Raw genomic sequence first — 53,869 nt, 5'->3', positions numbered from 1 at the left:
GGATGCAACTCGGTCTCCAGGCCGTTGACGTCGAGGCTTAAGTACTTACGTATGAATTGCGGCTACGAACCGCACTCCGGGCGCACCATGACAAGAAAGGCTCTCCCAAGCGGGAGGGCCTTTTTTATGGCTCACGACTCAATTCGAACTCCCGACCCATAAACAAGTGTTCGACGACCGCGCATAGCGCGGTCGAACGCCGGCGCGCAGCGACGGCGGCCCCGCAGGGGTGAGCGGCGCAGCCGCGAGTCATCTCGCCGGGTGCTGTGTTTGAAAAGACCAGGGGCCCGTCGTGCGGCTCGCCTCGGGCGGTGGCGCGGGCGTTGTTTCTATCCGTGTTCGTCGTCGTGCCGCGCCGCGCTCGGCCATCCATCGACGCCGACCAGCGCGTCCAGCGGCAGGCGTTGTGCCCAGCCTTGTTCGGCCAGCATCGGGCGCGGGTAGAATTCGTCGACGTGTCCGAGACACAGAATGGCGATCGGTCGCGCGCCGTCGGGCATGCCGAGTCGAGCGGCGAGGGTCGCGGGTTCGAATAGCGATACCCAGCCCATGCCGAGGCCCTCGGCCCGTGCCGCGAGCCAGAGGTTCTGAATCGCGCAGGCCGCCGAGGCGAGGTCCATTTCGGGCATCGTCCGGCGGCCGAAAACATGGCGCTCGCGCCCGTCGGTCAGCGCCACGACGAGTAACTCGCCGCATTGGTCGATGCCCTCGACCTTCAGGCGCATGAATTCGTCCCGCCGCTCGCCCAGTGCATCGGCCGTGCGTTCGCGCTCGATCTCGACATCGGCGCGGATCGCGGCACGCAGGTCGCGGTCGATCACCCGGATGAACCGCCAGGGCTGCATGTAGCCGACGCTGGGCGCGCAGTGGGCCGCGGCCAGGATACGCTGCAATACGTCCGGGTGGACCGCGTCGCGCCGGAAATGCCGCATGTCCCGGCGTTCGGCGATGACGCGGTAAACCGTGTCGAGTTCGGCGGCGTCGTAACGATGTGCTCGCATGCACGCATTCCCGATGCGGGGCAAAGGCGTATCCTAAAGCCTGTCGCGGTTGGGTACGAGTCGCGCCCGGGGTGGGTTCTGCCGTGTATGCACGGGCGCGGCCGGGGCGCTGTCGGCTTGAATTACCGGGCCGGCTTTGCAAGCCTTCGCCGCATTCCGTTTTCGACGCGAGACGATCCGCTGAGTATTCATCGACACGCTGCCACCGACGGCCCGTACCCGTGGATTCGCGGCTGGTGCCCGACCGACAGGCGCCCGATGGCCACCGCCGATGGTCATCTCCTGCGTCTGCGCCCGCCGGATTCGGCGCTTGATGCCCGCATGCTCCGGGCCCTGGCCCGGATCGCCGACTGCGTTGCCGATGGCGGCGTGCGGGTGACCCGTCGCGCCAAGATCGAGCTGCGTGGGGTGACGGCGATCCGGGATGCGATGGCGAGGCTGGATTCGGCTGATTTGCGCGAGGCCCGGCGCGACGCAGGGGTGCCCGATACGATCATCTCGGCGGCAAGCGATATCGACGACAATGCCGAGGGCGATGCGATCACACTGGCCCGCGGTTTGCGTGCCGCGATGCGCCAAAGTGACGTCACGGCGGCCTTGGCCGACAAATTCGCCCTTGTCGTCGACGGCGGCGGACGTGCCCACCTGGGGTCGATTGATGCGGACATCCGGCTGGACGCGCTTGCCGGCCGGCCCGGCGTCTGGCGGCTTGCGGTGGCGGGCGACAGCGTGAGCGCGACGCCGCTGGCCTGCCTGGCGGCATGCGATGTGCCGGCGGCGGTGACGGGACTCATGACACAGGTCGTGGCCGGCAACCCGCCGCCGGACCGCGGGCTGCGATTACGCGGGCTGGACCCGGCCCGTATCGCCCGGGCCGCCGCGCAGCTGTCGGTTTCGCTGACCGCCGCGGCTTCGGGCGCGATCACGCCGCGCATCGAATATCCGCTGGAAAGACGGCGCGGTGCGAACTGGCAGTCGTTCGCTTTCCCGTTCGGGCGGATCGAATCCCGGACGCTGGGTGAATTGGCGCGCCTTGCCCGTACGCACGGCCCGATCCGGCTGTTCCCGGATCGCAGCCTTGTTGTGGCTGCCGGTGGTGAGGCGCTGCGCGAACGGCTTCGCCGCCTGGGCGCTATCGTCTCCAGCGCCGATCCCCATGCATCGATTGAAGCCTGTGTCGGCCAGCGCGGCTGTGCGCACGGTTCGACCGACACGCGGGCGCACGCCTTGCTATGCTCGCACGCCATGCCGAACCTGCGGGCCGCGGCGAGCGGCACGGCCGTGCATGTGTCCGGCTGTTCTAAGGGGTGTGCGCGCCGCCGGCCGGCGGCGGTCACGCTGGTCGGCCGCGGTGGCCGGTACGACGTGGTATTCGCCGGCGGGCCGGCGGCGATACCAAGCTGGACCGGGCTGGCGCCGGCCGAGGTGGTGCAGCGCCTGGCAGCGCTGGACCGGGCCTTTGTCGAACAGGGCCGTTCCGGCGAGAGCGCCGAGGCATTCGTCGCCCGCCATGGGCCGGCCGCCGTCTGATCCGGCGCGCGTCGTGTCATCACAGCAACGAGGTGTATGAATCCGGTGAGCGATTCCAGTCAGGATTACGACTATATCCGCGACGGTCGGGCGATTTACGAAAAATCGTTTGCCATCATCCGCGCCGAGGCGGATCTGTCGGGCGTGCCGTCGGATCTGGTCGATGTGGCGATTCGCATGATGCACGCCTGCGGCCAGACCGATCTGGTGGCCGATCTGCGTTATTCGCGGCATGTCGCGCGGGCAGCGCGGGCCGCGCTGATTGCCGGCGCGCCGATTCTCTGCGACAGCGAAATGGTCGCCCATGGGGTGACACGACGCCGGCTGCCGGCGGAAAACGACGTCGTCTGCACGCTGCGCGATCCGGCAACGCCCGGGATCGCCGCAGGTATCGGCAATACCCGAAGCGCCGCCGCACTCGAGCTCTGGCGCGCGCGGCTGGACGGCGCCGTGGTCGTGATCGGCAATGCACCCACGGCGTTGTTCCACCTGCTGGAGATGGTCGCCAGCGGCGCGCCACGGCCGGCCGCGGTGCTCGGCCTGCCGGTCGGCTTCGTCGGCGCGATCGAGAGCAAGCAGGCGCTCGCGGCCCAGACGTTCGGCCTGGACTTTCTCACGCTGCGCGGCCGGCGCGGCGGCAGCGCCATGGCCGCGGCCGCGGTTAACGCTTTCGCCAGCGAAGCGCTATGAGCGCAGGCGTTCTTTACGGGGTCGGCACCGGCCCGGGCGACCCGGAGTTGATGACGGTCAAGGCCACGCGGGCGATCGCGGATGCGTCGGTGGTGGCGTACTTCTGCAAGCGGGCGGGTCGCGGCAATGCGCTTGCGACCGCCGAACCGTATCTGGACCCGGCGCAGACGCGGCTGCCCATGGCCTATCCGGTGACCACCGAGCTGCCGCATGGCTCGGCCGAATACCGCGAGCGTATCGAGCGTTTTTTCGACGACTCGGCCGCCGCGGTGGCGAGTCATCTGGATGCGGGGCGCTCGGTGGCCGTGCTGTCCGAGGGCGATCCGTTCTTCTACGGCTCGTTCATGCATCTGTTCATCCGCCTGCGCGAGCGCTACGCCCCGGTGGTCATTCCCGGGGTGCCGGCCATGCTGGCCGGGGCCTCGCAGTTGCCGCGCCCGATCGCCATGCGCGACGATGTGCTGGCGGTCGTGCCCGGTACGCTGCCGGACGATCAGCTGACCGCGGCGCTGGGCATGGCCCAGGCCGTGGTGGTGATGAAGGTCGGCCGCAATCTGCCGCGTATTCGGGCGGCCCTGGCGGCGGCCGGACGTGGCGAGGCCGCCTGGTATGTCGAACGCGCCAGCATGGGCGGGCGCCAGCGCGTCATGCCGCTGGCTGAGGCCCCTGAGGGGCCGGCGCCGTATTTCTCGATGGTGTTGTTGCCCGGCCCGGGCGTGCGGGTATGAGCGCGGGCGGCTGGCTGGCGGTGGTCGGCGTCGGGCCGGGCGATCCGGACTGGATCACGCCGGAAACGTCGGCAATTCTCGAAGCCGCGACCGATCTGGTGGGTTATGCCGGCTATGTCGAGCGCGTGGCCGGGTGCGGCCAGGCCCGGCATGTCTCGGACAATCGCGAAGAACTGGCGCGGGCCCGACATGCGCTGGACCTGGCGGCCAACGGTGCCCGCGTTGCGGTGATCTCCGGCGGCGATCCCGGGATCTTCGCCATGGCCGCCGCGGTATGGGAAGCACTCGAAGGCGCCGATCACCCCCGTTGGCAGGCCGTCGATGTCCGCATCGCACCGGCGGTCTCCGCCATCCAGGCGGTCGCCGCCCGGGCCGGGGCGCCGCTCGGTAACGATTTCTGCGTGATCTCGCTATCGGACAACCTCAAGCCGTGGGACCGGATCGAAAAACGCATCGACCGCGCCGCTGATGCCGACTTCGCGCTGGCGTTCTACAACCCGATTTCCAGGGCGCGGCCCTGGCAGCTGGGGGCGGCGATGGCGATCATCCGCCGCTATCGCGACCCGGCCACGCCGGTGGTCCTCGGTCGGGCGGTGGGCCGGGTCGACGAATCGTTGCATATCACCGATCTAGCGTGTTTTTCGCCAGCCCGGGCGGACATGAGCACGCTCGTCATCGTCGGTGCCTCGACCACGCGGGTGTTCGCGCAGGGTGGCGCCACGCGCGTCTACACCCCGCGTTACTATCCGCGCGCCTGATGCAGTTCGGGCAAGGCAGCGATCAGGGCCTCGGCCGAGCCGAAATGCCGCTGTGGCGCCGACAGCGCCGGGCGCGCGATCATCACGACCGGAAGGCCGAGCCGGCGCGCCGCATCGAGCTTGGCCGCGGTGGCCCGCGCGCCGCTGTTCTTGGTCACCAGGACATCGACATCGTGCATGCGAAACAGGGCGATTTCGTCGGCCACCGCAAAAGGCGGTCGGGCACGAATCAGTGTCCAGCTGCCGAACGCCGGGGCCGGCTCGGGCGCTTCGATGCTGCGCACGATCCAGTGCTTGCCGGCGACGTCCGCGAAGGGCGCCAGGCTGCGCGCGCCCACGCTCAGAAACACACGGGGCCCGAACTCGGCCAAGCGCCGGGCGGCGGCAGGCGCGTCGGCGGCGTCATGCCAATCGTCGCCCGGCCCGGCCTGCCAGGCCGGACGCTCGATACGCCAGAGCGGGATGCCCAGGGCAGCGCTGGCGGCCACCGCATTCGCCGACATGGTCGCGGCGAAGGGATGGGTGGCGTCGATGACGCCGTCGATGGCTTCGGCGGCCAGATAACGCGACAGCCCGTGGACCCCGCCGAAGCCGCCGCGGCGTACCGGCAGGGCGAAACGCGCAGGCGCCGTGGTCGCGCCGGCCAGCGACAGGGTGGCCTCGACGTCCGGGAACGCGGCCAGGGACGCCGCGAGTTCGCGGGCTTCGGCGGTGCCGCCGAGCAGCAGCAGTTTCATGGATCGGTCGTGGTCCGACGCAAACGGACGGGCAATGTGCCGAGATACTGACGCATCTGTCCAGGCCTGGCTATCGATCGTGGGCCTCGGCGAAGACGGCTGGCCAGGGCTCGAGCCGGCGGCTCGCGCGGCGGTCGCGCGTGCGGCGCATGTGATCGGCGGCCGGCGTCATCTGGCGATGCTGCCGCCGATTGCGGGCCAGACCCGCGAAACCTGGCCGTCGCCGCTGCTGGATGCGATCGACGGCATTCGTGCCCGGCGCGGCACGCCGGTGGCCGTACTGGCCACGGGGGATCCATTCTGGTTCGGCGTGGGGGCCACGCTGGCCCGCTCGGTGGCGCCGAGCGAGATGCGCGCCTTTCCCAGACCCTCGGCGTTTTCCCTGGCGGCGGCCCGGCTGGGGTGGGCGCTCCAGGATGTGTATTGCCTGTCGGTCCATGGCCGGGATCTGGCCGCGATACGGCCGTACCTGGACAATGGCACGCGCCTCATCCTTTTGAGCTGGGACGGTCGCACCCCCGCGGCGGTCGCGCGGCTGTTGCGGGAGACCGGATTCGAGCCGTCACGGTTGACAGTGCTCGAACATCTCGGCGGTGCCGGGGCGCGCTGCCTGAGCGATAGGGCGGCCGACTGGGCGCATGCGGATATCGCGGCCCTGAACGTAGTGGCCGTGGATTGTGTCGCCGGTGCCCGGGCGCAGCCGATCCCGCGGGTTGCCGGGCGGCCGGAGGCGCTGTTCGAGCACGACGGCCAGATCAGCAAGGCCGAGGTCCGGGCCGTGGTGCTGGCGCTGCTCGCCCCGGGCCGGGGCGAAACACTCTGGGATATCGGCGCCGGTTCCGGCGCGGTCGGCATCGAGTGGATGCTGGCCGACCCGGCCAATCGGACGATCGCGCTCGAGGCGCGGGCCGAACGGGCCGAACGGGTACGGCGCAATGCCGAGCGGCTCGGCGTGCCGGCGCTGGAATGCATACACGGCAGTGCACCGCAGGCGCTGGCGGGCCTGCCCACGCCCGATGCGATTTTCATCGGCGGCGGGCTGACCCACGCAGGCCTGGTCGAACGCTGTCTGGCATCGCTGGCCGCGGGACAACAGGCCCGACTGGTGGCCACGAGCGTGACCGTCGAAGGCGATGCGGTGCTTGCCGCGGCCATGCAACGCCATGGCGGGACGTTGCGCCGGATCGGCATCGAGCGTGCCGAGCCGCTGGGTCGCTTCCATGGCTGGGCGCCGGCGCGGCCGGTGACGATCGGCTGCTGGACCCGGGCCCGTTGAGGTCTCGTGCGAACGCCGCGTTGGCGAGCGCAGATTTCGTCCCGCCGGGCGCGCGTGGCGTCGCGGCGTGCCACGCCCAGGAGCCGCAGGAAAACCCGGCAGGCCCGAAGGAGACCAAACCATGACCGTGCATTTCATCGGCGCCGGCCCCGGCGCGCCCGACCTGCTCACGCTACGCGCCGTCGACCGGCTGGGGCGCTGCGATCTGTGTCTGTATGCCGGATCCCTGATCCCGGCCGCGGTACTGGATCATCTCAAGCCCGGTGCCGATGCGATCAATACCGTCGGCATGAGCCTGGACGACATGATCACCCGCATGATCGATGCCACCGATGCCGGCTACGATATCGCGCGCCTGCATTCCGGCGATCTGGCCATTTACAGCGCCCTGGCCGAACAGCTGCGTCGGCTGAGCGAGGCCGGCATCGACTACACGCTCACTCCCGGTGTGCCGGCTTTCGCGGCCGCGGCCGCCGCGCTCGGCCAGGAGCTGACCGTGCCCGAAGTCGGCCAGTCCCTGATCATCACCCGCACCCAGGGGCGGGCCTCGAACATGCCCGCCCGCGAGACGCTGGAAACATTCGCGGTCAGCGGCACGACCCTGGCGATTCATCTGTCGCTGCAGGTCATCGCCGAGGTGGTCGAACGCCTGCTGCCGTCGTATGGCGCGGACTGCCCGGCCGCGATCGTGCAACGGGCGTCCTGGGCCGAACAACGGATCGTCCGCGCGCCGCTGGCCGACCTGGTCGCCGCCGCCGATACGCTGGCAGCCAAGCGCAACGCCATCATCTTCGTCGGGCCGGTTCTGGGGGCGACCGACTTCAACGAAAGCAAGCTCTACGACCCGACCCATGCCAGCCGTTATCGCTGGGCGAGTGAGGACTGACCCCGGACCGGGGCGTCGTGTTCCGCAGGGCGATAGGGTCCGCCGCACCGACGCCGATGGTTTGATGCCTGTCCGCCGGCGGGCGGGACCATGCGTTCATCGAAGTTGCTAGCGGTCGTCGAGACGGCCGTAACGGGCGAGAACCCGGCCGGGCTTGTCGATCACCCAGAGTTCCAGTCGCGTTTGCGGCGGCAGGTAATGGCCGGCTTTCTGCCAGGCGCGCCGGGCGATGCGGGCGGCGAGATCGATGCCCGCATCGCGGGCGAGCCCGTGCGCCGCAAGACTGGTGTTCGCGGTGCGGATCGCCTGCTGCGTGGCGGCATCAGCCTCCGCGGCCAGACCGGCCAGAAATTCGAAATCCACGCCGCCGCGCCGGCTGTGCAGATCGAGCCGGCCGGCGGCGAGCTTGCTGAACTTGCCGAAGCCGCCGACCAGCGTAAGCCGGGCCACCGGGTAGCGTTTCAGGTATTTCACGACCGCGCCCACGAAATCGCCCATTTCGATGATCGCCATATCGGGCAGGTCATAGGCTGCGCGGACCACGGCTTCGCTGGTCGAGCCGGTGGCCGCGGCCAGATGGGTCAGGCCGTTGGCGCGGGCCACGTCGATCCCCTGATGGATGGAGGCGATATAGGCGGCACAGGAAAACGGCCGCACGATGCCGGTCGTGCCCAGGATCGACAGCCCGCCGATGATACCGAGCCGGCCATTCATGGTTTTTTCCGCGATGCGCTCGCCGTCGTCGACGCCGACAATCACGCGAAAGCCGCCCGCGTAGCCCGCATCGGCGGCGACGCGGGCGAGGTGGTCGGCGATCATGCGGCGCGGCACCGGGTTGATGGCCGGTTCGCCCACCGCCAGGGCCAGACCGCTGCGTGTGACCGTGCCCACGCCGGCGCCGGCTTCGAACCGTATGCCCGGCGCGGCGGTCAATTCGAGCTGTACCCAGACGCGGGCGCCGTGGGTGGCATCCGGATCGTCGCCAGCGTCCTTGATCAGCCCCGCCTCGGCCAGGCGGGCCGGCGCGATCACGCGGCTGTCGGCGACCGGCAATACGGCTTCGCGCCCCCGCGGCAGCCGCAGATGCACGCGCTCCAGTACCGTGTCGAACAACAGTCGATGGGCGGCGGCGACCGCGGCCGCGGTCGCGGTGGCGCCCGTGGTCCAGCCGGTGCGTAACGTGCCGCCGTGTTCGCTGCTTTCCTCGCGCATAAACGCTTGTTACGACGCGTCGGCTAGCGGGATGGCACGGCAGCGGTTTCGCGAACCGCAATCGCGACCGTGGCCGCAGCGCTTTGGCGACGCGTCACCGCGAGCCGGGGGGTGGCCCCGGTGTGGCCTGCGGCGGCCGAGGCCAGGGCCGCGGCTTCCGCAATCCCGCCGACCCCGTACCGCGCCTGGATCCGTGGCGAATGCTGCGACAGCCGGTCGTTGAAGGCCGCCAGGCGCCGGGCCGGCAAGGCGTGCAGCACGAGCCCGAGTGTTTCGGCCAGGTCCTGCAGGCCCGGTTCCGATACGCGCAGATCGAGGCAGGCAAGGGCGTGCAGCGCCCGCATCTCGATACCGGCTTCGCCGCAGCTCGCCGCGAGCAATGCCGCCAGCTCACCGGCGCGGCAATCGCGCCGGAGGCCCAGCCCCGCAAACCACAGCCGGTTGCCATGCATGCTGGTCACTCCGTTTCATCGGCCATTCAGCCGCCGAGCATAACCGAGAGTCTTCCCGGTCGAGCCATTTGACCGCCTCGACCCCCCAACCTAGACTCCAGGTTACAGGGTGCCTGCCTCGCCGCAGGATAATCGGGAAAGCGGTGCGCGCTTCGTGCGCAAGGCCGCTGCTGCCCCCGCAACGGTAGGCGATACAGTCCATATCGAGCCACTGCGCGTTTCGCGCGGGAAGGCATGGACGGGTCGGGATACGACCTTCGCGAGTCCGGAGACCGGCCCTGGGTGCGAGGTTCGTCGCTTGCCACGCGCCGAACCCGGTGATTTCAACGTACGGGTGTGTACATGCAAACCAGCCAGACTTCCGCCGCCGGCCACAACCCGGCCTTGCCGGCGTCCCGTGTCAGCCAGGCCGTCCAGCTTGCCGGGGCGACACTGATCGGCCTGTTCGTCGTCTACGGCGTGGGTTTTTCCCACATCATGCCGGTGCATAACGCGGCCCACGACGCCCGTCACTCGGCGTCCTTTCCCTGCCACTGATCGTCACGTGACACTGCCTCGCCGCCTCGCCGCGGCGATAACGACCGTGTTCGAGCATTCTGGCGATCCGCCGGGACGCGGATCGCATACCGGGAGAGCGCATGCTGTTTCGACGATTGATTTTTCTGTCCGTGGCCATCGGCCTGGCGGTCGGGGCGCTGCTGGGTATCGGCGAGCAATTCACCACCGCGCCGCTGATCGCCCAGGCCGAGCACTACGAGCAGCCCGCACATCACCACGCGGCGGGCGCGCATTCCGCCGATGAAGTGCACGCCTGGGCGCCGGCCGACGGGGCGCCGCGGATGCTGTTCACCATCGCGGCCGATATCGGCGTCGCCATGGGCTTCGCGCTGCTGTTGATGGTGGCGATGAGCGTCGCGACGCTTGCGCGCGGCACGCCGCTGGGGCCTGCGCCCGGCGCGCTCTGGGGCCTGTCCGGGTTCGCGGCGGTGTTCGTGGCCCCGGCGCTCGGGCTGTCGCCCGAAGTGCCGGGCACGCTCGCCGCGGCACTCACCGATCGCCAACTCTGGTGGGCCGCTACGGTGGCCGTGGTGATCGTCGCGTTGGCGATGGCCGTATTCGCGCCGGGCTGGAAGAAGCTGCCGGCCCTGGTCTTGATGCCGCTGCCGTATCTGTTCGGCGCGCCCGAGCCGGCCGGCTCGGCCTATGCCGGCCATGGCCCGGCGGCGACGGCCGCGCTCGAACAGATCCACCAGCAATTCATCTGGGCCAGCGGCGCGACCAATCTCGTGCTCTGGCTGGTGCTGGGCACGGCCTGTGGTTGGGCGATGCGGCGCCGGATCGGGGCCGCCGGGTCACCGCAGGGTATGGCGCATGTCGCACGTTGATTTCCCGTTCGCGGCCGTCGTCGGCCAGGATCGGCTCAAGACTGCGCTGATCCTGGTCGCGATCGAGCCGGCGCTGGCGGGCGTGCTCGTCTCTGGTCCGCGTGGTGCGGCCAAGTCCACGCTGGCGCGCGGCCTGGCGGCGATCGATGTGCGCGCGGCCGGGCGCTTCGTCACGCTGCCGCTGGGGGCGACCGAGGAACAGGTGATCGGCAGCCTTGATCTGCAGCGCGCGCTCGGCGCCGGCGAGGTGGCCTATCGTCCCGGCGTGATCGGCCGCGCCCACGGCGGCTATCTGTATATCGACGAGGTCAACCTGCTCGCCGATCCGCTGGTCGATGTGCTGCTCGATGTGGCCGCCTCCAAGATCAACCGCATCGAGCGCGACGGCATCAGCCGCGAACATGCGGCCGAGTTCGTCCTGATCGGCACCATGAATCCGGACGAAGGCGAGCTGCGTCCGCAGTTCGCTGACCGCTTCGGTCTGTGTGTGGAACTCGAACCGCGCTATCGCGCGGACGAACGCCGGGCAATCGTCGACCAGCGGCTGGCCTACGAGCAGGACCCGGCCGACTTTGCCGCGAGTTGGGCCGATGCCCAGGCCCGACTCGCCGCGCAGGTCGAGGCGGCCCGGACGCGGTTATCGAATGTGATCTGCCCGGAGGCCAGCAAGACGGCGATCGCCGAGCGCTGTGTGGCGGCCGATGTCGAGGGGGTGCGCGCGGATCTGCACTGGCGCCAGGCGGCCCGCGCGCACGCCGCCTGGCAGGGCCGGAATGCCGTCAGCGAAGCGGATATCGAGGCCGTCGCCGAGTTCGTGCTCTGTCATCGGCGCCATTCGGAGTCGGCGGGCGGCGAGCCGGATTCGGGGCCGCCCCGGACGGGCGGCAGCGATTCCGGCAATGCAGCCGATGGCGAACAGGGCGGCGACAGCGCCTGGGGCGGCCTGCCGCCGCGCCATGTCGGCCGAGCGTCCGCCCGGCGCCTCGAGGACGCGCCGGCGACCGCCGGATTCGCCGATCCGGCCCGCTCGCGTTCGCCCCGACCGGTGCGCGGCGCGCCAGCCCCGGCCCGGCCGGCGTCATCGCGGGCGTTGGCCGGCGCCCCCGGCCGGGCCATCAACTGGCCGCGCACGCTGGCCCGGCGGGCGCTGGGCGAGGGCGACACGGCGCCGGCGCGCCGCCCGGGCCGCCCGGCGCGCGCGTGCCTCAATTGCGTACTGCTGGATACCTCGGCTTCGACGCTCGGGGCCGACGAACAATCGACGGCCCGTGCTGCGGTCGCCGGGCTGGCCGAACGCGCGCGCCGCCAGCGCGAGCGTCTGGCGGTTCTGGTTTTCGGCGGCGATCGGATCGATTGGCTGGTGCCGCCCGGGCGCGCGCCGCGGGCGATCGAAACCCGGCTGGCGGCGATCCCGGCGGGTGGCGGCACGCCCCTGGCGCGGGCCGTTGCCAAGGCCGGGCGGCGCCTGCGGACGCTGGCCCGGCGCGAGCCGGGGCTCGAGTTTCGCAGCTATATCTTCACCGACGGGCGTACTCGCGAGGCGATCGAAGCCCGGGCCTGGCCCGGCGAACTGACCGTGATCGATACCGAGCGCGCCCGGGTGCCGCTGGGCCGTGCCGGTACGCTGGCCGCCCGGCTCGGCGGCCGGCACGTGAAACTGGCCGATTTTCTGGCGGGCCCGGCATGAGCGCCGCCGGCGCGACACGCAGCTGTCCGGCGTTGTGCATCGCGGCGCCGGCCTCGGGCCAGGGCAAGACCACGATCACGGCCGGCCTGGCGCGGGCAGCCCGCCGGCGCGGGCAGCGTGTGGCGGTGTTCAAGACCGGGCCGGATTATCTCGACCCGGCCATTCTGGCCGCCGCGGCCGGGGCGCCGGTCGAGCCGCTCGACCTCTGGATGGCCGGGCCGGATTACTGTGCCCAGCGATTGTATGAAGCCGCCGGCGAAGCCGATCTGATTCTGGTCGAAGGCGCGATGGGGCTCTACGACGGCACCCCCTCGAGTGCCGATTTCGCCGCCGCCTTCGGCCTGCCGGTGGCCCTCGTACTCGATTGCAAGGGCATGGCCCAGACCGCGGGCGCGCTGGTGGCGGGGCTGCAGCAGGCGCGCGCCGATCTGGCCTTCGCCGGGCTGGTGGCCAACGGCGTGGGCAGTACACGGCATGCGGCGCTCGTGGCCGAGGCGCTGCCCGCCACGACCGCGCTGCTGGCCCGCCTGCCGCGCGATACGGCCATGGCCTTGCCGCATCGCCATCTCGGTCTGGTCTCGCCGGCCGAGCAGGGCGAGACGATCGATACGGCGCTCGAGGCGGTCGCCGATCATATCGACGGCAGCGATCTGCTCGCAGCCGCGCAGCCGGTGGCGTTCGAGGCGCGGCCGGCGGCCGTGCCCGGGCCGTGGCTGGCGGATAAGACAATCGGCATCGCCCGCGATGCCGCCTTCAGCTTTGCCTATGCCTCGAACGAACGATTGCTGACGGCGATGGGGGCGCGGCTGACTTATTTCTCGCCGCTGACCGACCGGGCACTGCCGGCGGTCGATGCGCTCTGGCTGCCGGGCGGCTATCCGGAGCTGCATGCCGCCGAACTGGCCGCGAATACGGCCATGCACGCGGCCCTGAGGGCGTTTCACGCCCGCGGCAAGCCAATGCTCGCCGAATGCGGCGGCATGCTCTATGTCCAGGAATCGCTGACCGAACTGGATGGCCGCCGCCATCGCATGGTCGGGCTGATCGCCGGCGCCGGGCGCATGCGGAACAAGGGGGGCTGCCAGGGCATGCAGACCGCGCCGCTGCCCGAAGGCGAGATTCGTGCCCATGCCCATCATCGCTCGATCACCGAGGGTGGCGCCCAACCCCTGGCCCATGGCCGGCGGCAGCGCCATCCCGCGCCCGGCGAGGCGATCGTGCGTGATCGCGGGCTGACCGCGACCTATCTGCATCTGTTCTTCGGCTCGAACCCGGCGGCGATTGCCCGCCTGTTCGGGGCCGAACCGGACGCCACGACTTCGGCGTCCTGATTCACGATTCATCGGAGCTCGCTCATGCAACTCGACAAGATCCATGCCACCGTCGTCACCGGTTTCCTCGGCAGCGGCAAGACCACGCTGCTGTCGAACCTGATCAGGAACGCGACCGACAAGCGCATCGCGGTGATCGTCAACGAATTCGGTGAAATGGATATCGATGCCGAGCTGCTGCGCGGCTGTCCGCTGGCCTGCGACGGCGAGGACGAAGCCGAGGACGGCATCTTCGAGCTGGCCAACGGCTGTATCTGTTGCACGGTCGAGGAAGAGTTCGTGCCGGTGATGAAAAAGCTCATCGAAAAGCGCGACTCGATCGACCATATCGTGATCGAGACCTCCGGCCTGGCCCTGCCCAAGCCATTGGTCCAGGCCTTCAACTGGCCGGAGATCAAGCAGCATTGCACCGTCGATTCGGTGATCGCCGTGCTCGACGGCCCAGCGATCGCGGCCGGCACCTGGGCGGCCGACCCGCAGGCGGTCGCGACCGCGCGTCTGGCCGATACATCGCTGGATCATGATCCGACGCTGGAAGAACTGCTCGACGATCAGCTCGCCGCCGCCGATCTGGTGATCGTGAGCAAGGCCGACCAACTGGACGACCACAGGCGGGGTGCGGTGCGCGCGTGGTTGACCGCGCGCCTGCCGCGACAGGTCAAGGCCCTGTTCATCGAAAACGGCGAAGCCGATCCGGAGCTGCTGACCGGGCTGGATTCGGCCACCGAGGATCGGATCGAGGCGATCGCCACCCATCACGATGCCCACCATGCAGCCGGCGAAGACCACGCCCATGCCCACGACCATTTCGACGCCATGGTCGTGGCCCTCGGCGCGGTCGATAGCCAGCGATTGATCGCCGGCATGCAGCAGCTGATCGGCGAACAGACCATCTATCGCGCCAAGGGCTTCGCGGCGGTCGGCGACAAGCCGATGCGCCAGGTCGTCCAGGCGGTCGGCGAGCGCATCGCGCATTATTTCGATCGCCTCTGGGAGGCCGGCGAGACGCGGGCCACGCGGCTGGTATTCATCGGCCACGATCTGGACCGGGCGCGGATCCGCGAGGTCCTGAGCGCGGCCGAAATCGATGCGGCGGCGACGCCGGCATAGCGGCCCGCTGAGCGCTTCGGCCTGTGCATCTGCTCGCAGCCCAGCCGGGCGGCTTCAGCGACGACGAAGGGATCGTCGATCTCGATCAGTCGCCGGGCGATGTCGTGATCATGGCGGCCGCCGACGGCGTACTGGGCCTGCTGGCCGAAGCCGCCGAGCGTGCCCCGGCCGATAGCCCGAGCCTGCGGCTGGCCAATTGGCGCCACCTGGCCAAGCCGGCGGCGCTGGACCTGTACCGGCACAAGACGCTCGACCGGGCCCGGGTCGTAATCGTGGCCCTGACCGGCGGGCGGTCCTACTGGCCCTACGGCGTCGAGCAGCTCGTCGAATGGGCCGCCGAGGCGCCCGATCGCGAGCTGGTCCTGGTACCCGGTGAGGATGTGCACGACGACGATCTGTTCTCGGCCTCGACCGTCGCCCATGCCCGGGCGCATCGCATCTGGCGCTATCTGCGCGAGGGCGGGGCGGCCAATGCCGATGCGCTGCTGCGCTATGTCGCCGCGGCATTCTTCGACCGGGCATACGACTGGCAGGAGCCGGTGGCTCTGGCCCGGACCGCGGTCTATCACCCCGAGCGCAGCCCGGCGGGATTGGCGGACTGGCAGGGCACCTGGCCTACAGGCTCCGACCGGCCGGTCGCCGTGGTGCTGCTGTATCGCAGCCATCTGCAGAACGGCAACATGGCGGTGTTCGACGGGCTGCTGGATGTGTTGGTGGAGTACGGGCTCAACCCGCTGCCGATCGCCGTGGCCTCGCTCAAGGAAGACGCCTGTCTGGCCGAAGTCGACGCCCTGATTGCGGCGGCGAATGCCCGCGTGGTGCTCAATACCACCGGTTTTGCCCTGCGCGCCGCCACCAATGCTGCGGCCGCTTCCGAGCCGGGCACGGGCCGGGCGATGTTCGCCCGCGATATTCCCGTCTTGCAGCTGGTGCTGGCGAGCACGACCGAAGCCGTCTGGCAGGAAACCAATGCAGGGCTGCGCGGGCGCGATCTGGCGATGTATGTGGTGCTGCCGGAACTCGACGGGCGGATCGTCACCCGGGCGATCGGCTTCAAGAGCCGGGCCTTTCGCAGCGATATCTGCCAGATCGATGTCGTGCGTCATGAGCTGATGCCCGAACGGGCGGCCTTCGTGGCCGAATTCGCCCGCCGATGGGCGCTGCTGCAGAGCCGGCCGAATGCGGATAAACGGGTTGCGCTGGTGCTGGCCAACAACCCGGGCAGCGACGGGCGGATCGGCAACGGGGTCGGCCTGGACACACCGGCGGCCACGCTCAACCTGCTGCGCGCCCTGCGGCGCGCGGGTTATGTCACCGGCGAACTGCCGGCCGATACCGACGCCCTCATGCAGGCGCTGCGTGCCGCGTTGTCGAACGACGTCAGCGCCAATGGCTTCAAGCCGACCTGGCAGAGCCTGGATATCGCGGTCTATGAACGCTGGTTTGCCAGGCTGCCGGATACGGCCCAGGCTGCGGTGCGTGCCCGCTGGGGCGAGCCGAGCGCCGATCCGCGTTATCGCGACGGGCGGATCGAGGTCGCCGGCCTGCGTTTCGGCCATGTTTTCGTCGGGCCGCAGCCGCCGCGGGGCTTCGATATCGACCTCGCGGCCAGTTATCACGATCCGGATCTGGCGCCGCCGCACGGTTATCTGGCGTTCTATGCCTGGCTGCGCGAGGTCTATGCCATCGATGCCCTCGTGCATGTCGGCAAGCACGGCAACCTGGAATGGCTGCCCGGCAAGGCGGTTGCGCTGTCGGACCGTTGCTGGCCGGATATCGTGCTCGGTCCGCTGCCGCAGCTCTACCCGTTCATCGTCAACGATCCGGGCGAGGGAGCCCAGGCCAAGCGGCGCAGCCAGGCGGTGATCATCGATCACATGACGCCGCCGATCGTGCGCGCCGAAAGCCACGGCGCGCTGGCCGAACTGGAAGGCCTGGTGGATGAATACTTCGAGGCGATGGGGCTGGATTCGCGTCGCGAGGATTGGTTGCGCCGCGAGATCCTGGCCCTGGCCCGGCGCAGCCATGTGGCCGAGGAGATCGCCGGCACCGACGGCGACGACGACGCGATCCTCAACCAGCTCGATACCTATATCTGCGACCTGAAGGAGGCCCAGATCCGCGGTGGGCTGCATCGCTTCGGCGAAATGCCCGAGACGCGCCAGCTCGCGGAAACGCTGGTGTCGCTGGTGCGCTTGCCGCGCGGCGAGTCAGCCGCCGATCGCGGCATTCTGCATGCGCTGGCCGAGGATCTGGGGCTCGCCGGTTTCGATCCGCTGGCCGCCCGCGGCGAGCCCTGGACCGGCCCGCGACCGGCCGTGCTCGCGGCACTCGATACGACCACCGGCTGGCGTACCGACTGGCACACCCGGACCCGCCTGGAACAGCTTGCCGTGCAACGGGTCGAGCAGTCGGTGCTGGGCGATGCGCCCTGCGCGATCGGCCCGGCAACGACGGCGCTGCTGAGCTACATGCGCGAGGTCTTGCTGCCGGCCCTGAAACAGGGCGTGGCCGATGAAATCGAACACACGCTGGCCGGCCTTGCCGGCCGGTTCGTCCCGCCCGGGCCGAGCGGGGCGCCGACCCGCGGCCGGCTGGATACGCTGCCGACCGGGCGCAATTTCTATGCCGTGGACAGTCGCGCGATCCCGACCCGCACCGCCTGGGCGCTCGGCCAAGCCTCGGCCGATGCGCTGGTGCGGCGTCATCTTCAGGATCACGGCGACTACCCGCGCGAGATCGGCCTGTCGGTCTGGGGGACCGCCACCATGCGCACCGGCGGCGACGACATCGCCCAGGCATTCGCGTTGATGGGCGTGCGTCCGATCTGGGCCGCCGGCTCCAACCGGGTGGTGGATTTCGAGATTCTGCCGGCGTTCCAGTTGGGCCGGCCGCGGGTGGATGTGACGCTGCGGGTGTCGGGCTTCTTCCGGGACGCCTTCGCCAATCTCATCCGGTTGTTCGATGCCGCGGTGCAAAAGCTCGCCGTGCTCGATGAGCCGGGCGAGACCAATACCCTTCGGCAACGCATCGAAGCGCGCAGCGCTGAACTGATCGCGCAGGGTAGCGAGCGCGACGAGGCCGCGCGCCAGGCGGCCTTTCGCGTGTTCGGTTCCAAACCGGGGGCCTACGGCGCGGGCGTGTCTGAAGTCATCAACGCCGGACAGTGGCAGGGTTCGCAGGATCTGGCCAATGCCTATATCCAGCGCGGCGGTTACGCCTACGGCCAGCACGTGCATGGCGAACAGGCCCACGAGGCCTTCGTCGACCGGCTGGGCCGGATCGAGGCGGTGGTGCATAACCAGGACAATCGCGAGCACGATATTCTGGACTCGGCCGACTACTACAGCTTTCAGGGTGGGATGGCGAACGCGGCGGGTGCGGCCCGCGGCGGCGCGAGGCCGGCGATCTATCATGCCGACCACAGCAATCCCGCGGCGCCCCGGGTGCGGACCCTGGCCGAGGAGGTCGGCCGGGTGGTGCGCAGCCGGGTGACCAATCCGAAATGGATCGCCGCCATGCAGCGCCATGGTTACAAGGGTGCTTTCGAGATGGCGGCGAGCGTGGATTACCTGTTCGCCTACGGCGCCACCGCGGACGTGGTCAGCGATTACCAGTACGCCGCCGTCGCGGAGGCCCTGATTCTCGACCAGGCCAACCGCGCCTTCGTCGAGCAGCACAATCCGCAGGCCCTGCGCGACATGGCCGAGCGCATGCTCGAGGCCATGCAGCGCGATCTCTGGCAGCAGCCGGGAGATTACCGCCCGGCGCTGGAGGCGGTGCTGCTGGACGCCGAGGCCGGTTTCGAGCGCCCCTTGCAGTAGCAACGCATCCCGAACGGCCGCGGCCGGAACAATGCCCGTCGTGGGCCGGCAGCGGATCATGGCGCGGCGTCTCCTATCAATCCCGGTTGGTAATTCCCCGGATTGGCTCGCCGCTTGAATGCGTTAGCGTGAGAGCAGGCGATGCGGCGGCTTCCCGGCGCAGTCCGGCAACGGTATCGAGGTATGTCACGACAGACCCGAGCCGGGCCGGTTCAGGCGTCATCGATGCCGTTCCTGCCGCTGTAACCCGCGGGACGCGTGCGTTCGTTTCGCCGCGGCGACGTCAGCAACACGGAGTGTTCCATGTCGGATGATCAACCGGACAAGAAACCCAGCCGCGTACGCTCGCTCAGGATGATCGATATGCAGGCCGGCGGCGATGTCAGCCGTATCGTGCTCAGTGGCGTCGAGGCTTTGCCGGGCAATACCGTGCACGAGCAGCAGCAATATCTGGAAGCCAACGGCGATGGCCTGCGCCGCCTGTTGCTGTCCGAGCCCTACGGCGACCCGGCGATGTCGGTGAACCTGATCGTACGGCCGTGCCATCCCGACGCCGAGGCCGGCTACATCATCATGGAAGCCATGGGTTACCCCATGTATTCCGGCTCCAACACGATCTGTACCGCGACCGCATTGCTGCAAAGCGGTCGCATCCCGATCGAAGACAGCCAGCAGACGGTTTTGCTGGAGTCGCCGGCCGGCATCGCCCGCGTGCAGGCGCGATGTGCCGACGGCTTCGTTCAGTCGGTCACGACCCAGGGCGAGGCGGCCTATCTGGCAGTCCCGGATATGGAAGCCGAGGTGCCACGCTACGGCAGGGTTTGCTACAACGTCGTCTGGAGCGGCGGGTTTTACGCGATGATCGATGCACAAGCGCTGGGTTTTCAGTTGGTTCGCGACGAGGAACCGGCACTGGCGGCCTTTGCCGACGCTTTCGTCAAGACCGTACGTCCGGAATTCATCGAGAATCATCCCGAGTTGGATGCTGTGACGCCGCTGCCGTTCGTGCATTTCATGCGTACGGCGCATGCGGTCGATGGCGGTTTTCGCGCCCGCGGCGCCACCTATGTTCACCCGGGGGTGATCTGTCGCAGCCCCACCGGCACCGGCACCTCCGCGCGCATCGCGCTGATGGCGGAACGCGGCCAGATCCGGGACGGGCAATGGCTGGAAACGCTCTCGCCGCGCGACAGCAGTTTTATCGGCACCCTGCTTGGTCAGACCACGGTGAACGGACAGCGCGGCTGGGACACCCACATCACCGGCCGGGCCTGGACCCTGACCCGGTCCCGGGTCGAAGTCGAGCTCGACGACCCTCTGGTCGATACCGCCGACCTGGAAAATATTCTGGTCGAACCGGGTTAGCGCGGGGTTTCGCGGTCACGGTTTCGCGCATTTTTACGAGTGCTGCGACAGCCCGGCTGTCGCGCAGAATTCGATGACACGAGTTGCACCATGAGTACCCGGGTTGCGGACACAGGCCAAGACAACGAATCCGACGGCGTTGCACTGACCACATCGGGGATTCGCCGATCAGTGGCCGCGGCGGCCATGGGTAATGCCATGGAGTGGTTCGATTTCGGCGTGTACGGCTATCTCGCCACTATCTCGCCACGACGGTCGGCGATCTTTTCTTTCACGGCCAGGGCGGTTCGTTACTCAAGTCCTTCGGCGTATTCGCGATATCTTTTCTGGCACGGCCGTTGGGCGGTCTTTTCTTCGGCCCGTTGGGTGATCGCATCGGGCGCAGCAAGGTGCTGGTGATAACCATTCTCATGATGGCCGCCGGGACCACGGCTGTCGGTGTGCTGCCGACCTACCAGACCATCGGCGTCTGGGCCCCGGTTCTGTTGATCGTCACCCGCCTGGTTCAGGGGTTCTCGACCGGCGGCGAGTACGGTGGCGCGGCGACTTTCATCGTGGAATCGTCCCCCGACGACAGCCGTGGTTTTCTGTCCAGTTTTCTCGAATTCGGCACGTTGGGAGGCTACACCCTCGGCGCCGGGCTGGTGACCGTGATGACCGTCTCGCTACCGGATTCGGCGATGCACAGCTGGGGCTGGCGCGTTCCGTTTCTATGTGCAGCGCCCCTGGGCCTGTTCGGGCTCTATCTGCGACTCAAGCTGGAAGACAGCGCGGCATTTTCATCGGCGGCCGAAAAAGGCGAAACGTCCCGCTCGCCGCTACGCGAGATCTTCACCGAACACTGGCGGCGGATGCTGCAGTGCATCGGTTTGGTGGTGCTGCTGAACGTGGCGTATTACACCGTACTGACCTATCTGCCGAGCTATTTCGAGAAACATCTGAATTTCTCCAGCACGCAATCGCTGGAACTGCTGATCGCGGTGTATATCGGCATGATGCTCGTCATCGCGCTCGTCGGCTGGCTGTCGGACCGCGTGGGCCGCAAGCCGGTGATCATGGCATCGTGCATTGGCTTCCTGTTGCTCGCCTATCCGGCCTTCTGGATGTTTCAGTTGCATGGCATGGTCGATACGGCCGTGGGGCTGGCGATTCTGGCGATTCTGGTGGTGTTGCTATCCGGCACCATGCCCGCCACTTTGCCCGCTATTTTCCCGACCCGTATCCGTTATGGCGGGTTTGCGATCTCGTACAACCTGTCGACATCCGCGATTGGCGGCACGGCGCCTTTCGTGATCACGGCGCTCATCGGCGCAACCGGCAATCTTTATATGCCCGCGTTCTATCTGATGGTCGCCGCTGCGGTTGCGCTGCTGACGTTGTTCACGGTCAAGGAAACGGCTGGCCAGCCACTGGCCGGTTCCGCAAGCCTGCGTAGTGCGCGCGGACATCGGAGGCGGGGCAAACGCTGAGCGCGTGCTGATCCAGCCGCGCAGCCGGCCGCCCAAGCGCCGTTACCAGTCCGCCTGCGACGGGGACGTCGATTCCTTTCCCCGCAGCCCGGGCGTGGCGCCGCGTGAAACCGGAGGTTGGCACATGATGCACGGCCACCGGGCGTGTGGCCGGTCTTTGGCGCCTATTGGCGTGGGCGCTTAGGGCCCGGCGGTCACGCGCGCAATCTGATCGAGCAGCTGATCGGGGTCGACCGGTTTGTGCAGGAATGCAGCGGCCCCGCCGGCCCGGGCCTGACGCGCGTCATCTTCGCGGCCACTGCCCGTCAGGAAGACAATCGGCGGATCCGAGGTCTGCGTGCGCATCATGCGTTGGAGTTCGAGGCCGCTCATGCCCGGCAGCTCGATGTCGAGCAGAATACAGCCGGGCCGACCGGCGGCTGCTCGCTTGAGGTAGGCCTCGGCCGATCCGTAGCTGGCACATACGTAGCCCGCGGCCGCCAGAAGCATTTCCAGGGAGGCACAGAGGCCGGCATCGTCATCGACGACGATGACCGTTGTTTTCGTGTCGTCGAACATCGCCCGCGCTGAATCGGAATATTTATTGCCAATACGTCTATGTCGGCCTCTGAATGCGGCCGCTTGAACCGCCCTGGAAACAGGGGCGCCCCGGCCCGCCCGGCCACGCCGGGCCGGACGGAAAGAAACCGTGCGGCGCGCGAAAAGCCTCAACCCAGTTTACCTTCGACGGCGCAGGTTGGAAGGCGGACGAAGAAGGTGGCGCCGTGGTCGAGCGTCGATTCCGCCCAGATCCGGCCGCCGTGCCCCTCCACGATCGAGCGTGCCAGCGACAGTCCCAGCCCGGTGCCTTCGAGCTTGGAGGTGTAGAACGAATCGAAGATACGTCCGAGCTTCTGGCGGGGAATGCCTTCGCCGGAGTCCGTCAGGCCGAACTCCACCTCATCATCGACCAGACGTGTTCGGATCGTCAGGTTCCGGCGTCCCCGATCCACCGACTCCATGGCATCGACTGCGTTGACGATCAGATTGATGATCACCTGTTCGATCTGGATCGGGGTGCACTGGATCGCCGGCAGCGGCGAATACAAATCGAGATGGGTATCGATGTGGTTCTTGCGGACCAGGCTTTCGACCAGGGCCAGCGCCTGGTGTATCAACGTGTTCAAGTCGCTGTTGCTGGTCTCGCGGTCGCCGACGAAATCGCGCGTGACCGTGACGATCTCGCTTGCATGCTGGACTTGTTCCGCAATCTTGCCCAACGTGGGTGTGACCTGATCGATGGGCCGCCCGGCATGCAGCATGCGCTTGATGGCGCCTGCGTAGTTGTTGATCGAATTCAGCGGCTGCTTGATGTCGTGCACCAGGGTGGTGGTCAATTCGCCGAGCGTCGCCAGTCGCTGCATGTAGACCAGGCTGGCTTGCCGGTCGATATGGTCGAATGCCCGGCGGCCGTCGGCTTCATTTTCGCGTAGAAGAAGACACAGCTCGGGCGCGGTATCGTCGCTGACCCGGTCGTGGCTGAACTGGGGAATGAGGCTGACCGTAAAGCCGTGAACCCGGCCGGCGGTGTCCGTATGGGTCACGTGCGATGTCGCCTCTCGCCCGGCCATGGCGGCCGCCAGGCAGGGGCGAAGCTCGGCGTAGGTGGCCGGGCCAAAGATCTGTTCCAGTTTATGGCCGGTAATGTCCTGCGGCGTGTGCCCGAACAGGGCACTGAATGCCTGATTGGCGAAATGGAATGTTTCGCTCGCATCGGCGTAGGCCACCATCTGCGGTATGGAATCGGCCAGCGATTCCAGCCGCGCCTGGGCCTGTACGACGTACAGGTGGGCCAGTTTTTGTTCGGTAATGTCGCGTTCGATCCCGATCCAGCGTACGGGCCGGTTTTCGTCGTCGCGTATCACGGTGCCGTTGCTGGCGAACCAGCGAATATTGCCGTCGCGATGACGGATACGATAGTGCAGCCCCCCGTCACCGCGGGCCACGCGCCGATCGATCGCGCTGAATCGTTCGCGGTCCGGCGCGATGACGCGTTCCTCCCAGGCCTGCAATGAATTGGGGAATTGTTCGGGCTCGAAACCCAGCAAATGCTTCAACCGGTCCGATATGTAGATGTGGTCGGGCTGGGCATCCTGGGTCATCGGGTCGAGCGCCATATCCCACATGCCGCCGTTGATCGCGCCCATGGCCAGATCCAGGCGCTGTTCGCTCTCGGCCGAGGCCAGAGAAGCCTGCTTGATCTCGGTGATGTCGGCGAAGGTGATCACGACGCCGTTGATGGCGTTGTCCTGCGTGCGGTACGGCACGATACGGCGCAGAAACCACTCGCCATGCCGGGTCTGGACTTCGCGCTCGCGCTGGCTCAGCTCGCGCATGACGTTCTCGGCATCGGCTGCCAGTGCCGGATCGTCGAATTTCAGCGAGATATCGCTCAGTGGGCGGCCGATATCCGATGTGATCAGACTCAGCAACCCCTTGATCGCGGGCGTGAAACGCTTGATGCAGAGCGCTTTGTCGAGAAACAGCGTCGCGACGTTCGTGCCGGCGAACAGGTTTTCCAGGTCATTGTGGGCGGTTTCCAGCTCGGCGACCTTGTTTTCGAGCTCGGTGTTGACTGTGGTCAGCTCCTCGTTGACCGACTGCAATTCCTCCTTCGAGGTTTCGAGTTCCTCGTTGGTCGATTGCAATTCCTCGTTCATGGAGAGGATCTCTTCGTTCGAACCCTTGAGATCCTCGTTCGAGGCCTCCAGCGCCTGAATGGTGGTGTTCAGTTCATTCCGGGTCGCTTCCAGTTCATCGGCCAGTTGCTGCTGCTCGTGGTCGCTGGTGGCGCCCGGTTTGGTGCGCGCCGCTGTCTTGAGGCGTTCGAAGGTGACAAACAGAAGCCCCCGTGCCGAGGCCGGGCGATGCAGCGGGCGGGCGGTGATACGAACCGCGTAGTCGTCGTCGTCATGGGGCACCGCGGTGACGTCGCATTGGCTGTCGTCGCGAAAGGCGCGGTGGATAATGGCGCGCAGATGGCTGCGGTACTCCTCGCGCACCATGTCCATGAGCGATAGCGAAGACGGGCCGAACGGCAGGGTGAGAAAATCGCGCGTCGGCCCGTAGCTGCAAAGGATATCGAGTTTGCGGTTGATCAGTACGCAAGCCGGGACGAATTCACGCAGCAGGATCGAGCGCGCGAGTTCCTGGGCGTCGTCGTGCGGGGCGGTGCTCTGGCGTGGGGTGCGCGGTTCATCGCCCGATCGCCCGGGACCGGCGCCCGGAGCGAACGGGAGGTCGGCGCGCGACGCGTATTGCGTGGTGGCGCGCTTGAACAGGCGGCTGGCGGCGTCGAGCGGCTCGAAAAGATCGACCTGGCCGGCGACCGTTTCCGAGGAGCCGAGAAACAGCAACCCGTTGGGTTTGAGAGCGAAATGAAAGGTCGCGATGACCCGTTGCTGCGTCTCCGGGGCCAGATACATGAGCAGATTCCTGCAGCTGATCAGGTCCAGCCGGGAATAGGGGGGATCCTCGATCATGTTCTGGGCGGCGAAGACGACCATCTCGCGCAGGCCGCGCTTGACCCGGTAGTGATCGTCGATCTTGTCGAAGTAGGTGCGCAGCTGACGCTGGGTGAGATCGGCACTGATCGACTCCGGGTACACGCCGGCGCGCGCCTGCGCCAGGGCCCGCGTATCGATATCGCTCGCGAACACGATGAAGTTGTACTCGCGGCCGGTCTCGCGTATCGCCTCGTCCAGCGCGAACGCAATGGAATAAGCTTCCTCACCGGTCGCGCAACCGGGGACCCAGGCGCGGATCGTATCCGCCGCGTCGCGATCCTTTAACAAGGCCGACAGCCCGTCGCAGCGCAGTGCGTCATAGGCGGCTGTATCGCGAAAGAAATCGGTCACGCTGATCAGGAAGTCCTGGGTTAGATTGGCGCGTTCGCTGGCATCCTTCTCCAGTCGGGCGAGATACGCCTGTGGGTCGCGCGCGCCCAGCAGCCCCATGCGCCGCCGGATACGACGCTTGAGCATGTTGGGCTTGTACGGGAAAAAATCGCGCCTGTTTTCGTTCCTGCGCAGCAGATCCAGCGCTTGATGCAGGATCCTGTCCCCGATTTCGATATCCGGCGGCCCGGTATCGCCGGGGCGCGGTCGATGGTTGTCGGTGCCGGTCGCGCCGGGCGGTAATGGCGGCATCTTGATGTTGTGCCGCAGGTGGTTGCACAGCGGCTCGATGAGCGCGCGCGTTTCCAGCACGTAATCCGGCGATGCCAGTTCCATGGCCGCTCGCGGCATGTGGCCGAATTCCGCGGTTTCCGGGTCCTGCGCCAGGGCCAGGCCGCCGTGCAGCTTGATGGCCTTGAGCCCCAGGGCGCCGTCCTGTCCGCTGCCCGACAGGATGACCCCGACCGCTCGCGAACCCTGTTCCTGCGCCAGTGCGCGCAGAAAACCATCGATTACCGTCGGCGCAGGCTCCTGGTTTTTCGGCAGCAGCCGAAGCTGCGCGCCCTCGATCCCCAGCGCACATCCCTCGGGCATGACATACACATGATCGGGTGTGACCGTCATGCGGTCCTCGATCGTCACCACGGGCAACGCGGTGGCGCGGCCGAGCAGGCTCGGCAGCTGCGAGGTATGCCGGCTCGACAGATGCTGAAGCACCACGAAAGCGGCGCCGGTGCCGGCGGGTATGCCGCCCAGCAACGTGGAGATCTGACGCAGGCCACCGGCGGAAGCGCCGATCGCTACGATGGGTGTCGTGGTGGCGGCCCCGGAGGGCACATTGTCCATATTAGTTCCTTTCGAACGGATACCCGGTCGGGTGTCGCGCCGGGATCGTTCTTGCAGCCGCTCGACCCCGCAGGGCCGACAAGAAGATCATCCCACTCGATTATGCTGCTGAAGCCGACCGCAGTGCGTCGGGCGTCGCCTTGAGGGATCGGCCTCGGCCGGGTCACCGGCTGGCCATCGTCCGGCCCCGACGAAATGCGCGGGCGGCGCGCCTGGGCTGTTGTGACCGTTTTCAACGTGATGAAGCTCGAGTGCGTGCGGCACGGTCCTGTCGATGCGGGCAAGAACCGGGTTCGCGGGGCATGAGAAAGACGGCCTCGCCGGACGCGACCCATGCATGACGCGTTGGTGGCAAAAAATGCCTGCAGCGTTCCAATGCAGCTTCCACTGTGCCGCGTGCGCCCCCAGGTTACAATTGTCGTGAAAATGCAATGGACTAATGGACTAGGCAGTATTCCGCATGGCGGCTCATTGCGGTGTATGTCTGTCGAACGAAGCACGGGGCTGCGCTCATCGATACGGCGTCCCCCGGTGCCGCGCCGGGCACGAAAAATTGCCGCCAATCCATGGCGCGAGCCCGGCCGGCACGGGGCCATATCCTTGCGCGCCATACGGCGCGGCGCGCTGCTGTTGTTATCACTCGCATTGGCGACTACCGTGTGCACGGCCCCGCCCTCAACGAGCGAGACAGGCAATCATGACCGATAGCTGCTGCGGCTGTAACGCTGGCGACCTGAGCCAGGCGTCCGGCGCCCAACGACGCGCCCTGATTGTGGCGTTGGTCATCAATGCGTTCATGTTCGTCGCCGAGATGAGTGTCGGGCTCTGGGGGCACTCGAGCGCGCTACAGGCCGATTCGGTCGATATGCTGATCGACGCCGTGGGCCTGGGGATCGGATTGTTCGCGCTCAACCGCACGCTTCGTGCCCGTGCCCGCGCCGGATTCACGAACGCCTTCATCGAACTGGTACTTGCGGCCGGCATCGGTGCCCAATTGATTCACCAGATCGTGATCGGCGCCTTGCCGGTCGCGGCTGTCATGATCGGCATGGGCGCCGTGGCGCTGGTGGCAAACCTGGCCGCCGCCGGTCTGTTGCTGCGCTATCGCCATGAAGATATCAATATGCGGGCGATGTGGCTGTGCACGCGCAACGATGCCATCGGCAATGCCGCGACCATCGGCGCGGGCGTTCTGGTGCTCGCGGTGGGTGTGCCGTGGCCTGATTGGATCGTGGGCGCGTTGGTCGTGCTGTTGTTTGCCTATACGGCCATCGGGATGCTGCGCGAGGCCTGGGTCGAGCTGCAATCGCAATCAGCGACGAACGCATAGTCCGCCACATGCCGGGGTTGTCGGCGGTTCGCGCGGGGCCGCGCCGCGCCCAGGCGAGTGTCCGCCGAAGGGCAGGGCGACACCGCGTTCGTCGCGCCCCGGGCTCGCAAGCGTGGGGCGTCTGTCGGGCGATGCCGGCCCATCAACGCGACGAACGCCCGGCAAGCAGTTTATAGAGCACGGGCAGGAATAGCAGCACCAGCGGAATCTGCACCAGCAGACCGGAGATGATGGCGATGGCCAACGGGCGCTGCATGCCCGACCCCTGGCCCAGCCCGAATGCCAGCGGCATCAGCGCCAGTGCGAAGGCCAGTGCGCTCATCACGATCGGCCGCATCCGGTTGCGCCCGGCGCGGATCAGGTTCCAGGCCAGGGGCAGATCATTCCTGATCAGGCGTAGCTCCGAGAAGTAGAAGATCGCGATTTCGGTGACGATGCCGATGACCATGGTCATGCCCATCATGGCGGTGATATTGAGTTCGACGCCGGTGACCCAGAGGCCGATGAATACCGCGCTGGCAGCCAGTAGCGGCTGGATCAGAATCGCCAGCGCCACGCGGAAACGCTCATAGAGAAACAGCAGCAGCAGGAATATCAATGCCACCGCGGCCACAAAGACCGTGATCAGGCCCTTGAAGGCCTGTTGCTGCTGCTTGTACAGCCCGCCAAGTTGATAGTAAACGCTGTCGGGAATAAGGTCCGGTTTCTGCAGCACCTGCTTGACATCGGCCACGGTCGAGCCCAGGGAGCGTCCGCTGATGCGGGCGGTCACCGCCACGTCGCTCTTGAGGTTGTAGCGGGTCAGTTGCGGCTGGCCGGAAACGATCCGCACGTTGGCCACCCGTGCCAAGGGGACGAGGTGGCCGTCCGGTGCCCGCAGCAGCATCTTGCCAATTGTGTTCACCTGGTCGCGCTGGTTTTTCGGTATCCAGACCCGCACGCCGACGAACTTGACGCCCTTGCGCACCTGCGTCGTGACGACGCCGCTCAGATAGGCTTGCAACTGCTGGGTGACGGCCCGGGGTGACAATCCCTCGACGGCGGCCTTGATCCGGTCGACGTGAATCGTCAACGCCGCACCGGCGATCACGACCCCGTCCTTGACACCCACAACGCCGTTGACCTTGCCGATGGCCTGCGCCACTCGGCCGGCGACCCGGCGCAGCTGGCTCTCATCGTTGCCGAACAGCCGGATATCGATGGGTTCGGGCACCGAGGTGAGATCGCCGATTTCGTCCTCGATGAGCTGATACAAATCGATGTCCAGGCCCGGCACCTGTTGCTGGATCGCCTGGCGAACCTGGGCCATCACCGCTTCCGTCGAGGGGCGTGGTAACGGCGTGAGCCGTGCGAACAGGTCGCCGGAATTGGTCGTGGTCATGGCGCCGCCCAACTGCGCCCCCTGGCGCCGCGACCAGGTTTGCACATACGGGTTTTTCTTCAATATCTCGGCCACCTGCATCATCAGACGGTTGGTTTCGGCCAGCGATGTACCGGGCGCCGAGCGGTAATCGAGCGTGAACCCGCCTTCGTCCATGGTGGGCATGAAGCCCGAGCCGACGTTGGAAAACGCGACATAGGCGAGTACCAGCAGCGGTACCAGGCCGGCCAGTACCCATGCGGGGCGCCGTAACAGCCGCACCATGAGCTTGGTATAGCCGCGGTTGACCCGGCGCGTGATCCAGCCGAGCTTCTCGCGCTCGGTATCCCTGGGGCCCAGCATGAAGTCGGCGAGCAGGGGCACCACCAGCCACGCCACCAGAAACGAGATGAACAGGGCGACCGCCATCGTCAGCGACAGCGCCTTGAAGAATGCGCCGGTCACACCGCTTAGAAACGCCAGCGGCAGGAAGATGATGATGGTGGAGGCCGAGGAGCCGATCTGCGGATGGGTGAACTCGCGGGCGGCGGCGAGCACGCGCTCGATGCCGTGTTCGCCTGTTTCCTGCACCCGACGCACCACCTGCTCGATCATCACGATCACGTCGTCAATGATCAGGCCGACCGCAGCCGCCATGCCGCCCAGCGTCATGATATTGAGCGTCATGCCGAGCGTGTACAGCGCCAGCATGGTCGCCGCCAGCACGGCCGGCACCGCAATGATCGCGACCAGCGTGATCTTCCAGCTGCGCAGGAACACCAGCAGCACGACGGCGGCCAGGATGATGCCGATGACAATCGCCTCGACGACGCTGCTTCGGGAAACGCTGACCAGCTGGCTCTGGTCGTACCACTGATGCAGTTTTACCCCCGCCGGGATCTGCGGTTGAAACTGTTTCAATCGCGCCGCGAGGTCGCGCGAGAGTTTGATCACGCTCGCGCCGGGCTGCTGGTAGACATTCACCAGCACGGCCTGTTTGCCGTCGGCGGTAAAACGGGTGTATTTGGGTGCGGTTGCCCGACGCACCCGGGCGACGTCTTCGAGCTGTACCTGGCCGTCACTGCCGCTCCTGAGCACCGTGTGGCGGATTTGTTCCAGGCTCTGGAACCGGGTGTCGGAAACCTCGAGATACAGTTTGTAGTGATCCTGTACACGCCCGACCGCCGTGAGCACGTTCGATGCCGACAGCGCCCGGGCCACATCGCCGATGGAAAGGCCGAGCGCATTGAGCCGCGCCGGCTCCACGTTCACCCGGTATTCCGCCACATCGCCGCCCTGTACGGTGACCTTGGCCACCCCGGACACGCTGGATAGAAAAGGCGCCATCTGATACTTCGCCAGATCGCGCAGTTTGATCTGGCTGACATCGGCCGAGGTCAGGCTATACGCGATAACGCCGGTATAGTTGGACGGGTACATGCGTTTCGCGGTGAAGTGCGTGCCCGCCGGCAGGCCGGACTTGATCTGGTTGATCGCCGATTCCACCTGCAACAGCGCGTTGACCATGTCGTGGCCCCAATCGAAATCGATCGAGATATCGGTGCTGCCGCGGCTGGTCGTCGAGCGCACGGCGCGTACCCCGGGTACGGCGCGAACCGCGCGTTCGACCGGGCGCGTGACGCGCAGCATCATCTCCTGCGCCGGACGCGCGCCGGCATCCAGCGATACCCGGACCCGCGGGAAGGCCACCTGTGGAAACAGCGCCGCCGGCAACTGGAAAAGACTGGCGGCCCCGCTCAGCGCCAACAACGCCAGCAGAAAAAGAACCGAGCGGCGGTGGCTCTGGACCCAAGTAGCGAAATTCATGAAGAGCTCCCCATCTCCCTACCATCCGAGCGCTCGTGATTGCCCTGGATAACCACCGCTCCCCCCCGTCAGATGGCGTTCGACGCGCGCCAGGCGCTTGTTCCCGATCCCGGTCCGAGCATGAATGCGCCGGACCCACCCCGCTGGGCCGGACACGAACATATGATCGCCGCGGGCATCGGCCGCGAAGCCGTCAAAAAACAACTGATTTTCAGCTGTTTTGTGCTGGGTTACTATCGCGGCGGACGACCGGGCACGGCATGAGCGGTGTCCGGCGGCGCACCGCGAACCGGGTATGGTAGCCGCATCGCCGTGTGGCGCGTGTACGTGCCGGCCTCAAGTGCGGCCCACGGCCGCAATGCCGCACGGCGCGAAAACGCCGGTATCCTGCGGGGGTGCGGGTAACGGCCTATCCGGACGGCCATCCTGCCCAGTGACCCGCCTCGCTCCGCGTTGCGGGTGGTATGGATGATCGATGGCAGTCAATGACGCATGCGCATACTCATCGCTGAAGACGATGCCAAGACGGGGCACCTGCTGCGGACGGGGCTGTCCGAAGCCGGGCATGTGGTGGACCTTGCCGCGGACGGTGAGCAGGCCCTGGAATGGCTGTTCAGTGAGGAATACGACGCGGCCATTCTGGATTTGATGCTGCCGCGTCGCGATGGCTGGTCCGTGCTCGCGGCGTTGCGTGATGCGAATGACCATCTGCCGGTGTTGTTGCTGACCGCGCGCGACGAGGTATCGGACCGGGTCCGCGGCCTGGATCTGGGCGCCGACGACTATCTGGTCAAACCCTTTGCCTTCAGCGAACTCGTGGCACGGTTGCGTGCCATTGCGCGGCGCGGCGACCAGATCAAGCCGGAGCGTTTCGTCATCGGCGACCTGGTGGTCGACCCGATACGCCGGCATGCGGCCCGTGCCGACCAGACGCTGCGTTTGACGCCGAAGGAGTTTTCCCTGCTGACCCTGCTCGCGGGCCGGGCCGGCCAGGTGGTCAGTCGGGCCGTGATCGCCGAAAAGATCTGGGAAATGAAGTTCGGCAGTGATCTCGACATGAATGTGATCGACGTGGCGGTGGCGCGTCTTCGTTCCAAAGTGGATGTCCCGTTCACGGATCGTTTGATCCATACCGTGCGCGGCGTGGGGTATCTGCTCGAGTTGCGGCACTGAATGGTGTCGCTGCCGCGATCCATAACGCTGCGACTGAGCCTGTTGTATGCGGCCTCGACCCTGGCCGTATTGTCGGTCTGCGGCGTGGCGCTGTATTTCTATCTCGTTCACAGCTTCAATTACGAAGATAGCCAGTTCCTGATCGCCAAGGTGCACGAGCTGCACGCCGATCTGGCCGACGATGGCCACCGCACCCGGCGGCTGGTCAAGGAGATCCATACCGAGACCGAATCCACCCGCTTTCGAGACTACGAAGCCCGTCTGTTACTCGCGCAGAGCAAAGTGCTTGGGGAAACGCCCGGCATGGCGGCGCATCTGCCCGGAACAGACTTTCCGGCGGCGCAACCGTATCGTCAGTTCACCAACGGGCCGCGAATCGCCCGGGTCAACCGGCGGGGACATTACCTGCTGGCCGCAATCGATCTCGGGGCGAACGCGACCACCGGCCAGCCGGTGATACTACAGCTCGCCATGAACGTCGCCCATGATCGGGCGGTGCTGGCGGACTATCGGAATATGCTGATCGTCGTATTGGCGGTCGGCACGTTATTGGCGGTTTTGTTGAGCATTGTCGCGGCGCGAAAAGGGCTGGCCCCCATGCGGGCGCTGAGCCGTGTCGTGGCGAATCTTTCCATCGAGCAGCCGAATCGAGACGCGCTCAGACAGCAATCGTGGCCACGCGAAATCAGCGGGTTGGCCGACACGCTGGATCGCGTGCTCGATCGCCTGGCCCGTTCGTTCGAGCGGCTGCGCCAGTTTTCGGCCGATGTGGCCCATGAGCTGCGCACCCCGCTCGGCAATTTGCGCAACGAGGCCGAAATCGCCTTGTCGCGTACCCGAGATGAGCAGGATTACCGTCGCACCGTCGAATCCATGCTCGAGGAAACGCTGCGCCTCGAACGCATCGTGGATAGCCTGCTGTTTCTGGCCCGCGCGGAGCAGGATCGGGCGCCGCATCTGCACAAGGCGATCGCGCTCGATGAAATCGCGGCATCGGTGGTCGAATATTATGCGCCGCTGGCCGAACAACAGGGTGTGGCCTTGCATGCACGAGGTGCGGCGCGGGCGCATGGCGACGACGACTTGCTGCGCCGCGCCGTGGCCAATCTGGTGGCCAATGCGATCCGGCATACGCCGGCCGGCGGCCGGATCGTTGTGGAGGTGGTGCCGGGTGAGACCGCTGCCATTCGGGTGATCGACAATGGCAGCGGTATCGCGCCCGAACATCTGCATCGGGTGTTCGACCGCTTCTATCGCGCGGATGAGTCGCGCACGGATTCGATTCAGGGCAGCGGTCTCGGTCTGGCCATCGTCGATTCGATCATGAAACTGCACAACGGCCGCGTATCGATCGAGAGCGATCTGGCGCAGGGCACGACCGTGTCGCTGACCTGGCCGGCGGCTTGATGACGGCGGTGCCGCAGGGAATACAGGCCGTCCCCGGGTGATGGCGTCGCTCCGATCCGGCATCCCATCCTGTTCTGAACCCTGAGGTTCGCTGGGCGGCACGGCACGGGTGCGGCGAACCTGACAAAAATGTTATTGGCATGTCAGGTGAATGACAGGTCGGCTTGTCAGACTGGCCGCCATGTCTATGCTCGCTCGCCCCATGGTTGGGTTCCGCGCGGCGCGTCTTCTGGGCCTGGCGGCACTGTTGTGCTGTGCCCCGGCCTGGAGCGCGCCGCCGGGCACGGTCACTGCACAATCGCGCACGGTCACGCGTGATCTGACGGCCTATGCCGAGGTCGTGCCGATTGCGCAGGCTCGGCTGCAGTCCGCGCAGACCGGGCAGATCGCCGGTTTGAATATCGATCCGGGCCAGCACGTCACCGCCGGCGCGGCGCTCGGCAAATTAAAAGGCCCGGAAATCCAGGCGCTGCTGGAACAGCGGCGCACGGCGGTGGCGACGGCCAAGGCAAAACTGGGGGCGGCCCGGCACACCCTGGCGATCACGCAGAAAAAACGCGCGGCCCACCTGAGCACCCGCCAAGACCTGTATAACGCACAGGCTGCCCTCGCGCAGGCCAGGGCACAGCTGTCCGCCGCCCAGGCCGCGTTCCAGGCCGTCAAGAAAAACGCCGTGCTGCGGGCCCCGGCCACCGGCACGGTGACGGCGGTCGCGGTCGCCAATGGCGAGCGCGTCGCGGCCGGGCAGACAGTGTTGACGGTCCAGCCGACCCATGGCCTGTGGCTGAAGGCCATCTATTACGGCGCGCGCGCCGCGGCCGTGCACGTCGGTATGCAGGGGCAGTTCATGCCGGCCGATGGCGGCAAGCCGATCCCCGTGCGGGTGGCGCGTATTCTCGCCGTGGCCGACGCGGACGGCGGCCGCCCGGTGGGTTTGCGCTCGCCTGCGAAAAACAACCGCTGGATCAGCGGCGAAGCCGGCACGGTCGTGCTGAGTGGCGCCCACGAAACAGGCGTGATGGTACCGACCCGCGCGTTGATCTTGTATCGAACCCACTGGTGGGTGTTGATCAAGACCCCGAAAGGCGATCGACGGCAACGCGTGACGTTAGGTCCCAGCCGCGGCGACGACACTTTGATTACCCGCGGCTTATCCGCCGGTACGCGGGTGGTCGTCGACCACGCCTATCTGACGTTCCATCGTCATTTCTCACAGCACTATCAGAAGCCCGGCTGAATGAGTCCGCTGATGTCGTCAATCCGGCGCGTGCTCGCGCGGCCTTTGCCGTGGGTATTGTTGTTCGGCGCGCTGATCGTCTACGGCGTCTATGCCTGGCTGCATATTCCGGTCGAGGTGTTGCCCCGTTTCGACTATCCGCAGATCAGCATCATCACCCGCGATCCCGGCGCCACCGCGCAGGAATTGGAGGCCCAGATCACGCGACCGATCGAAGGCCAGATTCTGGCCTTGCACCATCTGGCGAGCCTGCGTTCGAGAATGGGCCACGGGGAAGTCCAGACCACCGTGCGCTTTACCGCCGACACCCATCCGCAACAGGATCTGCAAGCCGTATATAGCGCGATCGACCGCGTTCGCGGCCAGCTGCCCGCCGCTGCACATCCGTACGCGGAACTCATGGGCAACGCCATCAACGAAGTCGCCGACTACGCGGCACAGATTCCGGCCGGCGTGGCGCCGGTGGCGGTACAACGCGCCATCCGGGCGAGCATCGAGCCGGCCCTGCGGGCACTGCCCGGCGTCCAGCGCGTCGAGGTCTACGGAACCGGGCACGACGCGCTATGGGTCCAGCCCGATCTCCCGGCAATGCATCATTACGGGGTCCCGGTGACGGCCCTGACTGCGGCCTTGAAACAGCACGTCCTGCTGCGCTCGGGCGGGTATATCCACGCCGGCCACCAGCACGTGCTGATCGAGGCGCGCAACCTGCCGCGCCATGCGGCGGCGCTGCGGCAGATACCGGTCCAGACCCGGCACGGTCCGGTGGCCTTGCACGATCTGGCGCATGTCGAGCGTGCCCCCGAGCCGACCCGGAACGCGATCAAGCTGGATGGTCGGGCGAGTATCGCACTCACCGTGTTCAAACAACCCGGTGCTTCCACCCAGCCCGTCGACCGGGCGGTGCAAGCCAAGCTGAAACAGACGCTCGGGCAACTCCCGCACGGCGTGCACTGGGTGCGCATCTACAATCAGGGCCATCTCGTGGGCCTGATCGGTTCGGATCTGGGCCGGAACCTGGTCATCGGCGCAGCGCTGGCGATCCTGGTGCTGTTCTGGATCCTGGGCGCTGGACGCGGCATCTGGGCGCTGGCGCTGAGTATCCCGTTGTCGCTGCTGCTGGGCATCGCCGGGCTCTATGCGTTCGGCGAAAGCCTGAACCTGTTGACACTGGGCGCGCTGTCAGTGGCTGTGGGTCTGTTGGCCGATGACGGGATTATCGTGCTGGAGGCGATCTATCATCGCTGGGAAGCCGGTGATTCCCACTGGGCGGGCATACGCCAGGGGCTGGCCGATATCGCCAGTCCCGATATCAGCGGCAGCCTGACCACGGTCTCCGTGTTCCTGCCGCTGCTGTTCGTCGGCGGCCTGGCGGGCTTGTTCTTCATTCCGTTCGCGCTGGCCATGGCGCTGGCAATTGGCGCCTCACTGTTCATTTCCCTGACCGTGATTCCGCTCGGGCTGGGCTTCATTGGGGCCCGCCCGCGGATGCGGCCGACCGCGGCGGCCCGTGCGCTCGACCGCCTGCAAGGCCTCAACGAACGGCTGTTCGGTCGGGTCACCCGCTTCCCGCGCGCGAGCCTGGCGGGCTGTGTCGCCCTGTTGCTCATCAGCGCCGCCGGCCTGGTGTTGGTGTCGGTCAATTTCCTGCCGCTGCCCAACGAAGGGGACATGCTCATCGGTTTTTCCTTGCCGCCGGGCACCAGCCTGCATCAGACCGAGGCCGCAGTGGACACCATTACCCAGCGCCTGCGCGCCGATCCGGCCGTGGCGCATACCTATGCGCGAATCGGATCGGCGTCGGCCACGGCCTATACCGAGCCGGGATACGCGGGTGAAATCCAAACGGTACTCAAGCCGGGCATCGGCGTGAACAGCCTCAACCAACTCGGTCAGCGTCTGCTCAAGGAGGGCCGGATCCCGGGCGTCGAGATGGCGATCGACACGCCCACCATCGAACGTCTCGGTGAAAGCCTGTCGGGTTTGCCGCAACCGTTTGTTCTGCGCGTGTTCGGCCACGACATCAGCAAGCTGCGCTCGCTGTCGAAGAAAATCGGGGCACGACTGCGCCACGTACCGAGCCTGACTTCCATTTTCAATAACGACAGCTACCCCATCCCGCAGCTGCAACTCAAGCCCAAACCCGGCGCGATGACTGCCTACGGCCTGACCCCGAGCACCCTCTATGCCCAGATCGATCCCCTGCTGACCGGCGACACGGTCGCCCAGATTCCCGACGGCAATGTGCCCCTTGATCTCTACGTCCGACTGGCGCAAGCCCCGGATCTCTCGTTAGCGGGCCTGCGGCAATTGCCGATCCATACCCGCCACGGCTGGACCCCGCTCGGCCAGCTCGCCCAACTCAAGCTGATCAATGCGCCCAACCAACTGCGCCATGTCGACGGCGCCCGGGCGCTGGATATTCTCGCCACGCCGACCGGGTCGCTCGGCAGCGCGGTCTCGGGCGCCAGAAAAGCGATCCAGGGCCTGCATCTACCGCCGGGTTATCGCATCGGCTTCGGCGGGCTGTATCCCAAACTCATGCACGCGGCGATCGGCATCGGCATCGCAGCGATCGCCGCATTCGTGCTCATGGTCGGGATCCTGATCATCCAGTTCGACGGGCTGCTGGCACCCGGATTGCTGTTACTGCAGATCCCGCTGGCATTCACAGGCGGCGTACTGGCGCTGGTGCTCAGCGGCGTCGGCCTGAACGCGACCGGGCTGGTGGCGTTTCTGGCCCTGCTCGGTTTGAGCCTGAATCACGGCATCGTCTTGCTGTTTCGAATACGACGGAACGAAGCGGCCGGGCAGCCGGTGGCGGAGGCCGTGCGTGAGGCAGTGCGGGTGCGTTTTCGGCCGATCGTGTTGACCACGCTGACTGCCGTGCTCGGCATGTTGCCAACCGCACTCGGCTGGGGGCAGGGCGCCGCACCCGAGCAAGGCCTGGCCATCGTGATTCTTGGCGGCATGATCTGGAGCGCGCTGCTGACGACCAATCTCATTCCGGCGCTGTATCTGTCTCGACGACAAAAGCAGGCAGCCTGAAGCAGGGATGCCCGGGGAACGGCAAAATGACTTTCGTTCGCCGGGGGCGAGGCCGTTCACCCAGGCCTGCCGGGTCCAGTCTATTGCAACGACCATGAGGCCGGTGTTTTTGTTGACCGGCGTAGCCATCAGATAGTGCCGTAGGCAGACGCGTCGAGGCGTTGCCGTGCCGGTAGGCTTCAGGGCGGCGTTAACCGCCGAAATCACAGGTACCGCATGTCGCATATCACGTCGATGATCAGCCAATACGGGCCTTGGGCCGTATTCGTGATCGTACTGGTCGAGGATTTCGGTATTCTGCTGGCGCCCGGCGAAACCGCGCTGGTCTCGGCGGCATTGCTGGCCTCGCAGGGCAAGCTGTCGATTGTCGGGTTACTGCTCGCGGCCTGGGCCGGCGCGGTTCTGGGCGACAACATCGGATATGCGGTCGGCCGTCTCGGTGGCCGCAGGCTCGTGCTGCGGCATGGCGCGCGGGTCGGTATCACCGAGCAACGGTTGGCCCGTGTCGAGCGTTTCTTTGCACGTTACGGTCGAGCGATCGTGGTTTTCGCACGGTTCGTGTTCGGCCTGCGACAGCTCAACGGCATCGTCGCGGGTGTGGGCTCGATGCCGGCGCCGATGTTTACCCTCTATAACGCCATCGGCGCCGCGTTATGGGTCGGCGTCTGGGGCTTCGGCGTGTACTGGTTCGGCAAGCAGTTTCGGCATTTCATCGATGCCGCCGGGCCGATCGCGCTCTATGTCGCGGCCGGTCTTGGTGTTCTCGGGGCTGCGGGCTATCTGTATTGGCGCTTTAAGCGTCCCGCCAGTCGAGGTTAGCGTGCGTTCGCACCCAACGACATGCCGAATCGCGGCATGTGGGATGTCGATGCAGGCCGCTTGTGCCAGCGTTGCCCGGGGCCCGCGGGTACTCGTGTGCTCTTTTAAACGGCCGGCGATCGGCTGCAACCAACCGGGTTATCATTTGTTGTCACGATCCTATCCCGGGGATAGGATATTGGCATGAACAAGCACGAATCCCATCCGCAGATCATCAATCGCCTGAAACGCGCCCAGGGCCATCTGGGCCGTGTGGTCAAAATGCTCGAGGCAGAGCAGGGCTGTCTGGAGATCGCCCAGCAATTGAGCGCCGTGGAGAACGCGATCACGAATGCCAAGCGCACGCTGGTACACGATCACATCGATCATTGCTTCGACATCGAGCTGTTCGAAAAGGACCGCGAGCAGGCACGCGTGCTCATGGACGAATTCAAGTCGATCACGAAATATCTATGAGTAAGCCCTCGATCAAGGCCGTGCGGGATTGGCTCGGCTTCGGCGTGAGCGATGACGCGGCCCATCCCCATCACGGGCATCATGCGCATGACGGCGCCGGCCATGGCCACACGCATGGCGTGGTCGATCCGAGCCTGGCCGCGACCGAGCGCGGGATCTGGGCGATCAAGTGGTCGTTCGTCATTCTGGCCGTGACGGCGCTGGGTCAGTTGGTGATCGCGCTGTGGTCCGGCAGCGTGGCGCTATTGGCCGACACCATTCACAACGTCGGCGATGCGGCCACCGCGATTCCGTTGTGGGTCGCCTTCCGCCTGGCCCGCTGGCCGACCACGCGGCGCTTCAGCTACGGCTATGGCCGGGTCGAGGATCTGGCCGGCGTCGTGGTGGTGCTGATCATTCTGTTCAGCGCGCTGGTCGCGGGTTACGAGGCCATCAACCGTTTTGTGCATCCGCAGCCGATCGCGCAGCTCGGCTGGGTGGCGCTGGCTGGCCTGCTTGGTTTTGCCGGCAACGAGATCGTGGCGGTGTTCCGTATCCGCGTGGGTCGGCAGATGAACAGCGCGGCCCTGATCGCCGACGGCTATCACGCGCGTACCGACGGGCTGACCAGCCTGGCGGTCGTGGTCGGGGCCCTGGGTGTATGGCTGGGTTTCCCGCTGGCCGATCCCGTCATCGGCCTGCTGATCACGATCGCCATCTTCGGCATCGTCTGGCAATCCGCGCGTGCCGTGTTCACCCGTTTACTGGACGGCGTCGAGCCGCGGCTGATCGACGAGATCCACCATGCGGCCGAGCATGTCGAAGAGGTACAGGGCGTAACGGATGTGCGCGCGCGCTGGCTGGGCCACGAGCTGGCAGTCGGGCTGACGATCCGGCTCGATGGCGCGCTGTCGGTGGCCGAGACGGATCGTATCGTCGCGGCGGTGCGGCGCGCGCTGGCCGATCATCTGCCGACTCTGCATTCGACGCGCATCGAAATCGGCGCATGAGTATCGCTGCGGCCGATCCCTGATCGATTCGTCGAACAGCGCAATGTTCGCCGTTCGTCCGGCACGCCTCGGCCACTTACATCCTGCGCAAAATAGAACGGTTACGTAAACAAATCTCGGTTACACGACAGTACGAATTCCTTACTACGCTAAAGAGGGAACGCTTCTGCCTATGATCTCCTACATGCACGCCATAATTCTCGGTTTACTCCAGGGTTTTTCAGAGCTGTTCCCGATTTCAAGTCTCGGCCATACAGTGCTACTGCCTGCCGTCCTCAACTGGCATATCGATCGTTCGTCGAACGCCTTTGTCGCATTTGTCGTTTTGACTCATTTTGCGACCGCGCTCGTTCTTCTCGGCTTCTTCTGGCGTGACTGGCTGGCTATTATCGCAGGCATCGTTCGGGTGCTGGCCAAGCGCGAGATTGGCATCAACGACACCTATGGCCGCCTGGGCTGGCTCCTGATCGTGAGCACTGTTCCGGCTGGTCTTCTGGGTTTGCTGCTCGAGCACAAACTACAGGCCCTGTTCGGTGAAGCGACGGTCGTCGCTGTGGCACTGGCCTGCAACGGCGCGGTGCTCTACGGGGTTGAGCAAATGCGCAATCGGCAGGTGAAGGAAGGGCCGCATGACGATACCAGGCTTGCCGCCCTGTCATGGACCCAGGCGGTCGTCATCGGGCTGGCGCAATGTTTCGCGCTCATTCCCGGATTCTCGCGTACCGGACTTTCGATGACCGGTGCACTTCTTACCGGTCTTTCGCATGAAAACGCGGTGCGCTATTCCTTCCTGCTTGCAACCCCCATTATTTTTGCCGCAGCGGTCTTGAAACTTCCCGACCTTTTTACCCGTGGCCTCACCGGCCTGGGACCGGCCGCGGTCGGGGGTATTTGCGCCGCCGTTACGGCCTATTTTTCTGTCCGCTTCCTTGTCAAATATTTCGAGACGAGAACGCTGACCCCATTTGCGATCTATTGCATGGTGGCGGGGCTCGCGGCTTTCGTATTTTTATTGAATTGAATCCAGGGCAGCCCGCGATTCAAGGGGTGGAGCGGCGCAGCTTTCACGGACCTCAACCGGAGGAGACCGGTCTTTGTTGACAACTTTCGCAGTAGATACGCTTTGAATGACCGCTGTTGGCGTGAGCCTTGATCTGTGAATAAGTTGCTCATCCAAGCCTGCCGCCCAGAAACTGACGGGTGACGAAGTCGGCTCGTTAGGGTTGACCCCGCGTGCCCTGCGCGGCCGCTATCCACAAGGAATCGAAGGATCGATCGTGATGAACGCAGTCAGTGCGCATCGTAACCGCTTGACCGCCCGCCAGTTCGTGCTCGCCTTCGGCCTGGTCAGCATGCTCGCGGACATGGTCTACGAAGGTGCGCGCAGTGTGACCGGGCCGTATCTGGCCACGTTCGGCGCCTCGGCGATGACGGTGGGCCTGATTACTGGCCTGGGTGAAGCGGTCGCGCTGGTGTTGCGGCTGGCCAGCGGCCCGCTATCGGATCGTACGCAGCGCTACTGGACGCTCTCGATCGCCGGTTATGCCATCACGCTGGTCGCGGTGCCGGTGCTCGCGATCGCGTCCACGCTCGCCCAGGCCGGCGCGCTGGTCGTCGGCGAGCGTTTCGGCAAGGCCGTGCGCACGCCGGCGCGCGATACCATGCTGGCGGCCGCGAGCCATGCCTCGTTCGGGCGCGGCCTGGCGTTTGCCGTGCATGAAGCCATGGACCAGTCCGGGGCCTTCGTCGGGCCGTTGCTGGTGGCCGGCATGATCGTGCTGTCGGGTTATCGCGCGGGCTTTGCGGTGCTCGCCGTGCCCGGCGTGCTCGCGCTGCTCACGCTGATCTGGCTGCGCCGCCGTGTGCCGACGCCCGTGGATTACGATGCCGGCCACGACGCCAGTGCTACGTCCGCCCCAGCGGCGAATGCCAGCGGTCTGTCGCGCGCGTTCTGGCTGTATACCGCCTTCACGGCGGTGGCGATGCTGGGTTTTTCGACCTTCGCCGTGCTCGCCTATCACGACCAGGTCGCCGGGGTGATCGCACCGGCGCTGATTCCGGTCACCTATGCCGTGGCCATGGCCGCCGCGGCGCTGGCCGCCCTGGGCTCCGGCTGGCTGTACGATCGTGTGGGCCTGCGTGCACTGATGGTCGCGCTGCCCCTGGCTGGCCTGGTGCCAATGTTCGCATTCACCGACTTCGCCCCGGCCATATGGATCGGTGCGGCGCTGTGGGGCGCGGCCATGGGCATCCACGAATCGACCTTGCGCGCCGCGGTGGCCGATCTGGCGCCGAGCGCGCGGCGGGGCACGGCCTATGGCCTGTTCACCGCGGCCTACGGTATCGCGTGGCTCGGCGGCTCGACCATCATCGGCGCGCTCTACGGCCTGTCGTGGGTCGCGGTGATCGCGTTCGTGGTCGCCACCCAGCTGGCCGCATTCGGACTGTTGCTGATTTTATTGCGCGAGCGGGGAGGTTAGACGCCGGGGGCGTCCCAGACGACATCGGGGCGGCCTCAAGGGTCGGGTAACAGCGTCGTATTCGCGTGCTCCCGCGAACACGCCGGCCCGATCGGGCGGTGCCGCAATACGTGTGGGAGCGGTCGTGGTTGCTCACAACACGCGCCCGGTCGCAATATCGATGGCCGTTGTGACGTCACTTACATAGACCTTGCCATCGCCCGGATGCCCGGCGCCGGTGCGTGCGGCCGCCAACACGATCTCGACTACGGCGTCGGCTTGTGCATCCGGCACGTCGATTTCCAGTTTCACCATATCGACCGTCCGGATGTCGTTGCCGCCAGCGCGATGGCCGACCTCCTTCAATGCCACCACAGCGATGCCGGGCCGCGCCGGAACCTCGGCCAGGGCGTCGATTACAGGATCGGTACGGTGGGCACGAATGTAGGCCTTGATTTCTTTCATGGTGGTCTCTCCTTTGTCTATCGCATGAAAAGGCGACCCACGGACATCGCCTGAGGGGTAACAGAGCCGGATGCCCGCGGGTCGAATGGCGGCGGCGCCGGTGCGAACGGCGCCGCCGGTGACACCTTGGTAGAAGGGGCGCTACCAAGGCGCCTCGCCTGAACGCCTGCCGGAACAGGGCGGTGCATTTGCGTTACAGGCCACGGGGCTGATATGTTTTGACCTGTCAAGGGTTGATTCGACTCTCATTTTTGGCAAGCGCGTTGGGTCAGGACAGGGACGGGCAGATTGCGACGGTGGATCCTGCTGAGATGCGTGGATTGGTTACCGACCGGACTTCACTGCGTCGCGGAGCTGGCCTCTGTCTAGGAGCAGGGGTTATCGGCTGGGAATGCCTCTTGGGGCTGATTCCGATCAGCCGACGCCGGTATAGCCCGGGCGAGGGTTCTCCACACCGGCCCGATCCTGCCCTGACTCAACGCGCCTGATGACCTCCTGTATCTGGGTTCGATGGATGATGGACAATCGCGGGGTGTTGTCGCCCGTCAGCCGGCGGCGTGTCCGTGGCGGGGCATCTCGTGACAAACGATGTCCCAGATGAAGCCGACCAACTCGCGGGCGACCGCGACAGTGACCTGTTTGGTGTTCTTGCCCGCGTGCAGCAGGCTGCGATAGCGGCCGCACAGGCGCTTCTGTGCTCGCCAGGCAATGGCTTTGGCCGGTTCGGAGGCGTGTTGCGCCTTGCGCTTGAGATGCATCGTCTGGCGCGCGGGGAACCGATAGCTCCAGGCGGATTCCACCAGCATGCGGCGCGCATGCGTGTTGCCGCACTTGGTGATCCCGCCCTGGCGCCGCCGGGTCCCGGTCGAGTGTTCACTCGGCACCAGGCCCAGATACCCCATCAGTTGCCGGGGCGAGTCGAACCGGCTGATATCGCCGAGTTCGGCGAGCAGCACCATTGCCGCTACGGTGTCGACGCCGCGCAAGGCCTTGAGCGATTGCACCACCGGCGCCAGCGACCACTGCGGCAGCACGCGTTCCAGCTGCGCGGTCAGGTCCGCCACGCGCTGCGTGGCGGCCCGGGCGGCATCGATGTATTCCTGCAGGACCACCTGTTGCCAGTCGTGCGCAAAGCGTAGCGACTCCAGCCAGTGGTAATGGCTTTTCGTCCAGCGGGTCTTGTTCGATGGCCAGGCATGACCATGACGCAGCACAAAGGCGCCCAGTTGCTGGCGGGCCTTGCGTTCCTGGGCCTTGAGATCGGCCCGCGCGCGGGTGAGATCGCGCATCGCCTCCTGCTCGGCATCGGGCACCCACACCGCGGTCAGATCGCCGCTGCGCAGCGTGGCGGCCAACTTGAGGGCATCGCGCCGATCCGTCTTGATCCGCTCGCCGGGCTTGCGCGGAATCAGCGACGGCGCCACCACTTGGCAATCATGGCCCAGACCCAGGAGCTGACGATACAGTGCGTACCCACACGGCCCGGCCTCGTAGCAAAACAACATCACCTGCCCATCGAAGGCCGTGGTCAGACGGTCGACGAGCTTGACGATCGTCTTGGGCTTGTTCGCCACCTCACCCCAGCTGACCGGCGTACTGCGCCCGGCCGGCGCGACCGCTACGGCGATCGTGTCCTTGTGCACGTCCAGACCGACGTAAACGCCGTATTCGGCGACGGTCGACGACCGCTGTTCCAGCACGGCCTGCGCGATCCGGGTCTCATTGGCTCCCATGCTAATCTCGTTCATGACCTGCCCTCCTCAATGTGGCTCTGTGTCAGGGTCTTTAGCCCGTCCCCAACATAACCCACGCAGTGTTGAGGACGGGCAGGTCAAAACATGATGTCTAGACGTCGATGTCCCGACGCGGCTCGGCGAACCAGCGATACACCGCCGGGAGCACGAGCAACGTCAACAAGGTCGACGTGATCAACCCGCCGACGACGACCGCCGCCAACGGGCGCTGCACGTTGGCGCCGATGCCGTTGGCCAGCAGCAGCGGAACGAGGCCGAGAATGGCGACGGTCGCCGTCATCAGAACCGGCCTGAGCCGATGCTCGGCGCCTACACGCACGGCTTCGTCGACCGACATGCCCTGCTCGCGTAACTGGTTGATATACGAGACCAGCACCACCCCGTTGAGTACGGCGACACCGAATACGGCGATGAAGCCGACGGCGCCGGCCACCGACAGATACAGTCCGGAGGCCCAGAGCGCGAATATCCCGCCGGTAATCGCGAACGGCACGTTGAGATAGATCAGTGCGGCATAGCGCAGGCTGGAAAAGGCGATGAACAGCAACAGGAAGATCAGCGCCATGGTGATCGGCACCACGACATACAGTCGGGCCATCGCCCGCCGCTGATTCTCGAACTGGCCGCCGTATTCCACGAAATAACCGGGCGGCAGTTCGACGTCGCTGGCCACGCGCTTCTGGATATCGCGCACCACACCGCCCATGTCGCGTCCGCGCACGTTGAGTTGCACGAACAGGCGCCGGCTGGCCTTGGCCCGCGAGATCTTCTTCGGCCCGCGGTAGACCTCGACGTCGGCTACGCGGGATAGCGGGATCAAGGCGCCCTGCGAGGTGCGGAAGGTCAGGTCGCGGATGGCGTCGACCCGGTTACGGGCCGTCTCATCGAAGCGCAGAAAGATGTCGAACCGTCGGATGTTTTCGAACACCTGGCCGACGGCGGCACCGCCGATGCCGGTCTCGACCACACCCAGGACCTCGTCGAGCGGAATGCCATGGCGTGCCAGCGCGGCGCGATCGGGGCGGACCACGATCTGTGGCTTGCCACCTTGTTGCTGAACCCGTACGTCGGCTGCCCCGGGTACCGCGCGCGCAATCGCCGCGATCTTTCGGCCGGTGTCGGCCAGCCTGGTCAGATCGTCACCGTAGATGCTCACCACGACCTGGGCGAGTACGCCGGAGAGCAACTCGTCGGTGCGCAGCTGGATCGGCTGCGAGAAGTTGTTGGCCAGACCCGGCAACGACTCGCCCACGCGCTCGGCCATCGCCGTCTGAAGCTGTTCGTAGTCGCGGCCGCTCGCCCAGGCATCCAGGGGTTTGAGATTGACCAGCGAGGCAATGACGTTGACCGGCTCCGGGTCGCCGCCGACTTCGGCACGCCCGACCCGTGAATACACACCCCGGACTTCCGGGAACTCGCGCATCACGGTTTGCACGCGTCTGGCGTATTCCCTGGCCTTGTCCAGGCTGGCGCCCGGCGGGAGGGTCGAGCGCACCATGAACGTGCCCTCGCGCAGCGTCGGGATGAACTCGGTACCCAGCGTCGGGAAGATCGCCAGGCTGGACAGGAACAGCACGATTGCCGCCCCCAGCACGGCGACCGGCGCCTTGATCGCCGCATCGCGAATCGGTCGGTAGCCGGCTTTGAGCCAGCCCACGAGCCGGGGTTCGCCGTGTGCGCTGCGTCTCCTGAACAACAATGACGCCATCACCGGAACGAAGGTCAGCGCCATGACCAGCGCGCCGGCCAGCGCGAACGAGATGGTGTAGGCCATCGGCGAGAACAGCTTGCCTTCGGTCCCCTGCAAGGTGAACAGTGGGGTGAAGACCAGCACGATGATCGCGATGGCGAAGGTGATGGGCTGGGCGACTTCGGCGGCGGCTTCGCCGACCAGGCGCATGTGCGATACGTCTTCCTCCGCCCGTTCCTCCATGTGCCGGAAGATGTTTTCGATCATGACGACCGAGCCGTCGACCATCATGCCGATGCCGATCGCCAGGCCCCCGAGGCTCATCAGGTTGGCCGAGAGACCGACATAATCCATGGCAATGAACGCGATCAGGGCCGACAAGGGCAGACTCGCGATCACGATCAGGGTCGAGCGCAGATTGCCGAGGAACAGGTAAAGCAGCACCAACACCAGAAGCGAGCCTTCCAGCAGGGCGTTCTCGACCGTTGTCGAGGCCTTGTCGATCAGGCTGGCCTGGGAATAGTAGGGCTTGGCCCGCATGCCTTCGGGCAAGGCCGCGTTGATCGTGTCTATCCTGGCCTTGACGTTGTCGAGCAGGGCCTGCGTGTTGCGACCGATCAGCTTGAGAACGAAACCGCCGACCGCTTCCTTGCCGTCGGCGATCAGGGTGCCGCGCCGGATGGCCGGGCCGAAACCTATCTCGGCGATGTCATCGAGATACACGGGGGTTCCATTGTTTTCGGTCACCTGAATCTCGCGCAGATCCGCAAGCCCCTTTTCGCCGGGGTCGACCCAGCCATAGCCGCGGATGATGTATTCCTCGCCGCCGCGGTTGATGAACGAGCCGCCGACGTTGCGGTTGTTCTCGGCGATGGCGCGACGCACGTCGGCCACGGTGATATTGCGAGCCGACAGGGCGTTGGGGTCGAGGGCGACCTGATACTGCTTTTCATAACCGCCGATCGACAGCACGCCGGTCACGCCGGGCACCGTGCGCAGCTGGGGCTTCACGATCCAATCCTGGGCGGTGCGCAGGGCGGTCGGCGAGTGCTGGCCGCGGTCGGTGTTTTCGACGGTATACATCATCACCCGGCCGAGCCCGCTGGTGATGGGACCGAGTTGGGGCTCGCCGAGGCCCTTCGGAATCTGCTGTCGTGCCTTGGCCAGACGTTCCATGACCAGCCGACGGGCGAAATAGATATCGGTGCCGTCCTCGAAGTAGACGTTGACCCGGGACAGTCCGAAGATCGAGGTGCTCTGTACCCGTTCCAGTCCGGGCAGGCCGTACATCGAGATCGAGACCGGATACGACACCTGGGTCTCGACATCGACCGGCGACAGCCCCGGGCTCGACGTATAGATCTGCACCATCGGGGGTGTGACGTCGGGGTAGGAGTCGATCGGGACGTTCTGAAATGAATAGACACCGGCCAGGGCCAGGGCTGCGATCGCCACGAGGGTGAGCACCCGGTTGGCCAGCGCCTGTCTTACGAATCGAGCAATCATGTCGATCTCCCGATCAGTGGCCGTGGGCGGCGCTGCGCGAGCCGCTGGTCAGCACCGACATCAGGTCGAAGGCACCGGCGGTGACCACCGGATCGCCCGGATCGATCCCCTGACGAATCTCCACCCGGCCGTTGTTTTCGTCGCCGGTGGTCACGGCCACGGCCCGAAAATGACCGGACTCGTCGCCGGGAACAAAAACCACCGGCTGATCCCTGTCGAGGGTCTGCACCGCGTCGGCGGGCACCAGTGCGTAGTCTTTTTCGCTTGCGGTCTGTACGGTCGCGGTGCCGAACATGCCGTCGCTGAGCCGCCCGTCCGCGTTGCTCACGACGGCGCGCACCGTCAGCGTGCGCGCGTCGTGATCGAGCGCCCGGGAGACCCAATCGGTCTTGCCCGCGAACCGGCGATTGGGTAACGCCCGCACGCGGAGCGTGACCGGCAGCCCCGGGCGCATGCGTGCGGCGTTATTTTCGGCGACGTGCAGCATGACCCACATTCGCGACGAATCGACGATCTGAAACGGGGTCTCGCTGGACGCGACGGTCTGGCCGGTGACCACATCACGACGCTGAACCGTGCCGGCAATCGGCGCGGTGAGCGCGAACCGTGATAGCGGCGTGTCGTCGTCGCCGGGATCGATGGCTTCGATCTGGGCCGCGGTCAGCCCATAGAGCTTCAATTCAGCGCGCGCTGCGTGTCGCGAGGCGCGCGCGGACTGATACCTGGCACGGGATGCGTCCAGTGCGGCCTGGCTGATAATCCGGTCGCCGGCCAGATCGCGCTTGCGTCGATAGGCCGCCCGCGTGTTTCTGTAATGCGCGGTCGCTGTCAGATAACGGGCCTTCGCCTTGCCGAGCGCCACGCTGTCGAGCATCGCCAGGGTGTCGCCGACCTCGACCCGATCGCCGAGATCGGCTTCGACCGCGACGACCTTCGACTCCAGCCGCGGCCCGACCCGGGCCACCCGGTCGGCATCGAAACGGACGTTGGCCGGGGCTTTGACGGTATCCGCCGCCGCCCCGCCGGGAACCGCGGTGACGCGAATGGACAGCGGCTCGAGTTGCGCCGGTGTCAGGTGGACTTCGCGTGGTGTCGATTGATGTTTTTTGTCGTGGCCGGTTCCATGGCGACCGGAGCCCTTGGGCGCGGAAGTCGCGGTTTGCTGGGGTTGGTCGGTCGTCTTGCCGGCGGACTGGGAGGCGTCGCAGCCGCTCGCGACCCATAGGGTCGCCAGCAAAACGCCGAGCGTTGCGCGGGAATGATTGAATGCAGGCATGGGTTAGTTTCCTTCGCGCGTGTGGCCGGCCGAGACGGCGATCAGGCCCCCGGTCGCGCGTTCGAGATCGGTCATGGCGTCGATCAGGGCATCGAGGGCCGACAGGTATTCAGTGCGCACGGCGATCAGGTTGTTCTGGGCCGTGGTAATGGCGGGCGCACCCACTTCACCGGCCTGGAACGCGCGTCGGGTCAGATCGACCGATTGCCGGGCGGCATCGAATACGGCGCGGTCGAGCGCCTTGACCTGACGGCGCGCCGAGCGATAGTCCGATAGCGACCGCACAACCTGGAGCCGGACCTCGCGCCGCAGGTTCTCCTGCTCGAGCCGGGCCTGATCGAGTTCGGCGGCGGCCTGTTTTCGCTCGCCTTCATAGCGATGGAGAATCGGCAGTTCGAACGACACGCCACCGCCGGCGATCGTCGCGCCGTTGCCATTCGGCCCCCGGCCGTTGCCGCCGTTTTCCTCGCGATAGAAGCCGAACACGGTGAGGTTGGGAATGATCTGACGATCAGCCAGTTTCAGGCGTTGGCGTGCCGCCGCGACGCGTCCGGCCGCGGCGGCCAGATCCGAGCGTTGACGAACGGCACGCTCGAGCAGGGCGGCGCGATCCGGCACCTGCAGCGGGTCGAGATCCAGCCTGCCCTTCACTTGAAGACGGCGGCGCGGATCGATGCCCAGCAGTTCGTCCAGGGCCAGACGTGCCCGCTGCAGCCGATTCTTTGCCCGGGCCTGCAGGGCCGTGGCGCGGCTTACCCCGAGCTGAGCCGCATTGAGCTCGAGCTGGGTCCCGGCCCCGGCGGCCATCCGCCGCTGCGCATAATCGTAGAGTTCGCGGTTGGCCTGCACGATCCGGCGTGCCGTCGCGACCGCCTTGTCGGCCACCAGCACCGACAGGAAGGCGGCACGCACGCGCGCCGTCGTGGCCGACACCAGATAGCGGTACTGGTCCCGGGCCGCGGCGAGCTCGCGATCGGCCGCCGCGGCGCGCAGCCCGCCCTGGCCGGCGACCCAGAACGCCTGGCTGAGTTGCACATTCAGGTCGGTCCCGGAACCGGCCGGGGTCGAGCGCTGGCCGGCGCCGACTTCGAGCCGCGGGTTGGAGGGGACCGCGACATCGGCGTGAATCGCCTGACCGGTCAATTGCTCTACGCGAATTTTGGCAGCGCGCAGCGTCGGGTTGTAATCGCCGGCCCAGTCCAGGGCGGCGTCGAGCGTCAGGGGTTGGGGGATCTCGGTGACCGCCGTTGCCGGGGCCATGAACCCGCCCAGCCCGAGGCCGAGCGCACAGGCGCCCAGCCGCAAGCGTATTGCAGACATGCGTGAATCCTCATCGCGAAAAAAAGAAAAGCGAGGGGATTCAGGCTATGGGCGGGGTTATCAGGGGGTCGGGGCGCGGGCCGGCGTAATGCGGGCGCGGGGCGCGATTGAGCATGCCGCGCACCGACGCAACGGCCGCATTCAGGGACGGGATGATGCCGAGGAAATGCAACTCGCCGTGGCCGCAGTGATCGGTCAGATCGTCGCCAGCGGCATCGGCCGTGGGCGTCGCCGCATCGACCGTCTCGCCATCGGCTTGCACGATCGAGTGATCGGCGCCCGCGAAGCTCGCGGCCTGGGCATGAAGCGACCAACCCAGCGCGTTGCAAAAAAGGCAAAGCGCCAGCAAGCCCTGCAGGAGGGCCGAAAATTTGGCTGGGTTACGCGACATGCGATTTATTCGAGCATGTGAATTCGTCAAGCGCAACCGCGAATACCCGCGTGTTGTCGACGAACGGGACAGCGACGTTCCCGCTCAGGCGTCGCGCTAGGCGCAAAGGGCATTGGCAACGGCTTCGTTCCCGGCGCATTCGGCATTGCGCGTATCCGCCCGCGTGGCTTGACCGTCGGCGCCAACGCGCGATTAAGCCACGGCCCCGATGGCCCGGTTGACCGCCGCAATTTTCGGGGAACCGAACGGCGTACTTGCATCAGTTAATGCGAATCATTACCATTCAATCTGTTTTCCGCACGCCGAGGCTTGGTGCTTCCCATGCACGCTTTTAACAACCGCGCTGTTTTCGCGATTCTGGTGGTCCTGCTGGTCGGGCTGCCGACCGTTGGTTTGGCCAAGGACGCCGATTATCGACTGGCGATTATCAAGCAGGGGTTTCAGCCGCAGGCACTCAGCATACCCGCGGGTAAACGGGTCAAGGTCCTGGTGCACAACAAGCTGGTGCGGCCGGCCGAATTCGAAAGCTACGACTTCACGGTGGAAAAGGTTGTCCCCGGCGGCACCACCGTGCCGGTTTACATCGGTCCGCTGAAAAAGGGCCGCTATAAGTTCTTCAACGACTTCGCCCAGAACATGCAGGGCAAGCTGAGGGTTCGCTGACCGTGTTTTCAGGAGCAGCCATGTTTCCGACCGCCATTATCGTTTTTCGTGAGGTGCTGGAAGCCGCACTCGTGGTGTCCATCGTGCTCGCCGCGGCCAAGGGTGTGGCCGGGCGCGGTCGCTGGGTTTCGCTGGGCGTGTTGCTCGGCATCGGCGGGGCCTGTCTGGTGGCTGCGTTCGCCGGCACGATTGCCGGCGCCGTACAGGGCCGGGGGCAGGAATTCCTCAACGCGGGCATTCTGCTCGTCGCGGTGGCGATGCTGGGCTGGCACAACGTCTGGATGACCAAACACGGCCGGGAACTCGCGCAGCATATGAAGGCCGTCGGCCATGATGTGGCCAGTGGCCGAAAGCCGCTGTACATGCTCATGGTCGTGGTCATGGTTGCGGTGCTGCGCGAAGGCTCCGAAACCGTGCTGTTCACCTACGGAATCTACGCCAGCGGCGTGCAGGTGCTGCCCATGCTTTCCGGCGGCGCCCTGGGTGTGCTGTTCGGGGTCGTGGCGGGCGCTCTGCTTTACAACGGCTTGCTGCGTATTCCGACGCGCTATCTGTTCAGCGTCACCAGCTGGATGATCCTGTTGCTGGCGGCCGGGATGGCGGCCGATGCCGCGGGTTTCCTGACCCAGGCGGGCGTGCTGCCGACGCTGGGCAACTCGCTATGGAATACCTCCGGACTGCTGTCCGAGCAATCGCTGGCCGGCCGTGTGCTGCATATTCTGATCGGCTATACCCAGCGGCCCTCGGGCATGCAACTGCTGTTCTATCTCGCCGCTCTGGCTCTGATCGGCGGGGCGATGTGGCGGGTTAACCGGCGTCGCGGGCGCCCCCGCGCCGCCAGGCAACAGGCCACGACCTGAGTTGGCGCGGAGTTGATGACCATGACCAATGCACAGGGACGGCTACAGCAGATACCCATTCGCGTCGACAGTCCGGCCGGCAGCCGTCGCCAGCCCCATCAAGGCCCCTGGGCGCGGCGTGTGGAAGCGGTTGTCAGCCGTCATCGCAATCTGCTCGATTTCGTGCATGCGGGCATGTTCATCGGCTTTCTGGCGCTGATGCTGGTGCCCTTGTTCCTGCCGCTGCCGGCCGAAGGCGCGACTTTTTACAACAACTTCACGCTGTTCGCGAATTTCGTGATCTGGGGTCTCTGGTTCCCGCTGGTCTTCGTATCCGTGATCTTCACCGGTCGCAGCTGGTGCGGCGTGCTCTGTCCGCTGGGGGCCAGTTCGGAATGGGCCAACCGGGTCGGACTGAAGCGGCCGATACCGGCCTGGGTGCGCTGGCGCGGCACGCCGATCGTTAGTTTTGTGGTCATTACGGTGCTGGCTCAGACGGTCGGCGCCCGCGACTATGCGCTCGGTATCGCCGAGGTGTTCGGGCTGACCTTTGTCTGTGCGATCCTGCTGGGGCTCGTCTATGGCCGGGGCGCGCACAAGCGTGCCTGGTGTCGGCATATGTGCCCGATCGGCCTGATGCTCGGCGTGTTCTCACGACTGGGTGCCGTCCAGTTCGCGCCCAAGCGGCCGCGCGGGCAGGACGATGCTTATGCCGAACGCGGCATTTGTCCCACCATGATCGATATCAACCGCAAGGCCGAGTCGCGCCACTGTATCGAGTGTTTTCGCTGCGTGAATCCGAAGGCGCGCGGCGGGTTGAAACTGCTGTTCCGGCGGCCCGGGACCGAAGTCGCCAATATTCGCCAATATAACCCAAACGCCGCCGAGATCTGGTTCCTGTTCGTGGCGACCGGGCTCTCCCTGGGCGGCTTCCTCTGGCTGGTGCTGCCGCAGTATCAATGGCTGCGCCAGGCGGTTGGCAGCTGGGCCATCGACCACGGCAGGTACTGGATCGGTACGTCGGGCCCGGCCTGGCTCATGGCCGTGCATCCGGCCGCGCATGAAGTATTCACTTGGCTCGATTTCTTCATGATCGTGGGTTTCATGCTTGGCTGCGCCGCGGGGTTCGGCATCGCGCTCACCCTGATTACGGCTGCCTCGAGCTGGCTCGCGGGGCGGCTGGGCGCTGATCTTCACCTGCGCGGACGGCTGGTCGAACTCGCGTATGCGTATATGCCGGTTGCGATGCTGTCGCTGGTCATCGGCCTGGGCGGGAAGCTGTTCGACGCTCTGGCGCTCACTGGATTGCCGGGCGAGGCGATTGCCGGGATCAAGGCGGCACTGTTCGCGCTTAGCGTGTTGTGGAGCCTGCAGTTGGGCTTTCGCCTGCTCGGTCAGCAGAAGCTGGCCGGTGTGCGCCGCATGGTGGCGCTGGCGCCGATGCTGGCCGGCATCGCGCTGGTCGGGGTCGCCTGGAGCCCCGCGCTGTTCGGTTACTGAGCGTGTGTCGATACGCAGATGGGAAAAATCAGACCCAGGGTATTTATTAACCCGGCACAAAAATAGAGGATTTTTCGGGTTAATAGCGCGCGTATGCGACCGCATGCTCGCCGCGGCCATTGGCCGCGAAGCCTTTGA

At 66.3% G+C, this 53,869-nt stretch carries 40 protein-coding genes, 1 pseudogene and 1 riboswitch; of the genes and pseudogenes, 29 read left to right on the top strand and 12 right to left on the bottom strand.

Annotated elements, in window-relative coordinates; translation table 11 throughout:
• Window positions 1–329: 329 nt before the first annotated feature.
• Entirely contained in the window at window positions 330–1,001 is a 672-nt protein-coding gene (bluB, locus tag ACS8Y6_RS16430; RefSeq protein ID WP_440851621.1) for a 5,6-dimethylbenzimidazole synthase, read from the bottom strand.
• Window positions 1,002–1,259: 258 nt separating this feature from the next.
• Here bluB and ACS8Y6_RS16425 point away from each other — a divergent pair, with 258 nt between their 5' ends.
• The 4 genes from ACS8Y6_RS16425 to cobJ are packed head-to-tail and all read left to right on the top strand — an operon-like array spanning window position 1,260 to window position 4,707.
• Window positions 1,260–2,531 carry a hypothetical protein gene (locus tag ACS8Y6_RS16425; RefSeq protein ID WP_440856046.1) on the top strand — a complete coding sequence of 424 codons (1,272 nt, stop codon included), beginning with the start codon at window positions 1,260–1,262 and terminating at the stop codon, window positions 2,529–2,531.
• Between the two features lie 36 nt (window positions 2,532–2,567).
• A complete protein-coding gene (locus ACS8Y6_RS16420) occupies window positions 2,568–3,221 on the top strand; it encodes a precorrin-8X methylmutase (RefSeq protein ID WP_440851623.1) in 654 nt (217 codons plus the stop codon).
• Window positions 3,218–3,949, top strand: a complete 732-nt coding sequence (locus ACS8Y6_RS16415) for a precorrin-2 C(20)-methyltransferase (RefSeq protein WP_440851624.1) — start codon at window positions 3,218–3,220, stop codon at window positions 3,947–3,949. Before ACS8Y6_RS16420 ends, ACS8Y6_RS16415 begins: the two co-directional genes overlap by 4 nt.
• Complete coding sequence (gene cobJ, locus ACS8Y6_RS16410) at window positions 3,946–4,707, top strand: precorrin-3B C(17)-methyltransferase (protein WP_440851625.1); 762 nt, start codon at window positions 3,946–3,948, stop codon at window positions 4,705–4,707. Before ACS8Y6_RS16415 ends, cobJ begins: the two co-directional genes overlap by 4 nt.
• Here the strand turns inward: cobJ and ACS8Y6_RS16405 are convergent.
• Window positions 4,692–5,444 carry a cobalt-precorrin-6A reductase gene (locus tag ACS8Y6_RS16405; protein ID WP_440856045.1) on the bottom strand — a complete coding sequence of 251 codons (753 nt, stop codon included), beginning with the start codon at window positions 5,442–5,444 and terminating at the stop codon, window positions 4,692–4,694. The genes cobJ and ACS8Y6_RS16405 overlap by 16 nt on opposite strands.
• Before the next feature lie 34 nt (window positions 5,445–5,478).
• Here ACS8Y6_RS16405 and cbiE point away from each other — a divergent pair, with 34 nt between their 5' ends.
• Window positions 5,479–6,720, top strand: a complete 1,242-nt coding sequence (gene cbiE, locus ACS8Y6_RS16400) for a precorrin-6y C5,15-methyltransferase (decarboxylating) subunit CbiE (RefSeq protein WP_440856044.1) — start codon at window positions 5,479–5,481, stop codon at window positions 6,718–6,720.
• 121 nt (window positions 6,721–6,841) lie between these two features.
• Window positions 6,842–7,606: a precorrin-4 C(11)-methyltransferase gene (gene cobM / locus ACS8Y6_RS16395; protein ID WP_440856043.1), complete on the top strand. Its 765-nt coding sequence runs from the start codon at window positions 6,842–6,844 to the stop codon at window positions 7,604–7,606.
• Between the two features lie 108 nt (window positions 7,607–7,714).
• Here the strand turns inward: cobM and ACS8Y6_RS16390 are convergent, their stop codons facing one another.
• Both ACS8Y6_RS16390 and ACS8Y6_RS16385 read right to left on the bottom strand, forming a co-directional pair.
• Window positions 7,715–8,818, bottom strand: a complete 1,104-nt coding sequence (locus ACS8Y6_RS16390; RefSeq protein WP_440856042.1) for a cobalt-precorrin-5B (C(1))-methyltransferase — start codon at window positions 8,816–8,818, stop codon at window positions 7,715–7,717.
• Window positions 8,819–8,841: 23 nt separating this feature from the next.
• On the bottom strand, window positions 8,842–9,270 hold the full coding sequence (locus ACS8Y6_RS16385; RefSeq protein ID WP_440856041.1) for a cobalamin biosynthesis protein: 429 nt from the start codon (window positions 9,268–9,270) through the stop codon (window positions 8,842–8,844).
• Window positions 9,271–9,360: 90 nt separating this feature from the next.
• Window positions 9,361–9,565, top strand: a riboswitch (cobalamin riboswitch).
• Window positions 9,566–9,612: 47 nt separating this feature from the next.
• Here ACS8Y6_RS16385 and ACS8Y6_RS16380 point away from each other — a divergent pair.
• From ACS8Y6_RS16380 to ACS8Y6_RS16345, 8 genes are all read left to right on the top strand, one after another.
• Window positions 9,613–9,807: a CbtB domain-containing protein gene (locus ACS8Y6_RS16380; protein ID WP_440851631.1), complete on the top strand. Its 195-nt coding sequence runs from the start codon at window positions 9,613–9,615 to the stop codon at window positions 9,805–9,807.
• A gap of 101 nt (window positions 9,808–9,908) precedes the next feature.
• Window positions 9,909–10,655: a CbtA family protein gene (locus ACS8Y6_RS16375; RefSeq protein ID WP_440856040.1), complete on the top strand. Its 747-nt coding sequence runs from the start codon at window positions 9,909–9,911 to the stop codon at window positions 10,653–10,655.
• Window positions 10,642–12,342 (top strand): AAA family ATPase, encoded by a 1,701-nt coding sequence (locus ACS8Y6_RS16370; RefSeq protein WP_440856039.1) that lies wholly within the window; start codon window positions 10,642–10,644, stop codon window positions 12,340–12,342. Before ACS8Y6_RS16375 ends, ACS8Y6_RS16370 begins: the two co-directional genes overlap by 14 nt.
• The gene (locus tag ACS8Y6_RS16365) at window positions 12,339–13,673 is read left to right on the top strand and encodes a cobyrinate a,c-diamide synthase (RefSeq protein ID WP_440856038.1); all 1,335 of its coding nucleotides are present in this window, start codon (window positions 12,339–12,341) and stop codon (window positions 13,671–13,673) included. Before ACS8Y6_RS16370 ends, ACS8Y6_RS16365 begins: the two co-directional genes overlap by 4 nt.
• Before the next feature lie 24 nt (window positions 13,674–13,697).
• Window positions 13,698–14,783 (top strand): cobalamin biosynthesis protein CobW, encoded by a 1,086-nt coding sequence (cobW, locus tag ACS8Y6_RS16360; RefSeq protein WP_440856037.1) that lies wholly within the window; start codon window positions 13,698–13,700, stop codon window positions 14,781–14,783.
• A 23-nt stretch (window positions 14,784–14,806) separates the two neighbouring features.
• Window positions 14,807–18,607 (top strand): cobaltochelatase subunit CobN, encoded by a 3,801-nt coding sequence (cobN, locus tag ACS8Y6_RS16355; RefSeq protein ID WP_440856036.1) that lies wholly within the window; start codon window positions 14,807–14,809, stop codon window positions 18,605–18,607.
• Between the two features lie 303 nt (window positions 18,608–18,910).
• A complete protein-coding gene (locus ACS8Y6_RS16350; protein ID WP_440856035.1) occupies window positions 18,911–19,972 on the top strand; it encodes a proline racemase family protein in 1,062 nt (353 codons plus the stop codon).
• Between the two features lie 203 nt (window positions 19,973–20,175).
• A complete protein-coding gene (locus ACS8Y6_RS16345) occupies window positions 20,176–21,441 on the top strand; it encodes an MFS transporter (RefSeq protein WP_440856034.1) in 1,266 nt (421 codons plus the stop codon).
• A 180-nt stretch (window positions 21,442–21,621) separates the two neighbouring features.
• Here the strand turns inward: ACS8Y6_RS16345 and ACS8Y6_RS16340 are convergent, their stop codons facing one another.
• Both ACS8Y6_RS16340 and ACS8Y6_RS16335 read right to left on the bottom strand, forming a co-directional pair.
• Complete coding sequence (locus ACS8Y6_RS16340) at window positions 21,622–21,999, bottom strand: response regulator transcription factor (RefSeq protein ID WP_440856033.1); 378 nt, start codon at window positions 21,997–21,999, stop codon at window positions 21,622–21,624.
• Between the two features lie 149 nt (window positions 22,000–22,148).
• Entirely contained in the window at window positions 22,149–26,222 is a 4,074-nt protein-coding gene (locus ACS8Y6_RS16335; RefSeq protein ID WP_440856032.1) for a CheR family methyltransferase, read from the bottom strand.
• Between the two features lie 697 nt (window positions 26,223–26,919).
• Between ACS8Y6_RS16335 and ACS8Y6_RS16330 the strand changes: the two genes are divergently transcribed.
• The gene (locus ACS8Y6_RS16330; RefSeq protein WP_440856031.1) at window positions 26,920–27,552 is read left to right on the top strand and encodes a cation transporter; all 633 of its coding nucleotides are present in this window, start codon (window positions 26,920–26,922) and stop codon (window positions 27,550–27,552) included.
• Window positions 27,553–27,694: 142 nt separating this feature from the next.
• Here ACS8Y6_RS16330 and ACS8Y6_RS16325 read toward each other — a convergent pair whose 3' ends face one another.
• A complete protein-coding gene (locus ACS8Y6_RS16325; RefSeq protein ID WP_440856030.1) occupies window positions 27,695–30,739 on the bottom strand; it encodes an efflux RND transporter permease subunit in 3,045 nt (1,014 codons plus the stop codon).
• Window positions 30,740–30,811: 72 nt separating this feature from the next.
• Between ACS8Y6_RS16325 and ACS8Y6_RS16320 the strand changes: the two genes are divergently transcribed.
• From ACS8Y6_RS16320 to ACS8Y6_RS16275, 10 genes and pseudogenes are all read left to right on the top strand, one after another.
• Window positions 30,812–31,003, top strand: coding sequence for a hypothetical protein (locus tag ACS8Y6_RS16320; RefSeq protein ID WP_440856029.1), 192 nt, complete (start codon window positions 30,812–30,814; stop codon window positions 31,001–31,003).
• 228 nt (window positions 31,004–31,231) lie between these two features.
• On the top strand, window positions 31,232–31,912 hold the full coding sequence (locus ACS8Y6_RS16315) for a response regulator (RefSeq protein WP_440849088.1): 681 nt from the start codon (window positions 31,232–31,234) through the stop codon (window positions 31,910–31,912).
• A complete protein-coding gene (locus ACS8Y6_RS16310) occupies window positions 31,913–33,319 on the top strand; it encodes a heavy metal sensor histidine kinase (RefSeq protein WP_440856028.1) in 1,407 nt (468 codons plus the stop codon). It abuts the gene before it with no gap.
• A gap of 181 nt (window positions 33,320–33,500) precedes the next feature.
• Window positions 33,501–34,556, top strand: a complete 1,056-nt coding sequence (locus ACS8Y6_RS16305; protein WP_440856027.1) for an efflux RND transporter periplasmic adaptor subunit — start codon at window positions 33,501–33,503, stop codon at window positions 34,554–34,556.
• A complete protein-coding gene (locus tag ACS8Y6_RS16300) occupies window positions 34,557–37,604 on the top strand; it encodes an efflux RND transporter permease subunit (RefSeq protein ID WP_440856026.1) in 3,048 nt (1,015 codons plus the stop codon). It abuts the gene before it with no gap.
• Window positions 37,605–37,820: 216 nt separating this feature from the next.
• Window positions 37,821–38,423, top strand: a complete 603-nt coding sequence (locus tag ACS8Y6_RS16295; protein ID WP_440856025.1) for a DedA family protein — start codon at window positions 37,821–37,823, stop codon at window positions 38,421–38,423.
• A 183-nt stretch (window positions 38,424–38,606) separates the two neighbouring features.
• Window positions 38,607–38,879, top strand: coding sequence for a metal-sensing transcriptional repressor (locus tag ACS8Y6_RS16290; protein ID WP_440856024.1), 273 nt, complete (start codon window positions 38,607–38,609; stop codon window positions 38,877–38,879).
• Window positions 38,876–39,856, top strand: a pseudogene (locus tag ACS8Y6_RS16285) (cation diffusion facilitator family transporter); the annotation flags it as partial. The gene ACS8Y6_RS16290 and the pseudogene ACS8Y6_RS16285, both read left to right, overlap by 4 nt.
• 184 nt (window positions 39,857–40,040) lie before the next feature.
• Window positions 40,041–40,889 (top strand): undecaprenyl-diphosphate phosphatase, encoded by an 849-nt coding sequence (locus tag ACS8Y6_RS16280; RefSeq protein WP_440856023.1) that lies wholly within the window; start codon window positions 40,041–40,043, stop codon window positions 40,887–40,889.
• Window positions 40,890–41,148: 259 nt separating this feature from the next.
• Complete coding sequence (locus ACS8Y6_RS16275) at window positions 41,149–42,348, top strand: MFS transporter (protein WP_440856022.1); 1,200 nt, start codon at window positions 41,149–41,151, stop codon at window positions 42,346–42,348.
• Window positions 42,349–42,480: 132 nt separating this feature from the next.
• Here ACS8Y6_RS16275 and ACS8Y6_RS16270 read toward each other — a convergent pair whose 3' ends face one another.
• The 5 genes from ACS8Y6_RS16270 to ACS8Y6_RS16250 form a co-directional block, all read right to left on the bottom strand.
• On the bottom strand, window positions 42,481–42,792 hold the full coding sequence (locus ACS8Y6_RS16270; protein WP_440856021.1) for a P-II family nitrogen regulator: 312 nt from the start codon (window positions 42,790–42,792) through the stop codon (window positions 42,481–42,483).
• A 545-nt stretch (window positions 42,793–43,337) separates the two neighbouring features.
• Window positions 43,338–44,540, bottom strand: a complete 1,203-nt coding sequence (locus ACS8Y6_RS16265) for an IS110 family transposase (protein WP_440856020.1) — start codon at window positions 44,538–44,540, stop codon at window positions 43,338–43,340.
• A 97-nt stretch (window positions 44,541–44,637) separates the two neighbouring features.
• Window positions 44,638–47,742: an efflux RND transporter permease subunit gene (locus tag ACS8Y6_RS16260; RefSeq protein WP_440856019.1), complete on the bottom strand. Its 3,105-nt coding sequence runs from the start codon at window positions 47,740–47,742 to the stop codon at window positions 44,638–44,640.
• A gap of 13 nt (window positions 47,743–47,755) precedes the next feature.
• On the bottom strand, window positions 47,756–49,018 hold the full coding sequence (locus ACS8Y6_RS16255; RefSeq protein WP_440856018.1) for an efflux RND transporter periplasmic adaptor subunit: 1,263 nt from the start codon (window positions 49,016–49,018) through the stop codon (window positions 47,756–47,758).
• A 3-nt stretch (window positions 49,019–49,021) separates the two neighbouring features.
• Window positions 49,022–50,338 (bottom strand): TolC family protein, encoded by a 1,317-nt coding sequence (locus tag ACS8Y6_RS16250; RefSeq protein ID WP_440856017.1) that lies wholly within the window; start codon window positions 50,336–50,338, stop codon window positions 49,022–49,024.
• On the opposite strand from ACS8Y6_RS16250, the gene ACS8Y6_RS16245 reads away from it, so the two are divergent.
• From ACS8Y6_RS16245 to ACS8Y6_RS16230, 4 genes are all read left to right on the top strand, one after another.
• Complete coding sequence (locus ACS8Y6_RS16245; RefSeq protein WP_440856016.1) at window positions 50,337–50,750, top strand: hypothetical protein; 414 nt, start codon at window positions 50,337–50,339, stop codon at window positions 50,748–50,750. The two genes, ACS8Y6_RS16250 and ACS8Y6_RS16245, sit on opposite strands and share 2 nt — an antisense overlap.
• Window positions 50,751–51,041: 291 nt before the next feature.
• Entirely contained in the window at window positions 51,042–51,392 is a 351-nt protein-coding gene (locus tag ACS8Y6_RS16240) for a cupredoxin domain-containing protein (RefSeq protein ID WP_440856047.1), read from the top strand.
• A 20-nt stretch (window positions 51,393–51,412) separates the two neighbouring features.
• Complete coding sequence (locus ACS8Y6_RS16235; protein WP_440856015.1) at window positions 51,413–52,252, top strand: FTR1 family iron permease; 840 nt, start codon at window positions 51,413–51,415, stop codon at window positions 52,250–52,252.
• Between the two features lie 21 nt (window positions 52,253–52,273).
• Window positions 52,274–53,731, top strand: coding sequence for a 4Fe-4S binding protein (locus tag ACS8Y6_RS16230; RefSeq protein WP_440856014.1), 1,458 nt, complete (start codon window positions 52,274–52,276; stop codon window positions 53,729–53,731).
• The last annotated feature ends 138 nt before the right edge of the window (window positions 53,732–53,869 follow it).

The organism is Salinisphaera sp. RV14, assembly GCF_052044135.1.
Classification (GTDB): Bacteria; Pseudomonadota; Gammaproteobacteria; order Nevskiales; family Salinisphaeraceae; genus Salinisphaera.
The sequence above is the reverse complement of the archived record's forward strand: the minus strand, read 5'-3'. Positions and strand labels throughout refer to the sequence as shown.

What these genes read in the sequence shown, in the direction of transcription:
- bluB (WP_440851621.1), bottom strand. Translation starts at nt 1,001, where the DNA reads ATGCGAGCACATCGTTACGACGCCGCCGAACTCGACACGGTTTACCGC.
- ACS8Y6_RS16425 (WP_440856046.1), top strand. Translation starts at nt 1,260, where the DNA reads ATGGCCACCGCCGATGGTCATCTCCTGCGTCTGCGCCCGCCGGATTCG.
- ACS8Y6_RS16420 (WP_440851623.1), top strand. Translation starts at nt 2,568, where the DNA reads ATGAATCCGGTGAGCGATTCCAGTCAGGATTACGACTATATCCGCGAC.
- ACS8Y6_RS16415 (WP_440851624.1), top strand. Translation starts at nt 3,218, where the DNA reads ATGAGCGCAGGCGTTCTTTACGGGGTCGGCACCGGCCCGGGCGACCCG.
- cobJ (WP_440851625.1), top strand. Translation starts at nt 3,946, where the DNA reads ATGAGCGCGGGCGGCTGGCTGGCGGTGGTCGGCGTCGGGCCGGGCGAT.
- ACS8Y6_RS16405 (WP_440856045.1), bottom strand. Translation starts at nt 5,444, where the DNA reads ATGAAACTGCTGCTGCTCGGCGGCACCGCCGAAGCCCGCGAACTCGCG.
- cbiE (WP_440856044.1), top strand. Translation starts at nt 5,479, where the DNA reads ATGTGCCGAGATACTGACGCATCTGTCCAGGCCTGGCTATCGATCGTG.
- cobM (WP_440856043.1), top strand. Translation starts at nt 6,842, where the DNA reads ATGACCGTGCATTTCATCGGCGCCGGCCCCGGCGCGCCCGACCTGCTC.
- ACS8Y6_RS16390 (WP_440856042.1), bottom strand. Translation starts at nt 8,818, where the DNA reads ATGCGCGAGGAAAGCAGCGAACACGGCGGCACGTTACGCACCGGCTGG.
- ACS8Y6_RS16385 (WP_440856041.1), bottom strand. Translation starts at nt 9,270, where the DNA reads ATGCATGGCAACCGGCTGTGGTTTGCGGGGCTGGGCCTCCGGCGCGAT.
- ACS8Y6_RS16380 (WP_440851631.1), top strand. Translation starts at nt 9,613, where the DNA reads ATGCAAACCAGCCAGACTTCCGCCGCCGGCCACAACCCGGCCTTGCCG.
- ACS8Y6_RS16375 (WP_440856040.1), top strand. Translation starts at nt 9,909, where the DNA reads ATGCTGTTTCGACGATTGATTTTTCTGTCCGTGGCCATCGGCCTGGCG.
- ACS8Y6_RS16370 (WP_440856039.1), top strand. Translation starts at nt 10,642, where the DNA reads ATGTCGCACGTTGATTTCCCGTTCGCGGCCGTCGTCGGCCAGGATCGG.
- ACS8Y6_RS16365 (WP_440856038.1), top strand. Translation starts at nt 12,339, where the DNA reads ATGAGCGCCGCCGGCGCGACACGCAGCTGTCCGGCGTTGTGCATCGCG.
- cobW (WP_440856037.1), top strand. Translation starts at nt 13,698, where the DNA reads ATGCAACTCGACAAGATCCATGCCACCGTCGTCACCGGTTTCCTCGGC.
- ACS8Y6_RS16350 (WP_440856035.1), top strand. Translation starts at nt 18,911, where the DNA reads ATGTCGGATGATCAACCGGACAAGAAACCCAGCCGCGTACGCTCGCTC.
- ACS8Y6_RS16340 (WP_440856033.1), bottom strand. Translation starts at nt 21,999, where the DNA reads ATGTTCGACGACACGAAAACAACGGTCATCGTCGTCGATGACGATGCC.
- ACS8Y6_RS16335 (WP_440856032.1), bottom strand. Translation starts at nt 26,222, where the DNA reads ATGGACAATGTGCCCTCCGGGGCCGCCACCACGACACCCATCGTAGCG.
- ACS8Y6_RS16330 (WP_440856031.1), top strand. Translation starts at nt 26,920, where the DNA reads ATGACCGATAGCTGCTGCGGCTGTAACGCTGGCGACCTGAGCCAGGCG.
- ACS8Y6_RS16325 (WP_440856030.1), bottom strand. Translation starts at nt 30,739, where the DNA reads ATGAATTTCGCTACTTGGGTCCAGAGCCACCGCCGCTCGGTTCTTTTT.
- ACS8Y6_RS16320 (WP_440856029.1), top strand. Translation starts at nt 30,812, where the DNA reads ATGGCGTTCGACGCGCGCCAGGCGCTTGTTCCCGATCCCGGTCCGAGC.
- ACS8Y6_RS16315 (WP_440849088.1), top strand. Translation starts at nt 31,232, where the DNA reads ATGCGCATACTCATCGCTGAAGACGATGCCAAGACGGGGCACCTGCTG.
- ACS8Y6_RS16310 (WP_440856028.1), top strand. Translation starts at nt 31,913, where the DNA reads ATGGTGTCGCTGCCGCGATCCATAACGCTGCGACTGAGCCTGTTGTAT.
- ACS8Y6_RS16305 (WP_440856027.1), top strand. Translation starts at nt 33,501, where the DNA reads ATGTCTATGCTCGCTCGCCCCATGGTTGGGTTCCGCGCGGCGCGTCTT.
- ACS8Y6_RS16300 (WP_440856026.1), top strand. Translation starts at nt 34,557, where the DNA reads ATGAGTCCGCTGATGTCGTCAATCCGGCGCGTGCTCGCGCGGCCTTTG.
- ACS8Y6_RS16295 (WP_440856025.1), top strand. Translation starts at nt 37,821, where the DNA reads ATGTCGCATATCACGTCGATGATCAGCCAATACGGGCCTTGGGCCGTA.
- ACS8Y6_RS16290 (WP_440856024.1), top strand. Translation starts at nt 38,607, where the DNA reads ATGAACAAGCACGAATCCCATCCGCAGATCATCAATCGCCTGAAACGC.
- ACS8Y6_RS16280 (WP_440856023.1), top strand. Translation starts at nt 40,041, where the DNA reads ATGATCTCCTACATGCACGCCATAATTCTCGGTTTACTCCAGGGTTTT.
- ACS8Y6_RS16275 (WP_440856022.1), top strand. Translation starts at nt 41,149, where the DNA reads ATGAACGCAGTCAGTGCGCATCGTAACCGCTTGACCGCCCGCCAGTTC.
- ACS8Y6_RS16270 (WP_440856021.1), bottom strand. Translation starts at nt 42,792, where the DNA reads ATGAAAGAAATCAAGGCCTACATTCGTGCCCACCGTACCGATCCTGTA.
- ACS8Y6_RS16265 (WP_440856020.1), bottom strand. Translation starts at nt 44,540, where the DNA reads ATGAACGAGATTAGCATGGGAGCCAATGAGACCCGGATCGCGCAGGCC.
- ACS8Y6_RS16260 (WP_440856019.1), bottom strand. Translation starts at nt 47,742, where the DNA reads ATGATTGCTCGATTCGTAAGACAGGCGCTGGCCAACCGGGTGCTCACC.
- ACS8Y6_RS16255 (WP_440856018.1), bottom strand. Translation starts at nt 49,018, where the DNA reads ATGCCTGCATTCAATCATTCCCGCGCAACGCTCGGCGTTTTGCTGGCG.
- ACS8Y6_RS16245 (WP_440856016.1), top strand. Translation starts at nt 50,337, where the DNA reads ATGCGTGAATCCTCATCGCGAAAAAAAGAAAAGCGAGGGGATTCAGGC.
- ACS8Y6_RS16250 (WP_440856017.1), bottom strand. Translation starts at nt 50,338, where the DNA reads ATGTCTGCAATACGCTTGCGGCTGGGCGCCTGTGCGCTCGGCCTCGGG.
- ACS8Y6_RS16235 (WP_440856015.1), top strand. Translation starts at nt 51,413, where the DNA reads ATGTTTCCGACCGCCATTATCGTTTTTCGTGAGGTGCTGGAAGCCGCA.
- ACS8Y6_RS16230 (WP_440856014.1), top strand. Translation starts at nt 52,274, where the DNA reads ATGACCAATGCACAGGGACGGCTACAGCAGATACCCATTCGCGTCGAC.